Source organism: Pseudomonas silensiensis (assembly GCF_050434865.1).
Lineage (GTDB): Bacteria > Pseudomonadota > Gammaproteobacteria > Pseudomonadales > Pseudomonadaceae > Aquipseudomonas > Aquipseudomonas fluorescens_W.
Genome location: NZ_JBNDJH010000021.1, coordinates 57,672 through 113,543 on the forward strand (window position 1 = coordinate 57,672; position 55,872 = coordinate 113,543).

The 55,872-nt window shown below is 58.4% G+C and carries 53 protein-coding genes and 1 tRNA gene (1 of these 54 cut by a window edge); 30 read left to right on the top strand and 24 right to left on the bottom strand.

The features are described from left to right. Nucleotides 1-277: 277 nt before the first annotated feature. Nucleotides 278-1,474, top strand: coding sequence for an amino acid aminotransferase (locus QF010_RS25170; protein WP_033061869.1), 1,197 nt, complete (start codon nucleotides 278-280; stop codon nucleotides 1,472-1,474). A gap of 122 nt (nucleotides 1,475-1,596) precedes the next feature. Further along, nucleotides 1,597-1,797 carry a hypothetical protein gene (locus QF010_RS25175; RefSeq protein WP_008151298.1) on the top strand — a complete coding sequence of 67 codons (201 nt, stop codon included), beginning with the start codon at nucleotides 1,597-1,599 and terminating at the stop codon, nucleotides 1,795-1,797. On the opposite strand, the gene QF010_RS25180 is transcribed toward QF010_RS25175, so the two are convergent. Next, nucleotides 1,794-2,024 carry a hypothetical protein gene (locus QF010_RS25180; protein WP_033061947.1) on the bottom strand — a complete coding sequence of 77 codons (231 nt, stop codon included), beginning with the start codon at nucleotides 2,022-2,024 and terminating at the stop codon, nucleotides 1,794-1,796. The genes QF010_RS25175 and QF010_RS25180 overlap by 4 nt on opposite strands. A gap of 227 nt (nucleotides 2,025-2,251) precedes the next feature. Between QF010_RS25180 and QF010_RS25185 the strand changes: the two genes are divergently transcribed. Then, nucleotides 2,252-2,327: transfer RNA gene (locus tag QF010_RS25185), tRNA-Asn, on the top strand. Between the two features lie 271 nt (nucleotides 2,328-2,598). Continuing rightward, on the top strand, nucleotides 2,599-3,057 hold the full coding sequence (locus tag QF010_RS25190; RefSeq protein ID WP_429534154.1) for a hypothetical protein: 459 nt from the start codon (nucleotides 2,599-2,601) through the stop codon (nucleotides 3,055-3,057). A 271-nt stretch (nucleotides 3,058-3,328) separates the two neighbouring features. On the opposite strand, the gene QF010_RS25195 is transcribed toward QF010_RS25190, so the two are convergent. Then, entirely contained in the window at nucleotides 3,329-4,846 is a 1,518-nt protein-coding gene (locus QF010_RS25195; RefSeq protein ID WP_429512636.1) for a nucleobase:cation symporter-2 family protein, read from the bottom strand. 241 nt (nucleotides 4,847-5,087) lie between these two features. Between QF010_RS25195 and QF010_RS25200 the strand changes: the two genes are divergently transcribed. Next, nucleotides 5,088-5,573, top strand: coding sequence for a hypothetical protein (locus QF010_RS25200; protein ID WP_429534155.1), 486 nt, complete (start codon nucleotides 5,088-5,090; stop codon nucleotides 5,571-5,573). Between the two features lie 21 nt (nucleotides 5,574-5,594). Here QF010_RS25200 and QF010_RS25205 read toward each other — a convergent pair whose 3' ends face one another. The 3 genes from QF010_RS25205 to QF010_RS25215 all read right to left on the bottom strand — a co-directional run bounded on the left by QF010_RS25205 (nucleotide 5,595) and on the right by QF010_RS25215 (nucleotide 9,914). Further along, the gene (locus QF010_RS25205; protein WP_033061873.1) at nucleotides 5,595-6,422 is read right to left on the bottom strand and encodes an arylamine N-acetyltransferase family protein; all 828 of its coding nucleotides are present in this window, start codon (nucleotides 6,420-6,422) and stop codon (nucleotides 5,595-5,597) included. Between the two features lie 110 nt (nucleotides 6,423-6,532). Further along, on the bottom strand, nucleotides 6,533-7,327 hold the full coding sequence (locus tag QF010_RS25210) for an exodeoxyribonuclease III (protein ID WP_429534156.1): 795 nt from the start codon (nucleotides 7,325-7,327) through the stop codon (nucleotides 6,533-6,535). Nucleotides 7,328-7,343: 16 nt separating this feature from the next. Next, nucleotides 7,344-9,914: a bifunctional diguanylate cyclase/phosphodiesterase gene (locus tag QF010_RS25215; protein ID WP_429534157.1), complete on the bottom strand. Its 2,571-nt coding sequence runs from the start codon at nucleotides 9,912-9,914 to the stop codon at nucleotides 7,344-7,346. Nucleotides 9,915-10,174: 260 nt separating this feature from the next. Here QF010_RS25215 and QF010_RS25220 point away from each other — a divergent pair, with 260 nt between their 5' ends. Then, nucleotides 10,175-10,513: a hypothetical protein gene (locus QF010_RS25220; RefSeq protein ID WP_429534158.1), complete on the top strand. Its 339-nt coding sequence runs from the start codon at nucleotides 10,175-10,177 to the stop codon at nucleotides 10,511-10,513. Between the two features lie 32 nt (nucleotides 10,514-10,545). Here QF010_RS25220 and QF010_RS25225 read toward each other — a convergent pair whose 3' ends face one another. From QF010_RS25225 to QF010_RS25240, 4 genes are all read right to left on the bottom strand, one after another. Beyond that, the gene (locus QF010_RS25225) at nucleotides 10,546-11,952 is read right to left on the bottom strand and encodes a DUF1254 domain-containing protein (RefSeq protein ID WP_429534159.1); all 1,407 of its coding nucleotides are present in this window, start codon (nucleotides 11,950-11,952) and stop codon (nucleotides 10,546-10,548) included. A 143-nt stretch (nucleotides 11,953-12,095) separates the two neighbouring features. Beyond that, nucleotides 12,096-13,667, bottom strand: coding sequence for a sensor domain-containing diguanylate cyclase (locus tag QF010_RS25230; RefSeq protein ID WP_033061879.1), 1,572 nt, complete (start codon nucleotides 13,665-13,667; stop codon nucleotides 12,096-12,098). Nucleotides 13,668-13,975: 308 nt separating this feature from the next. Next, entirely contained in the window at nucleotides 13,976-14,770 is a 795-nt protein-coding gene (locus QF010_RS25235; protein WP_033061880.1) for an LPS biosynthesis protein, read from the bottom strand. Between the two features lie 183 nt (nucleotides 14,771-14,953). Beyond that, entirely contained in the window at nucleotides 14,954-16,711 is a 1,758-nt protein-coding gene (locus QF010_RS25240) for a L,D-transpeptidase family protein (protein WP_429534160.1), read from the bottom strand. Between the two features lie 81 nt (nucleotides 16,712-16,792). Here QF010_RS25240 and QF010_RS25245 point away from each other — a divergent pair, with 81 nt between their 5' ends. The 6 genes from QF010_RS25245 (at nucleotide 16,793) to QF010_RS25270 (ending at nucleotide 22,480) form a co-directional block, all read left to right on the top strand. Then, nucleotides 16,793-17,497, top strand: a complete 705-nt coding sequence (locus tag QF010_RS25245) for a murein L,D-transpeptidase catalytic domain family protein (RefSeq protein ID WP_429512627.1) — start codon at nucleotides 16,793-16,795, stop codon at nucleotides 17,495-17,497. Nucleotides 17,498-17,604: 107 nt separating this feature from the next. Further along, complete coding sequence (locus tag QF010_RS25250; RefSeq protein ID WP_429534161.1) at nucleotides 17,605-19,302, top strand: copper resistance system multicopper oxidase; 1,698 nt, start codon at nucleotides 17,605-17,607, stop codon at nucleotides 19,300-19,302. 11 nt (nucleotides 19,303-19,313) lie between these two features. Then, nucleotides 19,314-20,225 (top strand): copper resistance protein B, encoded by a 912-nt coding sequence (locus tag QF010_RS25255; protein ID WP_429534162.1) that lies wholly within the window; start codon nucleotides 19,314-19,316, stop codon nucleotides 20,223-20,225. Nucleotides 20,226-20,280: 55 nt separating this feature from the next. Next, nucleotides 20,281-20,652 carry a copper homeostasis periplasmic binding protein CopC gene (copC, locus tag QF010_RS25260; RefSeq protein ID WP_033061887.1) on the top strand — a complete coding sequence of 124 codons (372 nt, stop codon included), beginning with the start codon at nucleotides 20,281-20,283 and terminating at the stop codon, nucleotides 20,650-20,652. A 3-nt stretch (nucleotides 20,653-20,655) separates the two neighbouring features. Beyond that, complete coding sequence (copD, locus tag QF010_RS25265) at nucleotides 20,656-21,591, top strand: copper homeostasis membrane protein CopD (RefSeq protein WP_429534163.1); 936 nt, start codon at nucleotides 20,656-20,658, stop codon at nucleotides 21,589-21,591. Between the two features lie 103 nt (nucleotides 21,592-21,694). Continuing rightward, entirely contained in the window at nucleotides 21,695-22,480 is a 786-nt protein-coding gene (locus QF010_RS25270; RefSeq protein ID WP_429534164.1) for a transporter substrate-binding domain-containing protein, read from the top strand. A gap of 111 nt (nucleotides 22,481-22,591) precedes the next feature. Here the strand turns inward: QF010_RS25270 and QF010_RS25275 are convergent, their stop codons facing one another. Then, nucleotides 22,592-22,810, bottom strand: coding sequence for a hypothetical protein (locus tag QF010_RS25275; protein WP_429534165.1), 219 nt, complete (start codon nucleotides 22,808-22,810; stop codon nucleotides 22,592-22,594). Between the two features lie 475 nt (nucleotides 22,811-23,285). Here QF010_RS25275 and QF010_RS25280 point away from each other — a divergent pair, with 475 nt between their 5' ends. From QF010_RS25280 to tal, 7 genes are all read left to right on the top strand, one after another. Further along, the gene (locus tag QF010_RS25280) at nucleotides 23,286-23,555 is read left to right on the top strand and encodes a short-chain dehydrogenase (RefSeq protein ID WP_150655358.1); all 270 of its coding nucleotides are present in this window, start codon (nucleotides 23,286-23,288) and stop codon (nucleotides 23,553-23,555) included. Between the two features lie 524 nt (nucleotides 23,556-24,079). Then, on the top strand, nucleotides 24,080-24,826 hold the full coding sequence (locus QF010_RS25285) for a hypothetical protein (protein WP_429534166.1): 747 nt from the start codon (nucleotides 24,080-24,082) through the stop codon (nucleotides 24,824-24,826). Between the two features lie 416 nt (nucleotides 24,827-25,242). Further along, nucleotides 25,243-26,238, top strand: a complete 996-nt coding sequence (gene dusA / locus QF010_RS25290; protein ID WP_082459291.1) for a tRNA dihydrouridine(20/20a) synthase DusA — start codon at nucleotides 25,243-25,245, stop codon at nucleotides 26,236-26,238. A 37-nt stretch (nucleotides 26,239-26,275) separates the two neighbouring features. Continuing rightward, nucleotides 26,276-26,509 carry an AbrB/MazE/SpoVT family DNA-binding domain-containing protein gene (locus tag QF010_RS25295; RefSeq protein WP_082459292.1) on the top strand — a complete coding sequence of 78 codons (234 nt, stop codon included), beginning with the start codon at nucleotides 26,276-26,278 and terminating at the stop codon, nucleotides 26,507-26,509. 44 nt (nucleotides 26,510-26,553) lie between these two features. Beyond that, nucleotides 26,554-26,874 (top strand): transcriptional regulator, encoded by a 321-nt coding sequence (locus QF010_RS25300; protein ID WP_185753262.1) that lies wholly within the window; start codon nucleotides 26,554-26,556, stop codon nucleotides 26,872-26,874. After that, complete coding sequence (locus tag QF010_RS25305) at nucleotides 26,861-27,172, top strand: helix-turn-helix domain-containing protein (RefSeq protein ID WP_033061895.1); 312 nt, start codon at nucleotides 26,861-26,863, stop codon at nucleotides 27,170-27,172. Before QF010_RS25300 ends, QF010_RS25305 begins: the two co-directional genes overlap by 14 nt. Before the next feature lie 208 nt (nucleotides 27,173-27,380). Then, nucleotides 27,381-28,307, top strand: a complete 927-nt coding sequence (gene tal, locus QF010_RS25310) for a transaldolase (RefSeq protein WP_008151357.1) — start codon at nucleotides 27,381-27,383, stop codon at nucleotides 28,305-28,307. A 122-nt stretch (nucleotides 28,308-28,429) separates the two neighbouring features. Here the strand turns inward: tal and rssC are convergent, their stop codons facing one another. The 3 genes from rssC to QF010_RS25325 form a co-directional block, all read right to left on the bottom strand. After that, nucleotides 28,430-28,912 (bottom strand): anti-sigma factor antagonist RssC, encoded by a 483-nt coding sequence (rssC, locus tag QF010_RS25315; protein WP_007935262.1) that lies wholly within the window; start codon nucleotides 28,910-28,912, stop codon nucleotides 28,430-28,432. Next, nucleotides 28,912-30,093: a two-component system response regulator RssB gene (gene rssB, locus QF010_RS25320; RefSeq protein ID WP_010456296.1), complete on the bottom strand. Its 1,182-nt coding sequence runs from the start codon at nucleotides 30,091-30,093 to the stop codon at nucleotides 28,912-28,914. Before rssB ends, rssC begins: the two co-directional genes overlap by 1 nt. Nucleotides 30,094-30,445: 352 nt before the next feature. Then, entirely contained in the window at nucleotides 30,446-31,135 is a 690-nt protein-coding gene (locus QF010_RS25325) for an MlaA family lipoprotein (RefSeq protein ID WP_033061896.1), read from the bottom strand. 190 nt (nucleotides 31,136-31,325) lie between these two features. Between QF010_RS25325 and pcrP the strand changes: the two genes are divergently transcribed. Together pcrP and QF010_RS25335 are read left to right on the top strand one after the other, a co-directional pair. Beyond that, nucleotides 31,326-31,946 (top strand): HAD superfamily inactivated hydrolase PcrP, encoded by a 621-nt coding sequence (gene pcrP / locus QF010_RS25330; RefSeq protein WP_429534167.1) that lies wholly within the window; start codon nucleotides 31,326-31,328, stop codon nucleotides 31,944-31,946. 110 nt (nucleotides 31,947-32,056) lie between these two features. Beyond that, nucleotides 32,057-32,320 (top strand): DUF4404 family protein, encoded by a 264-nt coding sequence (locus QF010_RS25335; RefSeq protein WP_008151367.1) that lies wholly within the window; start codon nucleotides 32,057-32,059, stop codon nucleotides 32,318-32,320. 48 nt (nucleotides 32,321-32,368) lie between these two features. Here QF010_RS25335 and queF read toward each other — a convergent pair whose 3' ends face one another. Next, nucleotides 32,369-33,199, bottom strand: coding sequence for an NADPH-dependent 7-cyano-7-deazaguanine reductase QueF (queF, locus tag QF010_RS25340; protein ID WP_429512597.1), 831 nt, complete (start codon nucleotides 33,197-33,199; stop codon nucleotides 32,369-32,371). A gap of 61 nt (nucleotides 33,200-33,260) precedes the next feature. Continuing rightward, nucleotides 33,261-33,782: a copper-resistant cuproprotein CopI gene (gene copI / locus QF010_RS25345; protein WP_033061899.1), complete on the bottom strand. Its 522-nt coding sequence runs from the start codon at nucleotides 33,780-33,782 to the stop codon at nucleotides 33,261-33,263. 155 nt (nucleotides 33,783-33,937) lie between these two features. On the opposite strand from copI, the gene QF010_RS25350 reads away from it, so the two are divergent. Continuing rightward, nucleotides 33,938-34,618: a heavy metal response regulator transcription factor gene (locus tag QF010_RS25350; protein WP_008151374.1), complete on the top strand. Its 681-nt coding sequence runs from the start codon at nucleotides 33,938-33,940 to the stop codon at nucleotides 34,616-34,618. After that, entirely contained in the window at nucleotides 34,618-35,967 is a 1,350-nt protein-coding gene (locus tag QF010_RS25355; protein WP_429534168.1) for a heavy metal sensor histidine kinase, read from the top strand. The genes QF010_RS25350 and QF010_RS25355 overlap by 1 nt, the downstream gene beginning before the upstream one ends. Before the next feature lie 69 nt (nucleotides 35,968-36,036). Here QF010_RS25355 and QF010_RS25360 read toward each other — a convergent pair whose 3' ends face one another. From QF010_RS25360 to QF010_RS25370, 3 genes are all read right to left on the bottom strand, one after another. Further along, the gene (locus QF010_RS25360) at nucleotides 36,037-37,281 is read right to left on the bottom strand and encodes a lipoprotein-releasing ABC transporter permease subunit (RefSeq protein ID WP_429534169.1); all 1,245 of its coding nucleotides are present in this window, start codon (nucleotides 37,279-37,281) and stop codon (nucleotides 36,037-36,039) included. Nucleotides 37,282-37,345: 64 nt separating this feature from the next. Then, entirely contained in the window at nucleotides 37,346-38,029 is a 684-nt protein-coding gene (gene lolD, locus QF010_RS25365; protein WP_185753189.1) for a lipoprotein-releasing ABC transporter ATP-binding protein LolD, read from the bottom strand. A gap of 7 nt (nucleotides 38,030-38,036) precedes the next feature. Continuing rightward, nucleotides 38,037-39,287 carry a lipoprotein-releasing ABC transporter permease subunit gene (locus QF010_RS25370; protein WP_429512591.1) on the bottom strand — a complete coding sequence of 417 codons (1,251 nt, stop codon included), beginning with the start codon at nucleotides 39,285-39,287 and terminating at the stop codon, nucleotides 38,037-38,039. Nucleotides 39,288-39,381: 94 nt separating this feature from the next. On the opposite strand from QF010_RS25370, the gene QF010_RS25375 reads away from it, so the two are divergent. Beyond that, nucleotides 39,382-39,963, top strand: a complete 582-nt coding sequence (locus QF010_RS25375; RefSeq protein WP_033061905.1) for a PilZ domain-containing protein — start codon at nucleotides 39,382-39,384, stop codon at nucleotides 39,961-39,963. A gap of 14 nt (nucleotides 39,964-39,977) precedes the next feature. Beyond that, a complete protein-coding gene (locus QF010_RS25380; protein WP_429512589.1) occupies nucleotides 39,978-40,700 on the top strand; it encodes a glycerophosphodiester phosphodiesterase in 723 nt (240 codons plus the stop codon). A gap of 42 nt (nucleotides 40,701-40,742) precedes the next feature. On the opposite strand, the gene sthA is transcribed toward QF010_RS25380, so the two are convergent. The 3 genes from sthA to QF010_RS25395 all read right to left on the bottom strand — a co-directional run bounded on the left by sthA (nucleotide 40,743) and on the right by QF010_RS25395 (nucleotide 44,983). Beyond that, on the bottom strand, nucleotides 40,743-42,137 hold the full coding sequence (sthA, locus tag QF010_RS25385) for a Si-specific NAD(P)(+) transhydrogenase (RefSeq protein WP_046055269.1): 1,395 nt from the start codon (nucleotides 42,135-42,137) through the stop codon (nucleotides 40,743-40,745). 207 nt (nucleotides 42,138-42,344) lie between these two features. Beyond that, nucleotides 42,345-43,289 carry an FAD:protein FMN transferase gene (locus tag QF010_RS25390; RefSeq protein WP_429534170.1) on the bottom strand — a complete coding sequence of 315 codons (945 nt, stop codon included), beginning with the start codon at nucleotides 43,287-43,289 and terminating at the stop codon, nucleotides 42,345-42,347. Nucleotides 43,290-43,519: 230 nt separating this feature from the next. Continuing rightward, nucleotides 43,520-44,983, bottom strand: coding sequence for a glyceraldehyde-3-phosphate dehydrogenase (locus QF010_RS25395; protein ID WP_033061910.1), 1,464 nt, complete (start codon nucleotides 44,981-44,983; stop codon nucleotides 43,520-43,522). Nucleotides 44,984-45,346: 363 nt separating this feature from the next. Here QF010_RS25395 and mfd point away from each other — a divergent pair, with 363 nt between their 5' ends. The 3 genes from mfd to QF010_RS25410 are packed head-to-tail and all read left to right on the top strand — an operon-like array spanning nucleotide 45,347 to nucleotide 52,089. Beyond that, entirely contained in the window at nucleotides 45,347-48,796 is a 3,450-nt protein-coding gene (gene mfd / locus QF010_RS25400) for a transcription-repair coupling factor (RefSeq protein ID WP_033061911.1), read from the top strand. 10 nt (nucleotides 48,797-48,806) lie between these two features. Then, a complete protein-coding gene (locus QF010_RS25405) occupies nucleotides 48,807-49,385 on the top strand; it encodes a CsiV family protein (RefSeq protein WP_429534171.1) in 579 nt (192 codons plus the stop codon). Between the two features lie 10 nt (nucleotides 49,386-49,395). Further along, nucleotides 49,396-52,089 carry a DEAD/DEAH box helicase gene (locus tag QF010_RS25410; protein ID WP_429512585.1) on the top strand — a complete coding sequence of 898 codons (2,694 nt, stop codon included), beginning with the start codon at nucleotides 49,396-49,398 and terminating at the stop codon, nucleotides 52,087-52,089. A 109-nt stretch (nucleotides 52,090-52,198) separates the two neighbouring features. On the opposite strand, the gene QF010_RS25415 is transcribed toward QF010_RS25410, so the two are convergent. From QF010_RS25415 to QF010_RS25425, 3 genes are all read right to left on the bottom strand, one after another. Continuing rightward, nucleotides 52,199-52,936: an S-methyl-5'-thioinosine phosphorylase gene (locus QF010_RS25415; protein WP_429512583.1), complete on the bottom strand. Its 738-nt coding sequence runs from the start codon at nucleotides 52,934-52,936 to the stop codon at nucleotides 52,199-52,201. 12 nt (nucleotides 52,937-52,948) lie between these two features. Next, nucleotides 52,949-53,959 carry a beta-N-acetylhexosaminidase gene (gene nagZ, locus QF010_RS25420; RefSeq protein WP_429534172.1) on the bottom strand — a complete coding sequence of 337 codons (1,011 nt, stop codon included), beginning with the start codon at nucleotides 53,957-53,959 and terminating at the stop codon, nucleotides 52,949-52,951. A gap of 158 nt (nucleotides 53,960-54,117) precedes the next feature. Further along, nucleotides 54,118-54,825, bottom strand: a complete 708-nt coding sequence (locus QF010_RS25425) for a TetR/AcrR family transcriptional regulator (RefSeq protein ID WP_033061916.1) — start codon at nucleotides 54,823-54,825, stop codon at nucleotides 54,118-54,120. Nucleotides 54,826-55,054: 229 nt separating this feature from the next. On the opposite strand from QF010_RS25425, the gene lexA reads away from it, so the two are divergent. Together lexA and sulA are read left to right on the top strand one after the other, a co-directional pair. Next, nucleotides 55,055-55,663 carry a transcriptional repressor LexA gene (gene lexA / locus QF010_RS25430; RefSeq protein WP_007933171.1) on the top strand — a complete coding sequence of 203 codons (609 nt, stop codon included), beginning with the start codon at nucleotides 55,055-55,057 and terminating at the stop codon, nucleotides 55,661-55,663. Between the two features lie 10 nt (nucleotides 55,664-55,673). Beyond that, nucleotides 55,674-55,872, top strand: the 5' portion of a protein-coding gene (sulA, locus tag QF010_RS25435) for an SOS-induced cell division inhibitor SulA (protein WP_046055276.1). The gene runs 275 nt beyond the window's last position; 199 of the gene's 474 nt are visible here — the first part of the coding sequence; its start codon is at nucleotides 55,674-55,676; the stop codon falls past the right edge of the window.

A 55,872-nucleotide genomic window follows, 5' to 3' on the forward strand; every position in this document is an offset into this window, starting at 1 on the left:
ACGACCGATGTCGCCCGAGGAAAAAACTGGATTGTGCTCAATGTGGAGCCGATTGCCCTCGCTTTCAAGGCAAACGTCCTACATCGGGTAAAACCTTTGACGATGCCAATCGACTAACGGTCGAGAAATAATCGGAAAAACTTACCGTAAAAGCCGAATCGTCTGTCGCCATCAATCGCAGATGGCCTCTATACTAGCTCCCCGTTTGTGCACCGCTCTAGTGCATTCGGCTGGAGCGCGACACGTCCCTCCACTTTCCATTCAGAGCCGCCGCAAAATGAGCCTGTTCTCCGCTGTCGAAATGGCACCCCGTGATCCAATCCTGGGCCTCAACGAAGCATTCAACGCCGATACCCGTACCAACAAGGTCAACCTGGGGGTCGGTGTTTACTGCAACGAGGAGGGGCGAATTCCACTCCTGCGCGCCGTTGTCGAAGCCGAGACGATTCGCGTCGCTCAACACGCTTCCCGTGGTTACTTGCCAATCGACGGCATTGCGGCCTACGACCAGGCCGTGCAGAAATTGCTGTTTGGCAATGACTCGCCACTGATCGCCGCTGGCCGCGTCATCACCACCCAAGCCGTTGGCGGTACTGGCGCACTGAAAATCGGTGCCGACTTCCTCAAGCAACTGCTGCCGAACGCCGTCGTGGCAATCAGCGACCCGAGCTGGGAAAACCACCGCGCGCTGTTCGAAACGGCCGGTTTCCCGGTACAGAACTATCGCTACTACGACGCCGCAACCCACGACGTGAACCGCGCTGGCTTGCTGGAAGACTTGAACGCCCTGCCGTCCGGCTCCATCGTTGTCCTGCACGCTTGCTGCCATAACCCGACCGGCGTGGACCTGAGCCCGGCGGACTGGAACAACGTTCTGGACGTGGTGAAAGCCAAAGGTCACGTACCGTTCCTCGACATGGCCTACCAGGGCTTTGGCGATGGCATCGACGAAGACGCCGCTGCCGTGCGTCTATTCGCTGAATCGGGCCTGACCTTCTTCGTCTCCAGCTCGTTCTCCAAATCCTTCTCGTTGTACGGCGAGCGCGTTGGCGCACTGTCGATCGTCAGCGAATCGAAAGAAGAAAGCGCGCGCGTGCTGTCGCAGGTCAAACGCGTGATCCGCACCAACTACTCCAACCCGCCGACCCACGGTGCAAGCATCGTCGCCGCTGTGCTGAACAGCCCGGAACTGCGTGCTCAGTGGGAAGAAGAACTGGCTGAAATGCGTCTGCGGATTCGCGGCATGCGCATCCAGATGGTTGAGCAGTTGGCGAAGCAAGCTCCACAGCGTGATTTCAGCTTCGTCGGTCGTCAGCGCGGCATGTTCTCCTACTCCGGCCTGACGGTTGAGCAAGTGACCCGCCTGCGCAGCGAGTTCGGTATCTACGCCCTGGACACCGGCCGCATCTGCGTCGCCGCGTTGAACCAGAGCAACATCGACGTTGTGACCAAGGCCATCGTTGCGGTGATCTGAGTCGTCGAGTGGTAAAAAAACGGGAAGCCCTTGGGCCTCCCGTTTTTTAATTGCCTCAGAAAATTCTCAACCCGACGACCGGGCGCTCTAGACTGCATACCTATCAACTGGTGAGAGCCGATATGAAAAACGATGACCTACGCGCTGACCGCGATGAGCTGGACCACTTCGTCCCTCGCACCCCAGCCAAACGCGGTAACAACCTGGTGATGCAAGTCGCTGCCGGCGTGTTTCTCGGTGGCCTGGCCTTGTGGCTGGTGCAACTGGCCGCAACGATGCTGTACGCCAAACTGATGCTCGCCACCGTCACCTTCGGCGGTTAGGCCAGTTCGGTTGCGCGCTGGCTGGCAGCGTCGTCATAGGCGACGTAAAGCGATTCGGCGACCTGGCTTTTGATGGCCTTGGCGCTTTCCAGGCCCAATACAAAACCTTCAGCCTTGCCACCGGCACGGTTCAATTCGTCAGCGGTGCTGGCCTGAGTGATTGCGTCGAACAGTTTTTCGGCGTGCGGGCCGACGCCTTTGGGCAGGCTGATCTGAGCGATGCTCATGCGAACACCCCGTTGCGGCGAGGTGTGGTGGTTGGGTGATTCATGGCGCGTACCTTTTCGGCGAATGGCCGGCAGCGCGTGTAACCACTTCCGGGCGGCCATGGTAGACCTCTGAAGCGATTCTGGTAACCGCCCACGGTCGATAAACCACCGTCCGTCCCCATGAATCCGCCAAATCACCAACAGGTGCTTGACTTCTCTTTTTGAATCAGTAACATACACGCCATTCCGCGATAGCTCAGTTGGTAGAGCAAGTGACTGTTAATCACTGGGTCCCTGGTTCGAGTCCAGGTCGTGGAGCCAGACAGCAATATCGAAAAGCCCCTGAATCGAAAGGTTCAGGGGCTTTTTTGTGGCCGCCATAAACACGCAATCCTTCAAATCATCCCGCCCTTGAAAGTAGGAAATCTCCTAACTTTCTGTAGCCAAGATTTCTACTTTTCTTTTACCCCCGTAAACCTTGGCCCAGAGCGCCAGCAACGACTTCGGTGATGGCCAGATGCGGCCTGTGAATCAGCCATTTTGTACGTTATGAATAGCGCCTTTCGCCTACCGATAGCCTTGGATTGTTCGCGTGTCAGAGTTACTCAAACTCAAGGAGAACGTCCTTGTCCCTCACCCTTCAGGCTCGTTGAGCTTTGGCACTCTCCCCAACATGCCCAAGTTCGATTTACGGGGAGGCGAGATTTTCCTGAGGGTCGGGATACACAAAGGAATCAACAAAGGGTTCGGCGTCCGGCATGTTTGGGAAGCCCACAAAGTCGACTTGGCAAAGTATGGCTGCCACACCATCGACGATGTCGCGACTCACATAGCCAAAATGGTCGTACCTGGCGCTCCCATCTACTGCGAATTCAAGGAAATGCGAGGAGATCACAGAGTCGCCGTACTCAAAAACCCCACCGGTTCACTCATTCTCGAGCCAAGGAACGAGCGTCGTGGTTTCGGTTACTACGTCGTGACCTGGTATCCCAAGAGGCGTGCTGAAGGCACCTTGGTCGGCACCATTGCCAAACCAGATTCCAGGCAATAAAAAAGGCGCCCCAAAGGACGCCTTTTGAATATTTCGAGGAGTAGTCGCAGCGATTCTTTAGCTCCAGACCACGAAAGGCCTTGGGTTCAGAATCCGACCAGCATGCCAGTCGTCACTACTTCAGAGGGAGCCAGCTTCTCTGCTGCCAACAAGATGGGGGGCCAATACTGGAGGCCAAGCCCAAGGATGCGCAATTGCAGACCTCAAGTCCGATTTTCAATCAAGATTGGAGCGAGTGTCAACCTGACTCTCGATCCGCCCTTGAGTGCAGTCAGACATGCTCGCTGTTTTTCGCATGCACCGCCCTTTGCTCTGCCTGTCCATGCTCTGCCTCCACCACTGGAATCTCATTCCCGTCGCAGTCACGCAGTTTGCCTTCGCTGAAGTAATCCCCTTCGCGCAACGCTGCCAGATCCTGATAACGCAGGACGCGTTCAGTGCCCGCCGCGAACACCGACTGCTGATCGGAGTTACCGGCAGTGAGGTGGTTGAAGGTCAGGTTCAGCACGATGGCCATGATCGCCGAAGAGCTGATGCCCGAGTGGAAGATCGTGGCGAACCAGCTTGGGAAGTGGTCGTAGAAGTTCGGTGCAGCGATGGGGATCATGCCGAAGCCGATGGAGGTGGCGACGATGATGAGGTTGACGTTGTTGCGGTAGTCGACCTTGGACAGCGTACGAATACCGCTGGCCGCCACGGTGCCGAACAGCACGATACCGGCGCCGCCGAGAACCGAAGTCGGTACAGCGGCGATGACGCGGCCCATAAACGGCAGCAAACCGAGGATCACCAGAAACAAACCGCCGGTAGCCACCACGAAGCGGCTCTTGATGCCGGTCACCGCCACCAGCCCGACGTTCTGGGCGAAGGCACTTTGGGTGAAGGAGCCGAAGATCGGCGCGATCATGCTCGACAGCATGTCGGCGCGCAGGCCGTTGCCCAAGCGTTTGGAGTCAACCTTGGTGCCGATGATTTCACCCACAGCCAAGATGTCAGCCGAGGTTTCCACCAGGGTCACCATGACCACGATGCACATCGACAGGATCGCGGCGAAGTGGAAGGTCGGCATGCCAAAGTGGAACGGCGTCGGGAAGCCGAACATCGGGCCTTGAGTGACGGACGAGAAATCCGCCATGCCGAGGAACACCGCGATCACTGTGCCGATAACCATCGCCAACAGGATCGACAAACGCGAGATGGTCGCGCTGCCAATCTTGCTCAACAGCAGAACCAGCACCAGCGTCACTGCCGCCAGACCGATGTTCGCCATGCTGCCGAAGTCCGGGGCATGGCTGTTGCCGCCCATGGCCCAGCGTGCGGCCACTGGCATTAGCGTCAGGCCGATGGTGGTGATCACAATCCCCGTGACCAGCGGCGGGAAAAATCGGGTGATTCGTGAGAACACCGGCGTGATCAGCAGGCCGATCAACGACGCGGCAATCACCGCTCCGAGAATCGATTGAAACCCGCCCTCCCCGCCACTGCTGACAATCGCCACCATCGTCGCGACACCAGAGAACGACACGCCCTGTACCAGCGGCAATTGGCAGCCGAAAAACGGTAAACCCAGGGTTTGCAGCAATGTCGCCAGCCCCCCTGCAAACAATGAAGCAGCAATCAACAAACCGATGTCCGCTGGCGAGAGCCCGGCCGCCTGGCCGATGATCAAAGGCACCGCGACGATGCCGCCGTACATGGTCAGAACGTGTTGCAGGCCGTAAGCCATATTCGCGCCGATCCCGAGATTTTCGTCCTCAGGCCGTTGGTGTGAAACATGGGGCGTTTTCATGGTTTGGGGGGTTCCCTGGTTTTTGTTGTGCGCACACTGTATGCAAGACTCAGGACAAATGTCTATAGAGTTGTATACAACTAATCAGTCAGATGATGGACACATGGCCATTCCACACCTGATATTTGCGCTGTACCTTCCCTGTTATGAAGCCAAAACCTCCCGGCAACATGACGCAAGGCAAGACCTGCACTACCTTGTTAGAGGTACGCTCTCATTGAGACCACGATAGGACATCGACATGAGCAAGGCTGACCAACTCGCCGCGAAACTGAAGCAGACCCAGCACTCCAGCGCCGACACGACACACTGCGCCGATCAGCAGATAGACAGCTGGCCTGCACAGGTTTACGAGCTGTACCACCTCATCGAAGCTCGGCTGGCGCCGCTCAGCGAGGCCGGGCTGAACATCCGGCGAGTGCCGACGCACGTCTTCGAGCGCCATCCCGATGGGGCGACCTACGACTACGCCATCGACCAGTTACTGATTGAAGGCAACCACCACAGCATCACCTTCGACCCCGTCGCTCGTTTCACTGAGGACGGTGCCGGGCGGGTCGAGATCCGCACCCAAGGGAAAGCACTCTCGATGCTGCGAACCGTGAGCGAACACGGCGAGACACAGTGGTGGCTGCAAGCGATCGATCAATCCGGGCAACAGCCGGATGCGATCGCCATGACCGAAGACACTCTGCTTTCGGTGGTGCAGGAGGGCCTGCAGCTTTGAGGTTCAGGGGCGAAATGTGCCTCAGGGTTGTTGAATCAGCCCTTCAATAACCCGGCGCAATGCCGTCTCCCGCGGCACCCGAATGTCGAATTCGCTGCGCAACAAACCCATCAATTCATCCACATCAGAAACCTGCCGACGTTCAGTCTCACGGCCGATTCGATGAATCGCAAAACTGCCGTTGTTCAGCGTGCGGCGCCACCCGTCGCCGGTGCGCGCCACCATCAGCTGCCGGGTGAACGACGATTCGGGGTGGGTCGAGACGTACCAGTTGCCGACGGCGTAATCGATGTCTTCCTGGCGCTGCAAATCGAAAATGTACATCGCCCGCCATTCGCCGCCGACGTTGGCGCGCAGGGTGTAGCCATCCTGGTGCTGCTCGATGCGATAGGGCTCGTGAGGTGTGCGCTGTTCAGCCGGGGTATCGAGCATCAGTGGTGCGGTGGGCACCATGCCGCCGAAGCCGACGTCGGTGATGTAGCGCACGCCGTCCAGGGTCACCACGCTCAAGCGGTGTGTACGGGCGGTCCACGCGCCTTCGGGTTGGCCCATGACCACTCGGCCGGAGATACCGCGAGCATCAAAGCCCAGCGTCTGGAGCAAGGCCAGGAACAGGTTATTGAGTTCGTAGCAGTAACCACCGCGTCCATCGTGCAGGACCTTTTGCTCGATGGACGGCAGGTCGATGAGCACCGGCTGGCCCGACAACGTACTGAGGTTTTCGAACGCGAAGGCGCCGGTGTGACGCAGTTGAAGCTGGCGCAGGGTTTCCAGGGTCGGCGCCGGAGGCGCGTCGAAGCCCAGCCGTTGCAGGTACAACGCAAGATTGCTCAGGTGTGGCTCGCTCATTGCTCAGTCCTTATGCAGGGGGCCGGATTTCTCCGCCGATGGGCGCCATGTATAAAGGAAAAAGCGGTTCGACTGACAATAGATTTAGCCAATCGCCACACACCTGAAAATCAACGCTGTTTGCGCGAACTCAATCGAATCCACGTCGGTGCATGATCACTCGCGTGGGGCTCGTTGCGAACCCAGGCATCGACTCCGGCCTCGTGCAGATAAGGACTCAGCGCCGGGTTAAGTAACAGATGATCGATGCGCAGCCCTGAGTTCTTTTGCCAGTGCTGGCGGAAATAATCCCAGAAGGTATAGAGCCGATCCTCCGGATACAGATGGCGCAAGGAATCGGTCCAGCCCTGGGCCAGCAGGCGCTGATAACACTCGCGGCTTTCAGGTTGCAGCAACGCGTCCTTCAGCCAGGATCGCGGGTTGTAGATGTCCAGGTCGGTGGGCACCACGTTGTAGTCACCGGCCAGCACCACGGGATGCTCACTGGCCTGAAGCGTCTGCGCGTAGTGGATCAGCCGTTCGAACCACGCCAGCTTGTAATCGAACTTCGGCCCCGGCTGCGGGTTGCCGTTGGGCAGGTACAGGCAGCCCACCAGAATCCCGTGCACGGCGGCCTCCAGATACCGGCTCTGGGTGTCGCTGTCATCACCCGGGAGGCCCCGACGACTCTCCAGCGGCTGCGCATCCCGCGCCAGAATCGCCACGCCGTTCCACGAAGACTGACCTTGCCAGATCGCGCCGTAGCCAGCGGCCTCAAGCTCGGCGGCGGGGAAAGCACTGTCGACCGACTTGAGCTCTTGCAAACAGGCAATGTCTGGTTGCTCGCGCTCAAGCCAGGCCAGCAAGTTCGGCAGTCGGGCGCGCATGCCGTTGACGTTGAATGTCGCGATTTTCAGGTTCTTCATGTTCCAACGCTCGCCCCTACACTGGAAACTCGTCATGCGACGCCTTGAGCAATGGCAGCAACGCCTGCTTTTCCATAGGCCGACTCAAGTAGAAACCCTGTACCTCATTGCATTGGTCCGAGACCAGGAAGTCCAGTTGCTCCAGGGTCTCGACGCCCTCTGCCGTCACGGTCAGGCCCATGGCTTTGCCCAGGTTGATGATCGCCTGCACCACGGCGCGGTCATTGCCGCCGCCGCTCATGGACGAGATGAAACGCTTGTCGATCTTGATCCCGTCGAACGGGTATGTGCGCAAGTAACCCAGGGACGAATAGCCAGTACCGAAGTCGTCCATGTTCAATCGCACGCCCAGTTCCTTGAGCGCATTCATGGTCGCCAACGCGCCATCTACATCGATGAGCATCACGTTTTCGGTGATTTCCAGCTCCAGACGACTGGCCGGCAAACGGCTCTGGATCAATGCCTCCCTGACGTCCTCCACCACATCGCTGCGGGCAAATTGAACAGGCGACAAATTGACCGACACCATCAACGCACCGGGCCAGGTCAGGGCCGTTTCACAGGCTTCACGCAACACCCAGCGCCCCAAAGGCACGATCAGGTCAGTCCGCTCAGCCAAAGGGATAAACTCGTCGGGGCTCAGCAGCCCCTGCTCCGGATGCTGCCAGCGCAGCAACGCTTCCACCGAAACCACCTGCTTGCCGCTCATGTTGTAGCGCGGCTGGTAATGCATCACGAACTCGTTGTTCTTGATCGCGCGGCGCAGGTCGTTTTCCAACTGCCGGCGGTGCTGGATTTGATCGTTCATGTGCGGCGCAAAGTAGCACCAGGTCTTCTTGCCGTTGGATTTAGCCTGGTACAGCGCAATGTCGGCGCACCGGATCAGCTCATTGGGAATGTGACCCTGACGCCGACTCAAGGCGACACCGATGCTCGCGCCAATGTGCAGCGCGTGATGTTCGTAATGAATCGGCTGTTGCAGGCTCTCGAGCAAACGCTCGCAGAACCGGTCGATTTCGGTGTGGCTGTCCATGCCGTTGAGCACCAGCACAAACTCATCACCACCAAGCCGGGCGACCAGATCGATGTCCCGCGTGCACTCGCGCAATCGGGTGGCCACTTCCAGCAGTACGGCGTCGCCAGCCGGGTGACCGAGGGAATCGTTGATCGGTTTGAAGTTATCCAGATCGATCATCAACAGCACCAGCGCTGCCGAATGTTCTTTCTGCGCCAGGGCCTCGTCGAGGAAACGCGCCAGTTTGTTGCGATTCGGCAGCCCCGTCAGGGCATCGTGCAACGACAGATGCTGGATCTGGGCATGGGCGGCGACTTCATCGGTGATGTCGCTGGCCGTTCCGCGATAGCCCAGCACCGCGCCCTTGCGTTGGATCGGCCGCGCCGAAACCCGGCAAATACGCTGTTGCCCCGACTGATCGCGATAGGAGCAGCGCAGATGGCTGACGGGCTGTTCTTCATTGAGCTTATGCAGCCACAGCGACAAGGACAGCGTATCGCAATTGAGCAGTTGCTCGATGTCCTGTCCGATCCATTGCTGATCGGAAAAACCGGTGACGGTGGCGAAACGTCCTGACAGATAAGAGATGCAATGCTTGTCGTCGATTTCCCAGATCCAGTCGGACGCGGCCTCAGCCACGGCACGAAAACGTTCTTCACTGGCCTCTAGCGCCTGGTTCGATAAATCGAGGCTGGTGTAGCTGGCATCGACGTGCCCGGACGTGCGCAAGACATACCGGAAGAAATAAGCCGTTAACAACGCCAGCACCAACAGCGCGCCGCCCAATGGCGGTAGCAGCGACCAGAGTAGCTGGTGACCCGGTTGCTCAAGTCGGGAAACCAGGCTGTAGCCGGTGCCCGCCAGCGCCACCGCTGGCCTGCCGGGCGAGAGGGTGTTATCAGGCGCCAGGTTTAAATCATGCAAACCGTAATCGGCGCTCAAGGCGCTGAGCTTGTCAGGGCTTAATTGGTCGACGAACACCAGCACCGAGGTGCTTTGGGGATCGACCGCCGGCCTTTCGTCATTGGGGACGATCGCAGCGGCCGTCAGCAATGCCGGTTTGCCCTCGAACAGCGTGAACTGGCTGACGGGATCAATGAGGCTTTCCTGACTCTGGACTGCCTGTATCAGCGTCGCCATCGATGCCGAAAGATAAGTGGTCGCCGCCTCCTGCACCTGAACCCCGCGCACCAATGCGTATTTGGTTTGCTGATGATCGACCACGAAGACGCCATCGTAGTGATCGATGCTGAACAAGGTTTTGCCCAGGTTCTGCTCGACGTAGGCCCATTGCACATCGACCTCGCCGTTCAAATGGTCGTAGGCGGACGTCCAGTTTGCATAACTGGCGACGTAGCTTTTCGAGGCGGTGATGCGGTTTTCCAGCGCACGCTGGGTGTAGAACGTGGTCTTGGCCAGGTCCTGGGCGTCCAGCCGCTCGGCAATGTTGAACAAAGCCAACAGGGCGATCAGCACGCCCAGCACAAACAGCAGGCCGACGACCAACACCAGGTTGCGGGTTATCGGCGTATGACGGGGAGCGGCGACGGTGGTAACGGCGGTCATATCCATGCACTTGATCCTGTCAATCGATTGCCTGATCGGGATGCGACGCTCGCAATGCTTTTTACCAGGGCACTCGCCGAACGTTCATTGAACATAGCAGCCATGCTGGGCCCTGGCGCCTGGAATACGCAAGCCATTGCCGCAATTGAAGAACCGTTGACACAACCATTGCCAATCGATGGCCGCTGCCCTGTAATTACATGGATCGCCCGCGTACCTTTTTGATACCGAGAATGCCAGGTAACGACTCATCCTGGAGACGCACCATGATGACCACCAAAATGACTTCGCTGTTACTGGCTGGAGCGCTGTCCGCCATGTCCGTCGGCATTTTTGCAGCCTCTGGCGATGGCGCAGACGTGACCGGAACCAGGTCAGGATCAACCAGCGGCTCAACCATGGTGCCCAACAACAATCCTGGCCACCCCTCGAGCGACCATAACGCTAACAGCGGCAATAGCGGATCGGGCTCGTCGGGTAGCGGAAATGGTGGCAATGCCGGGAACAGCGGCTCTGGCGCGGGGGGTGGCACGGGTGCTGCGGGCGGTGGAACGGGCGGTGCCGGTGGCGGGACGGGCAGTTGGACGCGTAAAAGCAGCCGATGATCGTCGGCTGCTTTTGGGCCTGAAGCGTGGGACTAGGCTGGCTTGACCGGTGGCGGGTTCCACTTGCCGTTCAAAACCTCGGGCTTGGGCCCATACAAACGCATGGTCAGGTTGAACCCGCCCTTCGGTGCTGGCAGCCAATTGGCTTCCAGGTCCTTGCCGGGGTTTTCGTGCTGGAAGTAGATGTCCAGCGAACCGTCGGCGTTCGTCTTGAACGGCATCCAGCTACTGACAGCAAAGCGATTGAGCGCATTGCCGACCTGGAAACCCTCAGGGTCGTACAAGGTGATCGACCAGAAAGCGTTTACCGGCGGCGTTTCACCCTTGTCGAAATGCAGCACGTACTTGTTCGCGCCATTGAGCGGCTTGCCTTCGACATCGCCGATGTTCAGCGGATAAATCGCATCCTCGGGCAAGTTGGCGCCGAGCCCCATCTGCGCAACGATCGCGCGCTTGAGGTAGTAGTTACCATAGACGCCCATGGTGTCGGTGTTCATTGACCAGCCGTTGACCACGCGAGCGAGGGTTGGAACCTTCCACGTCATCAGCGTCTGCGCGTCCTCGGGCACGGTCTGAAGCGCTGTTTTGATTTCAGCGTCCAGCGCATCCATGTTGAAGGATTTTCCGGGCTCGATACCGATACGCTTCATCTGCGCCAGGATCGGTTGATCGGTGATGTGCGCAGGGTGCACTTTGAGCAATTCGGCGGCGTAGGCGAAGTAGTCGGCCGCCGACATTGAGTCCACCTGGATCTTGGGCGGGGTCTTCATGTCCACGGCCGGGTCAATGTTCACGCTGACCGGCTCGGGGCTTTTACCCAGTCGGGACAGTGGTGTCACGGTATAGCCAGCCTGAATTTTGTGCACGGCCGCGTAGTCCGCAGCGCCGTCGGTCTTGGTGCGGCCAATGACCCAGACAAAGGGCGTAGGCGCCGGCAAATGGTTCAGCCCGGCAGGCACCGTCCCGGTCCAGTCCGGCGGTGTCACCAGAAACTGCCCCGCTTCGGTGCCCGTGGTGCGCCAGCCCGGTGAGGCGAAGACATCGGTCCACATGTCGAGCATCGGCAGCAAATAAAAACGCCCGGCTGTATCGGGCGCTGCGATCACCAGCGGTTCTTTGGTCAAATCCAGCCAGGCAATGGAATACAAGGTGTCGAAATTCGAGCGCACCACCCCTTTGAAATCGGCAGGTGGATACTGCGGCACGCTGACAAAGGTATTCATCGGACCTTTACCGAACTCCTTGCCCGATTCGATGTTGGTGAATTGCTTGCGGGTGATGTCCATGGTCAACAGCGGGTAAAAATAAACGTAGGCATCCACACCGATGGCGTGTGCTTCCTGGGCTGTGACTTTCGATTGAGCCTGGCTCGCGAGCGGAAAGACGGCGCAGGCTGCAACGGTTAGAGCAACGGCTGTCAATGCTTGAGTAATCAACATTTTGACGATCATCCGTGCGGTGGCGAGACCTGCCGGGATTGGCAGAGTTACCGCAACTCTAGACGATCAATTGAAGAGGATCTGACAGGCAGACAGCCGGCTGGCCGGGGTGTTGCGCGGGTGAAACAACATCCAGAGACACCTCAACGATCCGAACGCAGCAGTGCCTCGACACCACCCTCCATCGACAGCACCGCCGAGCGGTTTCGCCCCGAATGCTTGGCTTGATACAGCGCCGCATCCGCACGTTCGATGAACACTTCCATGCTGTCCCGCCCCGTCGGCACAAACGAATAACAACCCAGACTGACCGTCACGAAGCCCGAGGGTGAACCGCTGTGGATGATGTTCTTGTCCATGACACTGCGGCGGATCTGCTCGGCAATCACCATTGCACCGTGAATGTCCGTGTCGGGCAGCAATACCGCAAATTCCTCACCGCCGTAGCGCACGGCCAAATCAGCTTTTCGATGGCAGCACCCCTTCACCGCCCGCGCCACTTCAGCCAGGCAATGGTCCCCCGCCACGTGGCCGTAAGCGTCGTTGTAGCGTTTGAAGTAATCGATATCGAGCATGATCAGGCTCAGCGAACTCGACTTCCGCGCGCCCCGGCCGAACTCGATGTCCAGCGCGCCCTCGAACAGCCGGCGATTGGCCAGGCCGGTCAGGCTGTCGTGGGTCGCGATCAGCTTCAGCGCTTCCTTTGCCTTGCGCAAATCCGCCTCGACCTGTTCGCCGACACGCACCTGATAAAGGAACATCCAACCGAACAGCCCCACGCCCAACACCACCAGGGCAACGATGACCGTGGAGCGAAACGCCGTGTCGTTCCAATCCTTGAGAATAGAATCCCTGGACGAGGCGGCAGACACGACCAGCGGATAAGTGTCGAGCTGACGGTAGCCATACAACCGCACAACACCATCGACCAGCGAGCGGAACATCGCGTTACCGGAAGGCGCGTTGGGCAGCAATTTCTCGAAGATCTCGCTCTTGGCCAGTGATGTGCCAATCAGCGACTCCACAAACGGCCGTCGCGCCAACAGCGTTCCGTCGGTCAACCCCAAAAACATCGAACCGTTGTCATCAATGCTGAAGCTTTTGAAGAACTGATCGAAGTACGCCATCTTGATACCGGCCAACAAGACGCCCTCGAAATTGCCATTCTTGTCGTTCACCCGTTTGGATATCGGGATGATCCACTCGCCATTTTCCCGACTGCGAATCGCCGGCCCGATGTGCGCCAGGGACGAGGCGTTCTGCTGGTGGAACTTGAAGTACTCGCGATCCGCCACACCCGGGCCGCGCGGCAGATTTTCGAAGGAACTAACAATCCATTGCCCCTTTTGGTCGAACAGAAATATCCCGTGCAATTGATTCAGCGCCTGCACCCGCCGGGCGAACGTTTTCTGCAAGCGCGCCTTTTGGGGCGCGCCGAAACCGTCAGCCTGAATCCAGTCGACCAGACTGGTCAGTACCAGATCGGCTTGCATGAAGGTGTCTTCGGCTTGTTGCGCCATGGCCCGCGTCAGGTTTGATGACGCCACTTGCGCCAATGCCAGGTCATGCCGGCGCGACTGCTCCAGTTGCAGGTAGAGCAAACCGCACAGGCTCAGGCACACGACCGCGATAAACAGTACCGCTGCTTTGCGCAGAGGTAACCGTTTCAACGTAACGCCGGTGGCGTTGTTCGGATCGTGAAGAGGGATAGGCAAAAGCGCGTCCTGTAAGGGTAAGGCATGGGTAACACCCCAAAACCCTTATTTTTTGTGAGCTTAGTCTACGGGGGGGTATGCGGCAAATGTCCTTTGGCCAGCCGCCGCATCGCACTGTGCAAATGCGCCCGGGCACTTTCTGCATCCCCCAGGCGCATTTACTCATCGTCCAGCATCATCGCTGATGTTGGAACCGGTGGAGTCTGCTGCTGGTTGCGCAGCCTGCCAAACAGACCACCAGGATCGACGCGCCCACAAAAAAAATGGGCGCCTCGCGGGCGCCCATTTCAATAATGCACGAACAACCTTTAGATCAACTTGTCGATCTCATCCAGCGTCACTCGGGGAATGAGTTCACCCGGAATCCTTGAGGAGTCAGACAAGTTGTAGACCTGAAAATCATCATTCACGACGTACTTCGACAAGATCTCGAACGACGGCAGAATTCTCGTATTAAAATGCTGATCGAGCAGGCATGGTGACGCTAACGTATTATCGTCCCCTTCGTAAAAACGGCTTACCGACTGATTCAAGTCGACGCCGACCAGAAACACTTTGGTAAACCCCACGTGATAGGCAATCTGTACCGCCAGATAGGCCACCGTACGGGCATCAAAAAAACCGCGTTTAAGGTTCTTGCTGAAACCCAGGGTTCTATTACGGCCAGTTCCGAGTTTGCGACTTCTGATGAGTTCTTTATCGGCCCTGAAAACCAGGTCTGTCCAGGAGAGCTTGGGTGCTCGGCCAAGCAAATACAGTTCGCCCTCAGGCGCTACCGTCGTATGCCAGATGTGCTCTTGCCACAGTGCAACCCGCGGACTGATGCGCATCGCCTCTGAAAACAGTTTGGGTTGCTCCCGGGAAAAGCCTTGATCCGTACAGGCATAAAAGAACGGCTTGATGCCTGTCCCGGAGAACATGGAAATGGCGCCGTTCATCGTGATCATCGGAACGTCCGCAAACTTTTCCAGCGGAAAATCTTTAGCGGACGCCCCCGAGGCAATGATAAACACGGCACCTTTTCGAATGTTGCGGCACTCATCGAGGTCATGCACATCAAGCATACCTGTGTGGAGTGACGGTTTTTTTTGCGCAACATCCATCTTCAATTTCCTATCCCTTTACTTCGATGATCGGTGACTATTTTGTATTGTGATAGTTTTCAACGGGTGAGCCAACCTTTTGGCTTCACCAACCCCTGAATCTGCGACGGAGCGCAAAGGTTGACGCAGAGCGCTTGCATCGATGAGCAGCTCGTTACATATGGATAGCAAGTCCCGCTTCCTTTACGGCCATTGCCGGTTTTGCCCCGTCGCGACAACGGAAGTTCCTGCTCGTCGCACATCCAGAACGGGCAGTTCCGAAGGCAGATTCAGTCCCCGTAGTACTGCGGAATCGTACCCGTAGACATCAGGTTTAAACATCACTCGACCATCGTTACTCAGGTCCACCGTCCAGTAAGCCAACAGCACCGGCACCTTGACGGGCAGCCTGATGTTTTCGGTCTTGCCGTTAGCCAACTGGGCCTGTATCCCGGCACTGTTCCAACGAACCGGGTCGTTGAACAGTAGCTCTACTAACTGCAGCGGGTTCTCCACCCGTATGCAGCCTGAACTGGTGGCACGGCGTGATTGCGCAAACAACTCGCGATGCGGCGTGTCGTGGAGGTAGATCGAATATTCATTGGGAAACCGAATGACCACCTGCCCCAGCGAGTTATCCGGCCCGGCATCCTGTCGCAGCGTGATACCGCGCGCGTTATCCCAGTCGATGGTCGACGGATCGAGCACATTCCCCTCTCGATCAAGGGCTCTTATACGGTTGGCGGCAAGGTAGCCAGGATTTCGTTGAATCTTGGGCAGCATGTCTTTGACAAGGATGGTCGGTGGCACGGTCCAAGTGGGGTTGAACGTTACATAAGTAATCTCGGATTGAAACACCGGCGTACTGCGGAACGGCTTACCGACCTGAACCCGGGAACGCCATATCGCCTTACCATCGCGATAGAGCGCCACCTTGTAACCCGCAATATCAACGACGACAAAAGTGCCCTGAAGTTTGTACAGCAACCAACGCGCACGCTCCATGTTCACCCGGACCTGATCTATCCGTGCCTCCACGGGCACATTCAACGCCGCCAGTGTCGCGGCCCCCGCCACGCCATCCGCTCCCAGGTATTGCTCGGTTTGATACTTTTTCACCGCCGCCGCGACGCTGTCGTCGTAATCAGTGCGAGGCTTCTTTGAGGGGGCCAGATAACCACCCGCCACCAAACGTGCTCGCAACTGCGCGACCGCGGCGTCGTCCATGCCTGGCTTGAGCGATTGGCCTTCGGCAATCTTCGGCCAGCCGCCCGCATCCCGAACCTTGCGCAGTTGTGCCAGGCCCACGCGCAGGCTGCGGTAAACCGCCTCTTGTGGTGGCGCCTGGGCAAAAGCGCGTGCAACGTCATGAGCATCGAGCGCGGCGAACAAGTTATTCATGTCGCCACGAGGATCGGCGCCGACAGGGTCGAAATTCCAATGGATGTCCAGACGCGAGGGGTCAACCTTGCCGCGCCGCAATTGCAGCAGCGCCGTGACAAAGGTCCGGGTGGCCGCGATATCGAACGCCGCCCGTTGCGCCACTGTCGGTTCTGCGGCCTGCATCGAGGCTCTGGCCTTCGCCAACTCATCGATATGAAAGTCCGCAGGGTCCAACCCATCGGCCTGGATCTCGCTCAGGCTTTTCAATAACTGGATGACATCGCTGTCGTTCGCCCAGGCCGAGCGATAACTGCGATGCATGTAAAAATCCATGACCACGCGACTCGGATCCACCCGCCGATGACCACGGGAAGTGAGCAAGGGGGGAAACGCTGAACCCAATGGCTCAAGTGCCGCCTGAATCGTTTGAGCGACGTAATCGTCAGGTGCTGCGCCAGTTCTGCTGATGACGGCAGATACCGTCTCAATCGGCGAAGTTTCTGCAATTGCTGCGCCGCTGATCAGAAAGCCCATAAAAAAGATGCGGCTTATGACGAATAACCTTGTTAACTGCCCCATGGATAATCCTTAATCGCCCCGTATTCAACGGCTAGCATCCTGCGCACTGCTAGACTCGAAACATTAATGTGAGACTTACATATGGCACTAGACCGCTTTGGTTTCCTATTCTCGGCCTTGCTGCTGACGTTAGTTTCAGTACCGGCAGCCTACGCCGATTCGCTTGAAGCCGCGCTGCTCAAAGCAGCACCAGGCGCCAACGCCAAAGTCATCGGGCTGGCCGTACGCGCTACCCAATGCAGCTTGGCCCAAGGTCAAGCACCTGTCCAAAGACTTGCTGTCATCGACTACTCATTGCCTTCGACCGAACAACGGTTATGGGTGTTCGATCTGAAGAAACGTAAATTGCTGTTCCACGAACTGGTTGCTCATGGTCGCAACAGCGGCGAGAACATGGCGGTCAAGTTCTCCAACCAGAATGAAAGCTTTGCCACCAGCCTCGGTTTGTACCGCACCCAGTCGAGCTATGTCGGCCAGAACGGTTATTCCTTGCGCATGGAAGGGCTGGAGCCGGGTTTCAACGACAACGCATATGAGCGGGCGATCGTTATTCACGGCGCGCCTTATGTCAGCCCGGTTCTTGCCCGAGCGAATGGCCGGATCGGTAGAAGCCTGGGTTGTCCTGCTGTGCGGCCGGCGATTGCGCATCAGTTGATTGATTCGATGAAGGATGGGCAGTTGTTGTTTTCTTACTATCCGGACCAACGCTGGTTGAAGTCGTCTTCGTATATCAATTGCGGTGGCGGCACTGTCGCCGCGGCGTCAACGCCCAATTCACGCCAATAGTCACAGTTTGAAACTGTCAAAACTGTAATCTGCGCCTCAGCCTGCTGAAAGGCACCGCCCGTTAGCCTCGTCGTCAAGCTCTCTCGCTGACGGACCGGGAACACGGCATGCATTCCAACACATCAAGACGCACCTTCGTGAAGGGGCTCGCCGCGGGCGGGCTCCTTGGCGGCCTCGGGTTATGGCGCACGCCTGTCTGGGCGGTCACCAGTCCCGGCGAGCCTCAGGTGCTGGCGGGCACCGATTTCGACCTGCTCATCGGTGAAACCCCGGTCAACATCACCGGCACCCCACGCACCGCAATGACCATCAACGGCGGCATTCCCGGGCCCCTGCTGCGCTGGCGCGAAGGCGACACGGTGACGCTGCGGGTGAAGAACAAACTCAACGCCGACACCTCCATTCACTGGCACGGCATCTTGCTGCCGGCCAACATGGACGGCGTGCCGGGACTGAGCTTTCACGGCATCGAGTCGGATGGCATGTACGTCTACCAGTTCAAGGTCCGGCAGAACGGCACTTACTGGTACCACAGCCATTCGGGTTTTCAGGAGCAGTCCGGCGTTTACGGGCCGTTGGTGATTGATGCCAAGGAGCCGGAGCCGTTCCAGTACGACCGCGATTACGTGGTGATGCTGACCGACTGGACCGATGAAGATCCGGTCAGCCTGATGAAGACACTGAAAAAACAGTCCGATTACTACAACTACAACAAGCGCACCGTGGGTGATTTCATCCACGACGTCAGCGAGAAAGGTTGGGGTTCCACGGTCGCCGATCGAAAGATGTGGGCCGAAATGAAGATGAACCCCACCGACCTGGCCGACGTCAGCGGCGCAACGTACACCTACTTGATGAACGGCCAGGCGCCGAACGCGAACTGGACGGGCGTGTTCCGGCCGGGTGAGAAGCTGCGCCTGCGCTTCATCAATGGCTCCGGCATGACGTACTTCGACGTGCGCATTCCCGGGCTGAAAATGACGGTGGTTGCTGCGGATGGGCTGCACGTCAAACCGGTGAGCGTTGATGAGTTTCGCATTGCGGTGGCGGAGACCTTCGATGTGATTGTCGAGCCGACCGAAGCGGCTTACACCCTCTTCGCCCAATCGATGGATCGGACTGGCTTTGCACGCGGCACGCTTGCAGCGAAAGCCGGTTTATCCGCGCCGGTACCGCCGCTGGACCCTCGACCGCTGGTGACCATGGATGACATGGGCATGGGCGGAATGGACCACGGCAGCATGGCGGGCATGGATCACAGCGCCATGGCCATGCCCGGCATGCAGTCCCATCCCGAGACGGAAAAAGACAACCCGCTGGTGGACATGCAAGCCATGACCACCGCCCCCAAACTCGACGATCCCGGCCTGGGCCTGCGCAACAACGGCCGCCGCGTCCTGACCTATTCCGACCTGCGCAGCACCTTCGAAGACCCGGACGGCCGCGAGCCGGGCCGCACCATTGAACTGCACCTCACCGGCCACATGGAGAAATTCGCCTGGTCGTTCAACGGCGTGAAGTTCTCCGATGCCGAACCTGTGCGCCTCAAATATGGCGAGCGGGTTCGGGTGGTGCTGGTCAACGACACGATGATGACCCACCCGATCCATCTGCACGGCATGTGGAGCGACCTCGAAGACGAGAACGGCGACTTCATGGTGCGCAAACACACCATCGACATGCCGCCCGGTTCCCGACGCAGCTATCGGGTGACCGCCGATGCACTCGGCCGTTGGGCCTATCACTGCCATCTCCTGTACCACATGGAAATGGGCATGTTCCGTGAAGTTCGGGTGGAAGAATGAGGCGCCTAACCATGACCAGACTCACTCCAATCTCATTGGCACTCGTGACCGCGAGCCTGACTCTCTCTTCGGCGATGGCCGCCACCAACGACATGCAGAACATGGATCACAGCCAAATGCAGGGCATGGATCACAGCCAGATGCAGGGTATGGACCCTGGCCAAATGCAAAGCATGGACGACGGCCAGATGCAGCCCGCCGCGCCTACTGAAAGCCGCACGCCGATCCCGGCGCTGACCGATGCCGACCGCGCCGCCGTGTATGCCACTCCGTCCGGCCACAAGGTGCATGACACCGCGCTCAACCATTATTTGCTCGTCGACAAACTCGAATGGCAGGACGCAGACGACGGCAGCACCCTGGCCTGGGATCTCTCCGGCTGGATCGGCGGCGACATTGATCGCCTGTGGCTGCGCTCCGAAGGCGAACGCACCAACGGCAAAACCGAAGACGCCGAAGTCCAGGCCCTGTGGGGCCACGCGATCTCCCCGTGGTGGGACGTGGTGACCGGCGTTCGTCAGGACTTCAAACCCGGCGACCCGCAAACCTGGGCCGCGCTCGGCGTGCAAGGCATGGCGCTGTACAACTTCGAAACCGAAGCCACCGCTTTCATCGGCGAAGGCGGCCAAACCGCCGCGCGACTGGAAGGCGACTACGACATCCTGCTGACCAACCGGCTCATCCTGCAGCCGACCGCCGAGCTCAACGTCTACGGCAAAAACGATCCGCAACGGGGCATCGGTTCCGGGTTATCCAACACCGAAGCCGGCCTTAGATTGCGCTATGAAATCCGCCGGGAATTCGCGCCTTACATCGGCGTGACCTGGAACCGCACCTACGGCAAAACCGCCGACTACGCCAACGATGAAGGTGAGGATCGCAGCGAAGCACGCCTCGTTCTTGGCGTTCGGATGTGGTTCTAAACGCATTAACTCAACAACCAAAAAAACAGCCGCTTAAAGCGGCAAGAGGCCTTGCATGCACATGATTAAAACTACCGCTGTTGCCATTGGGCTGCTCATGAGCGCGCTCGCTCAAGCCCACCCGAAACTGCTGTCCTCCACCCCGGCCGAAGGCGCGGATGGCGCATCACCCGGAAAAATCGAACTGCACTTTTCCGAAAGCCTCATGACCCAGTTCTCAGGCGCAAAACTGGTCATGACCGAAATGCCCGGCATGGCGCACTCCCCCATGCCCATGAAAGCCAAAGTCGCCGGTGGTAGCGATCCGAAAACCATGGTCATCACACCGCTTTCGCCACTGCCTGCCGGCAGCTACAAAGTCGAATGGCGCGCCGTGTCTTCGGACACTCACCCGATCACCGGCAACGTCACGTTCAAAGTGAAGTGATTGATGAGCGACTCGGTCAGCATTGCACTGCGCTTTGGGTTGTATGTGGATTTGATGCTGCTGTTTGGGCTCGCTCTATTTGGGCTGTACAGCCTGAAAGAACAGGAACGGGTGTCAGGGGTGGCGCTGCCGTTTCGGTCGATGTTGACGGGGTCGGCATTGCTGGGTGTGCTGCTTTCTGTCGCCAGCATGGTGATGATGGCGAGCGCCATGAGCGGTGAGACGGACTTTGCCGAGCTGCGCCCGCATATCGAGATGATGGTGCTTGAGACCGATGTCGGGTTGGCCTGGGTCGTGCGCATCGTCGCACTGGTTATCGCCAGCCTGGCGGTGATGCTCAATCACCGAGCGCCCGGATTCAGCCTGCTGATCGCCTCTTTTGCCGGCGCTATCGCCTTGGCCAGCCTGGCCTGGAGCGGTCATGGGGCGATGGATGAAGGTGACCGTCGTTACTGGCATTTCATCACTGACATCTTGCATCTGCTGGCATCGGGAGCCTGGTTCGGTGCGCTGGTCGCGCTTGCCTTGATGGCAAAGATCAACGATCTGCAAACCGAGGAACGCATCAGAATGCTGGCTCGGGCCGTCAGCCGATTTGAATGGGTGGGCGCGGTGATCGTGGCCGTCATCACGGTCACGGGCGTCGTGAACTACCTGTTCATCGTGGGCCCAACGCTCGACGATGTATTGCTCAGCACCTACGGGATTTTGCTGTCCATCAAAATCGCGCTGTTTGCCGGGATGCTGGTGCTCGCCGCGTTGAACCGGTTTCACCTGGGGCCGTTTTTGCAGCGCTCGTTGCGTGAGGGTCAGTATCGGGTGGCAGCGAATACGTTGCGGCGCAGCGTGGTGGTGGAATTGGCGGCAGCGGTGTTGATTGTGGGGTTGGTGGCTTGGTTGGGGACGTTGAGTCCGGAAATGGAGATGGCGGGGCAATAGCGCTCGCGAATCGAGACCGAGTTGAAAAGCCAGGATGATGTTGAGCGGGGCAGCAGAAAGTCAGTACTCTCAGCCCCCACTCCATCATGGAAGCCGGATAACAATGAACAACCTGAAAAGCACAATGATGCTCGGTGGCCTGCTCGCTCTATCGTTTGGCGCTCAGGCAGAGCCATCGCACTTGGACAGCGTCATCCAACAGGGCCAACTGCGCGTGTGCACAACGGGCGACTACAAACCCTATACCGTCAAAGCCGAGGACGGCGAATACTCGGGCATCGACATCGCCATGGCCCGCTCGCTGGCCGACAGCCTGGGCGTCAAGGTCGAGTGGGTGCAGACCACCTGGAAAACCCTGATGCCGGACATGCTCGCGGGCAAATGCGACATCGGCGTCGGCGGCATCTCCGTTACGCTGGAGCGCCAGAAAAAAGCCTTCTTCAGCACCACGCTGGACGTCGACGGCAAAATCCCGCTGGTGCGCTGCGAAGATCAGGCGCTGTACCAGACCGTCGAGCAAATCAACCAGCCTTCGGTTCGCCTGGTCGAACCGGCCGGCGGCACCAACGAAGCCTTTGTTCACGCCTTCCTGCCCAAGGCGCAATTGCGCCTTCACGACAACGTGACCATCTTCCAGGAGCTACTGGACAAGAAGGCTGACGTGATGATCACCGATGCTTCGGAAGCGCTCTATCAGCAGAAACTCAAACCCGGTCTGTGCGCGGTGAACCCGAAGCAATTCATGCAATACGGCGAAAAGGCTTACTTGCTACCGCGTGACGACATGACCTGGAAGTTGTACGTCGATCAGTGGTTGCACCTGGCCAAAGTCACAGGCAACTACCAAAAAGTTTTGGGCCAATGGATCGCAACACCCGAACCCAAATAACCGCCACTTACTCGATCCATGTAGCAGCTGGCGCAGCCTGCGTCCGACTGCGCAGCAGTCGCCCCTCGGAGAACACGCAACGGCAGAAATAACGAGCCGTTGCGTCAAACCTTAGTCGTCGTGCAACAGCCCCGAACTGTACTCGCCGAAGCTGTTGCCGAGCGCACTGCCATGGAAATTCATCTTATTGGGGTTGTTGGTAGGCCCCGGACCAAAACCGGCAGACGGCAGGGTGGCTTCCGAAAATTCGCTATGGGTGCTTGCACCCGAACAGGCGCTCAATAGCAATGCACCGGTGATCAGAGCGACTTTGACGAGGTTCGAGATCATTTTTCAGTTCCCTGTGGGTTGGAAGCGCGGTGACCTTAGGGAGTCATCCTATGCCGCAAGCCCGCCGGGAATTATGAAACTTTGTTGGGTGACAGCGATTGTTCAGGTACTTCGGTTTCCTGATGCAAAAAAGGGTGTTCCCCGGACAAACTGTCGAAATAGCAACGTCCTACACGACTCTGGGAATTGTCCGTACACTTGTCCATTGCTGTGCTTTTGTCACGAGGTCTATAGTCCGCCCAACGCCAAAATGGCGTGTCGGGTTTGGCGACTCGATGGCAATTGAACTGAATCCTTCGAGCATTTTCGGAGCGTTTCAGAACGCACTTAGCTGCCTGTTTTATGGTGGCTGTGCGCGGGAGACCTTAGGGTCTGCCGGTTTCTCCATTGCCCGGTTCGCCAACCCGCGTACGGCTACCACCCATTCGTTTGGCGACGATTGAGTTGTAGTTTTCTCAAATTAATGGAGCTTCACATGAAAGAATTTATGGCTTTAACCAGCAACGCTGACGACCTTCCCTCGCTGTATGTAAACACCACCCAACCGCTGCACTCACTGCTCAGCACCGCACGCTACCGAATTGGCGCGGTAACGCAGATCCTGGAAAACCTCGCGATGCGCGGCGACATCACCACGGACTCAGTGATACTTAGCGACTTCGCAATGCTTTGCTGCATACCCTTGCGCGATGGCTGCGATGTATTGGACGTCATCGCTCGACGCATGGATGCTGAACCGTCCTGACGTCACAAAGGGGCGCCCTCCTCGGACGCCCCGTTGGCCCATTTCTCTCTCCCACCGCTTCTCCATCGCCCCGATGATGGATTGGAACAACTTACGACAAAGCCCTTTAAAATAGCGCCTTACAGCGAATCTCTACTCCCCTCGTACCAATTCTGTACCACCGAGTTCCCTTTCCCGTGTGGCTAACCGCGTTACATAAGGCAGATATCGGCCCAGAGTGTGTAAAAACGCTTCGCCAAAATTGAAGTGTGCGCGTCTACGTTAAATCTGAAATTAATCGGCACGTCAGCAGATGTGGATTCCGCATAGAAGCGCGATTTCCAGTCCGGTTTTGAGTACCTGTCGCGCTCAAAAACGTTTTTACACACCCTCGGCCAGGAGCAGCCATGCGGACCACCTAAAAAACGGACGACTTGATGTATTCACTGATTCACCATGGTGTGACAGCGATCCAACACAAAAAAAACAGCTATCGTCATAAGTGTCGGTCTGTCCTAGACCAGAAGCGTACTGATGGAGTTCTTATGAAAAGGACCAATCTTACTGCTGTTGTCACCACCCTTCTCGCGGGAACCGTCCCAACACTTTCTAGCGCTACATCTCCTACAGATCCAGTTTTCGCCTTTGGCTTGTTGGGAAGCTATAGCGTTCTCGAATTCACAGGGCACAGAAGCACGAACACCGAACACATTCCGGAAGGAGGGTTATTTCTCTACTTTGGCAACAAAATGACGGCTCAAACCGGCTTTGTCTATCAAGCAGAAATAAGTGGGCAGTACTCTGAAAAACAGAATCAGAGAGTAAAGGATGGCCAGGCCGACCTGGATCTTGGCTGGCGGACTGAGTTGAATGCGCACAACTCAATAGATCTATTGCTGGGCGGAGGATACAAATGGAATCAATTTCAGCCGGAGTCTAACAAGTACGACATCGACCTCACCAGCCGCACTACTTTCGCCAAAATCGCTGCGGGCTACAATCATCGATTCAACACTGCAACACTGCGTTTTGAAGCGGGAATTCGAAGGGTCATAAATGGTGACTCGCAGCTAAAAGTCCACGGTATCAACAGCGAGAGTCTGGATTTAAAAGACAACAACAATCCTTTTGCCGAACTGAGTTTTCTATTTAATCAACAAGGATCAATTCCGGTCATAGCATCCCTATACTACAAACGCTTCAATTATGACCTAGATGGTCAATTTGCAGTGACTGACCTCGACAAACAAACCAGGGAGGAATATGGCGTGAAATTGGGCTTGGTTTTTTAACTCAATGACAAAGGCAATGACAAAGGGGACAGATCTATTTTTCTCATAGAAAATAAATCCACCCCCTTTAGCTACTACTCCCTCATAGCCTTTCTAAACCGACAACAGTTCCAGTAACACTCAAACCAAACCAGTTTTTTTGAATTAATTTCTGAATAGACAGGACAACCAAGTTAAACCCAATCCTGCAACCATCATAAACATCAAACCTATCAGCATCTAATCTCTTATAGTCGAAAGTGAAAAAAGGGGACTGAAAAAAGGGGACAGACTTATTTACTCGTAGCTATCCAGTCGATTTCCTCCATGCGATTGCTCAGATCTCCTGAACCATCGCAGCAAGACTCGCCTAAGCCCCGCCCCCCCAATCCTGATAAACTCCCCACCTCCCAGCCCCGCCCATCTCAGAACCGCCAATGCCCCCAATCACCGCCACACCCGCCCCGCTCTCCCGCCGCTTCTCCGTCGCCCCGATGATGGACTGGACTGATAGGCATTGCCGTTTTTTCCTACGCCTACTCTCCAAGCACGCCCTCCTCTACACAGAGATGGTCACCACCGGCGCGCTGCTCAACGGTGATCACGACCGCTTCCTGCGTCACAATGAAGCCGAGCACCCGCTCGCGCTGCAACTCGGCGGCAGTGTGCCGCTGGACCTGGCGATGTGCGCGCGCATGGCGCAGGAGCACGGTTACGACGAGGTGAATCTGAATGTCGGCTGCCCGAGTGATCGGGTGCAGAACAATATGATCGGTGCGTGCCTGATGGGGCATCCGCAGTTGGTGGCGGATTGTGTGAAGGCGATGCGCGATGCGGTGTCGATTCCGGTGACTGTGAAACATCGGATCGGGATCAATGGGCGGGACAGTTACGAGGAGTTGTGTGATTTCGTCGGCACGGTTCGGGATGCCGGGTGCACCAGTTTTACAGTGCATGCGCGGATTGCGATTCTGGAGGGGTTGTCGCCGAAGGAGAACCGCGACATTCCGCCCCTGCGCTATGACGTGGCGGCGCGGCTGAAGACGGATTTTCCGGAGCTGGAGATTATTCTCAACGGCGGGATCAAGACGCTGGAAGCCTGTCAGGAGCATTTGCAGACGTTCGACGGTGTGATGTTGGGTCGTGAGGCGTATCACAATCCTTATGTGATGGCCGAGGTGGATCAGCAACTGTTCGGCAGCACGGCGCCGGTGATCAGCCGGGCCGAGGCGCTGGCGCAGTTGCGGCCTTATATAGCGGCGCATATTGATGCGGGCGGCTCGATGCACCACATCACTCGGCATGTGCTGGGGCTGGGCACCGGGTTTCCGGGGGCGCGCAAATTTCGGCAGTTGTTGTCGGTGGATATTCACAAGGCTAAAGAGCCTTTGGTGTTGCTGGATCAGGCGGCGGAGTTGTTGGAGGGTCGGTAACCGGAAAATCCCTAGCTACGTTAATGGAGTGTCATTGATGGCAACGGCGAGGCTAACGACGCAAGGACGAATTACCATTCCAGCGCAGGTTCGCACCTCGCTCGGGTTGGCCGCAGGTGATCACGTCGAATTTGTAACGTTGCGAGACGGCAGCGTTGAATTTTTGGCCAAGACGGGCTCGGTTCATGCGCTCAAAGGTCTTATCTCCAAGCGGTCCAAGACGAGAGTTGTGAGCCCGAACCCGTCGCCGGATCTAATAAAAGGCAATTAGCCTCCAATTGTCAGCCACTACGTCAAAGACGTATGATCGAAACCATGCTGACAATCATTGAATCCAAGCTTTTTACAAAACTCTGGCCGGATTACTGGACTGAAGAAGAACGTGGTGCGTTCATGTCCTATCTGGCGAACAATCCGGACGCAGGCGCAGTGATCCCCGGCTCAGAGGGATGCCGAAAAGTGCGCTGGAGCATGGATGGTCGCGGTAAAAGTGGCGCGGTTAGAATTATCTACATCGCGCAACTTGCCAGCGGCGCCTTGGTCACATTGCTGATCTACGGCAAAGGCGCCACAGAGAACATCCCCGCGCATATACTGCGCAAAATCGCAAAGGAGCTGAATCATGCCCCTGACTGAAAAAGAACTGATGGAACGGGATGCCAAACGCAATATTGGCGAAGAACTGTTGGCGTCGATTCTTGAAGTCAAAGCCGGCCTACACGGCGACGTTCACAAAGTTGAAGTAACCGAGGCTGCAGAGGCCCGAAGCAAAACCGGTCTATCGCAACCGAAGTTTGCGGAGCTGCTGGGCGTTTCCGTACGCACTCTGCAGGAGTGGGAACAAGGACGTCGGTCCCCTTCCGGGGCTGCACGATCGCTCCTTCATATCGCCGCTATTCGCCCTGACGTTTTCCGAGACGTATTGGCGAACTGAAGTCATGAATGTGGACCTTCTGGGCGCTAACTGTCACCCAGGTTGAACCTGCGCCCGAATTTGGCATCGTATTTACCGATACCGCGCCCCGCCATTCAAACAGCCGTTTTCACGTTGTTGCCGCTGGGGCCCTCGATACGTACACGCACCCTTGAGTGGCTGTCAGCGCTCGGGTAATGTCATTAGACCCATAGGACAGAGCACGCCCATGACTTCCAAGCTGGAACAACTCAAACAAATGACCACCGTGGTTGCCGACACCGGCGACTTCGAAGCTATCGCTCGCGTTAAACCCGTGGACGCTACCACCAACCCTTCCCTGCTGCTGAAAGCGGCGGCCATTCCCGGTTATGCCGAGTTGCTGAACGCTTGCGTCAGCGACTGCAAGGGCGATGTGGGCCTGGCCAGCGACCGTTTTGGCGTTGCGGTAGGGCAAGAAATTCTGAAAGTGATCCCTGGCCGTATTTCCACCGAAGTGGATGCGCGCCTGTCGTTCGACACTGACGCCGTATTGAAGCGTGCGCACCGTCTGATCGACCTGTACGACAAGGCCGGCATTGGCCGTGACCGCGTGCTGATCAAGATCGCTTCTACCTGGGAAGGCATCCGCGCTGCCGAAATTCTCGAAAAAGAAGGCATTCAGACCAACCTGACGCTGCTGTTCTCGTTCGCTCAGGCTGCGGCGTGTGCTGACGCCGGGGTGTTCCTGATTTCGCCGTTCGTGGGCCGCATCTACGACTGGTACAAGAAGGCCAACGGCAACGACTACACCGGCGCGGATGATCCGGGCGTGCAGTCGGTGACGCGCATCTACAACTACTACAAGGCCAATGACTACAAGACTGTGGTCATGGGTGCGAGCTTCCGCAACCTGAATCAGATCGAGCAACTGGCCGGTTGCGACCGTCTGACCATCAGTCCGGATCTGATTGATAAGCTGGCGGCGGATACTGGCAAGCTGGAGCGCAAATTGGCCCCGGGTCATGCCGGTGAAGCGCGTTTGAGCTTGAATGAAGCGCAGTTCCGTTGGTTGTCCAACGAGGACGCGATGGCGACCGAGAAACTGGCTGAAGGTATTCGTCAGTTTGCTCGTGACCAGGAAAAGCTTGAGGCATTGCTGCAAGCCAAGCTCTGATCCAGTAAGAGCAAACGCAAAAAGGGCGAACCTTACCGGGTTCGCCCTTTTTTATATGTCGATTTTGGGGCTGCTTCGCAACCCAGCGGGAGCAAGCTCCCTCGCCACAGGTATGCAGTGAATCAGTGGCGCTCGAGGGCGTTCACCAGATCATGGAACGCTTCACGATTGGAGTCGTTGAGGCCCATGAGGATCTTGTGCGCTTCAAGCACTTTGATCCGTACCACTTCTTCGGACTGATCCTGGTCTGGCAGGTCGGTCAGGCACTCAGGGCACGGGATCGGGCGGTCAACGATGTTGAACACTTGCTCGAAGCCCATGGACTGCAGCAGACGGGTGATGTCTTCGTGGGTGGTGACGACGGTCGGCAGCAAGCCGACCTTTTGCCGCGACAGGATCGACAGCTTGGCCAAAAGGCCAAGGGTGGTGCTGTCGATGCTGCGGGTTTCGGTCAGGTCGATCACGATTGCGTTGAAGTTCAACGCCGTGAAGATCCGCTCAATAGTCGCATCCAACGCCGAACACAGGGTCAGGCGAACTTCACCGACGAACTTCAGGACGAAGGTGCCATCCTGCTCGGCGAACTGGATTCTACCGGTACTCATTAAAGATTCCTGCTCAACACCAACAGGGCGATATCATCCGGCATCTCCCCTAGCGTGGCCAATCCAAAAACCTGCCGCAGACCATCCAGGCTGCCGCCCGCTGCCTTGACCCGTTGGGGCAAAGCCGCTTCTTTTTCTTTGAGTGTAGGTTCTGGCAAAAGGTCCAGAATGCCATCGGACATCAGCGTCAGGCTGAACGTCGGCGGCAGCTCCAGTACGTGATCTTCGTAAGTGGCTTCATTGAAGAGGCCCACCGGCAGACCACGCCCTTCCAGATAACGAACACTGTCTGGCGTGTACAACACAGGCAACGGCAAATGACCGCCGATGCTATAGGTCAACAAACCTGTCTCCTCGTCGATGACTCCACCGACCATTGTGACGTGTTTGCCCAGCTTACAACTGATCAGGCCTCGGTTGATATGACCAAGGACCTCTGAAGGCTTGAATTCCGGCAATGTACCGCTGCGCTTGGATTCGAACAGCAAACGCGTGGTCATGAACTTCAGCAGCACGGTAACGAAGGCTGAAGAGGCGCCATGACCGGAAACGTCCGCCAGGTAGAAGGCTACCCGACGCTCGTCGACCCGAAAGTAGTCGACGAAATCACCCGACAGGTACAGCGACGGGATGATCTGGTGGGCAAACTGGAACTCGTCGATGGTCCAAGGGCTGACTGGCAGCATGTTCATCTGCACCTGGCGACCGGCGTTCTGGTCTTCCTGGAGCAGGTTCAGGCTGGCGGCGAGCTCGCGGTTGGCCTTTTCCAGCTTCTCGCGGTAGCGCTGGTTTTCCAGCAGCAGGCGCGCACGATCCAAGGCCCGGCGCACAGAGTGCTCGAGCACAGCCAGATCTTCGAGAGGCTTGATCAGGTAGTCCGCCGCGCCCAGGCGCAGGGCCTCGACCGCGTCGTTCATCACGCCGGCGCCCGAAACCACGATCACCGGGGTTTGTGGCGACAGCTCGGTGACCTGGCGAATGAGTTCGAGTCCGCCCATCTGTGGCATGCGCAGATCGCAGATGACCAAGTCGGGCTTGTCTTGCTCGAATACCTGAAGACCCTGCTGGCCATTGCTGGCCTGCAAGACGCTGAAACCACTGTCTTCCAAATAGGCGGCGAGGCTCGCGCGCACTACTTCGTCATCATCGATTATCAGCAGCGTGGCACTGGTTTTTGGCATGTGGGCAAACGGCGCCAGAATTAGGTTGGCGTAGCAGGCAGGGGCTTTGTCCCGGCTCACACTACTGGATTCGCTTTCTAGCCTCTCTACTGCACTGTTTTCGAGCATTTGCCCTACACACAGGTACACCAGAGGTGCCCTTCTAAGGCGCAGACGGTACTCCCATCCGCGGGGCGTTTCAAGCTCACGCCGATGGTCGCTTGACGTCTTTCGATTTCAAATCACCGGGAGTTATAAGAACAGGCAAAACCGTAACGTAATGGAAGGTTCAAACCCATGAGCCAAACCGGTCCCGGAAGCCAAACGAAAGAAGGCGGCCCACTGGCCGCCTTCATCGTTTTACCGGTCGAAATCAAAAATCGTCTTCGACCTTGCCGTCTTTTACTTTGAATTCGCGGTTCTGCAAGTACGCATTGCGGATGAAGGTGTACTTGTCGCCGGTGATCAGCTTTTCGCTCGACAGCAGACTGGCGCGGGTGTCGATGATGTTCAGGCCAAAGATCGAGTTACGCACAGGCACGTCGTTGATGTACGGGTACGGGCCGGTGTAGCCGTCGACATACTTGGAAGGCGCGTCACGCAGGGTGCTAGGGCCCAGAAGCGGCAGCATCACGTATGGGCCGCTGCCTACGCCCCAGTAGCCGAGGGTCTGGCCGAAGTCTTCGTCATTGCGTTGCAGGCCCATCTTGGTGCCCACATCGAAGAAGCCCAGCAGGCCGAAGGTGGTGTTGAAGATCAAGCGTGCGGTGTCGACGCCAGCGGCGGCCGGTTTGGCCTGCAAGATATCGTTGGCAAGGTTGGTGACTTCACCGACGTTGCGAAACATGTTGTGGATGCCGTCTTCAAGGAATTGCGGCGTCACGAACTGATAGCCCTGGGCCAAAGGCTTCAGCGCATAGGTGTCGAGCACATCGTTGAACTTGTAGATCGGGCGGTTGATGCTTTCCCAAGGGTCGTCTTCCGAGGCTGCCTGGGCAACGAACGGAACCAGCAAAACGCTGGTAAACACACAAAACTGAGCTAGATGATTGCTCCAGCGCATAGAAAAACTCCTTGGATTGTACTGGCACGGGCCCTTGGCCCAAGCGTTAAGCGGACTAGTATAAGACGGAAAAGCCGCTTTAGGCAGCACCGTGCAAGGCAGCCTGCAGTTCATTCGTGTGGATTCACATCAGTGTCACCCAACTGTCACCTTCGCCGCCTAGCCTTGAGGCTATTTCAGGGACGTTGATATGCCGCACGCCGAAACCTTGCCCCACATTGCGCCCAGCCTGACCGCCGTCCTGTTCGGCCTCAGTGGTTGCCTGGTGGATTTCGGTGCCCGCACACGCGCACATGGCGCCCCCTCTGCCCTGCACGCCGAGGCCACGCCCGGTGCGCTGGATAGCCTGCGCAGCTTGCAGCATCAGCAGATTCCCTGTGCCTGGCTCGATGAACTCCCCCCTGCCCTCAGCCATTCCCTGGCCGCTGCCTTGCCTTCATGGATCAAACCCTCGCAACAATCCGAAACAAACAATCCATGGCCGGCACCGCACGCCTGCTGGCAAGCCTTGATGACGTTGAATGTTGAACGACTGGAGGGTTGCGTGCTGGTCAGCGGCGAACCGCGATTGCTGCAAGCAGGGCTCAATGCCGGATTGTGGACGATTGGGCTGGCGTCCTGCGGCTCACTCTGCGGCCTGGCGCCCAACGAATGGCAGGCGCTGACTCAGCAGGAACGGGAATTCAAACGCGGCAAGGCAACGATGGAACTGTTTGGTCTGGGTGTGCATTCGGTGATCGATCACCTCGGTGAACTCGACACCTGCCTGGCCGACATCAGCCTGCGCCGACTCAAGGGCGAAAAGCCCTGATCGAGATCATGCAGGTTGCGCGCGAGTGGATTAATCTAAAGGTCAAGCCATAGACCTTTGGCATGCTGCTGCGGTCTATGCCAGTGCCTATCGATAAAAGGAAGAACGCCATGCCTGCCCGCGAACTGCAACAACAGCTCAATACTCTGCGCGAGCAATTGGAACAGAATCCACCGCTGACCGAAGCCGAGCGCGAAGACCTGCACGCGCTGATGCAACAGATCGAACTGGAACTGGAGCTCGAAACCAAAACCCAGGACTCCAGCCTCGCCGACAATGTGAACCTGGCCGTCGAACGCTTCGAAATCGAACACCCGACCCTTGCTGGTACCTTGCGCAACATCGTGCAAGCCTTGGCCAACATGGGGATCTGAACCCGTCAGATACAAAAAAGCCCCGCTAGTGATAGCGGGGCTTTTTTCTTACTGGCGGACCAGCCGATGGTTCGGCAACTGCACGTCTTCAGTACTGCGATACGGGTTGATGTCCAACCCACCTCGGCGCACATACCGCGCATACACCGTCAATTTCTCCGGTTTCAACAACCGTTGCAGGTCGAGAAAGATCCGCTCCACGCACTGTTCATGAAAGTCCGAGTGCTGACGGAAGCTCACGATGTATTCCAGCAAACTCGCGTGATCCAGTGCCGCGCCACGGTATTCCACCGCCACGCTGCCCCAGTCGGGCTGACTGGTGACCGGGCAGTTGGATTTAAGCAAATGACTGTGCACGCTCTCCTCCACGATGCGCGATTCATCGCAACGCAGCAGTTCCGGGCGCGGATGCTCATAATTGCTGACGCTGATATCCAGATCATCAATGCACACACCCGGCAACGCCACGACGCCTTCGGCCTCGACGTCTTTCAGGCTGCGAATCCGCACGCCGACCGGTTTACCGGCAGCGGCCGACAGGTCTTTCGCCAACGTCGCTTCAAGGCTCGCAGTGTCGGCAAATGGAGTCTGGTTCAGGGAGTTGAGGTACAGCTTGAACGACTTCGATTCGATGATATTCGGCGAATCCGCCGGGATACTGAATTCGCCAATCGCCACCACTGGCTTGCCGGACGGCAACAGCCACGACAGCTCGAAGCAATTCCAGAAATCCACGCCCTTGTACGGCAGGGTTTCAGCCGTCAGGCCCAGCTCGGCCCATTTCGCGGTGCGCGGAATCGGGAACAGCAAGGACGGCGTATAGGTGGCGATGTATTCGCTGGATTTGCCCAGCGGCGAGTGTTCGGCTGCGGGATGCATGGCGGAAACCTGACTGAAGAATCAGCGGATTCTACCAGCCTTTGCTCCCGCCTTTGAGTGCTTACTGACTGACAGTCAACTTGCCGACCATGCCAGCCTGGTAATGACCGGGGATATTGCAGGCAAATTCCAGGTTGGTGGCCTTGGTGAAGGTCCAGGTCAGCTCGGCGGTTTTGCCCGGCTCGACGAGCACGCTATTGGGGTCGTCGTGCTTCATTCCATGCTCCATACCGGCCATGGCGCCGTGGTCCATATCCTTCATGCCTGTAGGCATCAGCATGCCGCTCTGCTGCATCTTCATCATTTCCTGCTGATGTTTGGCGTGCATTGCCGCGTCACCGAGGTTGAACTCGTGCAACAACTGCCCTTTATTCACCAACACAAAACGAACCGTCTCACCGGCCTTGATATCAATCGCCTTGGGCGTGAACGACATGTCGCCCATGACGAATTCAACGCTGCGAGTCGCTTGGGTCGCCGGGGCCGGTTGGCCAAAGTCGTAGGTATGCGCCGGGGCAGCCCACGCCGGCGAGCTCAGCGCCAGCAAACACGCGACGCGCATCAGTGATTTGCGCAAAAACATAGTCGTACTCCAACAAGATAAGGTTCAGCCTGTGGAAAACTCTAAACTGCTGCTACTGCCCATAACCTGACAGCCAGATTACAACTTTGTCAGGTTGACCTGTATTCACGCTGCCCACGGTATAAAGCGTTCGTTCCATTTACCTCGAGTCGCCCATGAAACTGCTGATCGTCGAAGACCAACCGAAAACTGGCCACTACCTGCGCCAGGGCCTGACCGAGGCCGGTTTCAATACTGAACTGGTGGCGGACGGCAGCACCGGCCAGCAACTGGCGCTGACCGGCGATTACGCGCTGTTGATTCTTGATGTGATGCTGCCCGGTCGCGATGGCTGGCAGATTCTGCAAGCGGTGCGCGGCGCCGGCCTCGACACGCCGGTACTGTTTCTGACAGCGCGAGACGCGGTGGAGGACAGGGTCCACGGCCTCGAACTGGGCGCCGACGATTACCTGGTCAAGCCTTTCGCCTTCTCCGAACTGCTGGCCCGGGTCCGCAGCCTGTTGCGCCGTGGTAACGCCACACCTCAGGAAACCAGCCTGCAACTGGCGGACTTGCGTCTGGACCTGATCCGCCGGCGGGTCGAGCGCAGCGGTCAGCGCATCGATCTGACGGCCAAGGAATTCGCCCTGCTGGAAATGCTCCTGCGCAGGCAAGGCGAAGTCCTGCCCAAATCGTTGATCGCTTCCCAGGTCTGGGACATGAATTTCGACAGCGACACCAATGTCATCGAAGTGGCAATCCGTCGTTTGCGCCTGAAGATCGACGATGAATTCCCCAACAAGTTGATTCACACCGTGCGTGGCATGGGTTACGTCCTTGAAGAGCGCCCCGCCTGATGCGTCGACTTTCGTTAAGCAGCCGCCTGGCGCTGCTGTTCGCGGCGTGCACCGCCGTGGTGTCGCTGTTCGCCGGAGTGTTGTTCAGCCAGGCCAGTGAAGCGCATTTCGTTGAACTCGATCAGCAGTTGCTGGACGGCAAGTTGATTGGTTTGCGTCGGGCACTTCATGACATTCAGTCGAGTGAAAGTGAAGTCAGACTGGCCGATGAATTGAGCCGACAGGCTGACCTGTCGCTGCGAATCACCGGCAGCGACGGCAAGCGCTGGTATGACAGTTCAGCGAGCCTGCCCCAGGCGTTGCCGACCCAACCGGGTTTGTCCACGGTGAGCAGCGACGATACCGACTACCGCGTCCTCAATGCTCCGTTGTACCTCGACAAACCTGACTCGCCGCAGCTGACCTTGCTGCTGGACATCACCCATCACCAGCACTTTCTGCAACGCATGCAGCACCTGATCTGGCTGACGGTCGGCTTGTCGGCACTGGCCACCGCCCTGCTCGGTGCCTGGGCCGCGCGCAGTGGGCTGCGTCCGTTGCGGCGCATGAGTGCGGTTGCCAGCGGGGTTTCAGCGCAATCGCTCAGTGCACGCCTGCCCGAAGAAAACATGCCGCCAGAACTCGCGGAAATGGCCCACAACTTCAACGCGATGCTCGGACGCCTCGACGACTCTTTTCAGCGGCTCTCGGCCTTCTCCGCCGACATCGCCCATGAATTGCGCACGCCGTTGTCGAACCTGCTGACCCACACCCAGGTCACCCTCACCCGCCCACGCCCCATCGAGGATTACCGCGAAGCACTGCACAGCAACCTCGAAGAACTGCAATGGATGGCGCAACTGGTCAACGACATGTTGTACCTCGCCAAGGCTGACCACGGGTTGTTGATGCCCAAGCGCGAACCGCTGGAGCTGGCGGAAGAAGCGGATTTGTTGCTGGAGTTTTATGCGCCGCTGGCAGAGGACGCTCAGGTCAGGTTGAGTCGTGAAGGCAGTGCGCGCATGGAGGGCGATCGCAGCATGTTGCGGCGGGCGCTGTCCAATTTGCTGGACAATGCGTTGCGGTTTACGCCGGTCGAAGGCGAGGTTCGGGTGCGAATTGTTGATCAGCCCAAGGGGTTGAGCCTGACGGTCGAGAACAGCGGCGACGCAATTGACGGGGCGTTGCTGCCGCGTTTATTTGATCGCTTCTACCGGGCTGATCCGGCGCGCCAGGAAGGCAGTAGCGAACATGCGGGATTGGGGTTGGCGATCACTCAGTCAATCATCCGCGCCCATGGCGGGCAGATTCGTTGCGAATCGGATAACGGGTGGACGCGGTTTGTGATTGAGTTGCCCAAGGGAGATTGAGGCCAGCAGGTCTGGCCCCTTCAAGTCTAAACATACAAGCGAGCCTGCTCGCGATAGCGGTGTAATGACTTACGAATACCGCAACGCGGTAGCCGGCTCGACTTTCGCCGCACGCCATGCCGGGTAAACGGTGGCGAGGAAGCTCAGAATGAACCCGGCGGAGCAGATCAACGCCACATCCGCCCCCTGCAGTTCGGACGGCAAGTTGCTGACGAAGTACACGTCGGAACTGAAGATATGCTGCCCGCTGACCCGCTCCATCCAGCCCACCAGTTCACTGACGTTCAGCGCCGCAATCACGCCGAGCACACCACCAATCAACGTACCGACAACCCCGATCACGGTGCCCTGCACCATGAAGATCGCCATGATCTGCCGCGGCGTGGCGCCGATGGTGCGCAGGATCGCGATGTCCGCGCCTTTGTCGTTCACCACCATGATCAAGGTTGCGATGATGTTGAACGCCGCCACGGCGACGATCATCAGCAACAGCAAACCGATCATGGTTTTTTCCATCTTCATCGCACTGAACAGACTGCCCTGTGTGTGAGTCCAGTCATCTGCCTTGTAAGCGGTGCCCAGCCCGCCAGCAATATCGCTGGAAACCTTAGGCGCTGCGTACAAATCCTTTACCGCCAGGCGCACGCTCTGTACCTGATTCGGTTGCCAGTGCTGCATTTGCGCAGCATCGGCCATGTGGATCAGCGCCATGGAGCCGTCCAGCTCGGCGCCGACCTTGAACACGCCGACCACGTTCAACCGCTGCATGCGCGGGGTGATGCCGCCCGGTGCAGTGCTGACTTCCGGCACGATCAGGGTGATCTTGTCGCCGACGTTCAAGCGGAAACGTCGAGCCGTGATCTCGCCGATCACCACACCAAACTCACCCGGTTTCAAGGCATCGAGACGACCCTGAACGATGTGTTGGGCAACGATCGACACCTTGCCTTCCAGCGCCGGATCAACGCCGCTGACCTGGATCGGCTGCATCGTCCCCTTGTAGGACAGCATGCCTTCCATCTCGGTGAACGGCACGGCGGCTGTCACTTCAGGATTCTTCATGGCCGCCGCGGCGACGGGCTGCCAATCGTCGATCGGATTGACGCCGACGATTGTCGCGTGAGGCACCATGCCGAGGATGCGCGAACTCATTTCGCGCTGGAAGCCGTTCATCACCGACAACACCACGATCATTGCCAGCACGCCCAGGGCGAGGCCGATCATCGAGGTCATCGAGATGAAGGAAACAAAGCGATTGCGGCGCTTGGCACGGGTATAGCGTGCGCCGATAAAGATCGATAACGGTCTGAACATTCGCTGGGCACCGTATAAAAATAAAAGACCCGACGTACTGTTCAGTACGCCGGGTTTCGGCCAATCAAATGGGCGTCAAGTAACCTTCCTGCAAATGCAGGACGCGATCCATCTGGCGGGCCAGGTTCATGTCGTGAGTCACCACCAGGAACGCCGTGCGCATCGAGGTGCTGAGTTCCAGCATCAAATCCTGAATGCCCTGGGCGGTGTGGGAGTCGAGGTTGCCAGTCGGCTCGTCGAGCATCACCAGGCCTGGCTTGTTCACCAGGGCGCGGGCGATGGCCACGCGCTGACGTTCACCACCGGACAATTCGGCCGGTTTGTGTTCCAGACGATGGCCCAGCCCTACCCGCTCCAGCAATGCCGTCGCACGCTGACGCGCTTCCGGGATTGCCGTCTTGCCGATCAGCAGCGGCATGCAGACGTTTTCCAGCGCGGTGAATTCCGGCAGCAAGTGGTGGAACTGGTAAACGAAACCCAGCGACCGATTGCGCAGCAAACCGCGAGCCTTTTCGTTCAGCGCCGACAGCTCTTCACCGGCCAGCCAGACGCTGCCCTTGGTCGGTGTATCGAGGCCGCCCAACAGGTTGAGCAAGGTACTTTTGCCCGAACCCGAGGTACCGACAATCGCCACGCGCTCACCCGGATGCAGCTCCAGCTGCAGACCGGCCAGAACCTCTACCGATTCCGGGCCTTCCTCGTAGGATTTGCCCAGGTTGCGGCAGCTCAAGATTGCTTTATCACTCATGCCCGACTCACTCATAACGTAGCGCCTCCGCAGGCTGGGTGCGCGCGGCACGCCAGGCTGGATACAGGGTGGCGAGGAAACTCAGGACCAACGCGGCGGCGCAGACCATCAACACATCCTGGCTCTGCACTTGCGACGGCAGGTAATCGATGAAGTACACGTCGGCGTTCAGGAATTTGTGCCCGATCAGCCCTTCGAGGGCCGAAATCGCGGCGCTGACGTTCAGCGCGGCGAAGATCCCGACCACGGCGCCGATCAGCGTACCGATCACTCCAATGACGGTGCCCTGGACCATGAACGTCGCCATGATCGAACCTGGAGTGGCACCCAAGGTACGCAGAATCGCAATGTCGCCCTTCTTGTCGTTCACCACCATCACCAGTGTGGAAATAATGTTGAACGCAGCGACGGCGACGATCAGCAGCAACAGCAGACCGATCATGGCTTTTTCCATACGGATCGCCTGATACAGATTGCCGTGCGTGCGTGTCCAGTCGCGGGCATAGAAATGGTCTTCGCCGAGTTGCTGGGCGATGCTCCACGCGACGCGTGGTGCCTGGAACAGGTCGTCGAACTTCAGGCGGACGCCCTGGACCTGATCCGGTTTCCAGCGATGCAGCTTGGCCAGATCCTGCAAATTGGTGATGCCCAGGTAGCCGTCCAGTTCACCGGCACCGACGTGGAAGATGCCGACCACGGTAAAGCGTTTCATGCGCGGGAACATCCCGGCCGGGGTCACAGTGACTTCCGGCGCCACAAACGTCAGTTTGTCGCCGATCGCCGCACCCAACTTGGCCGCGGCCTTGTCACCGATGACGATGCCGAAACTGCCCGGTGCCAGGTCATCGAGTTTGCCCTGCTGCATGAAGTTATCAATGATCGAGACCTGCCGTTCCAGCGCAGGATCAATGGCATTGAGCAGGACTTTGGAGACCTTGCCGTTGTTGGTCAGCAAACCCTGCATCTGGGTAAACGGCGCCACGGCCGTCACCTGCGGGTTCTGCTTGACCTTGGTGGCCAGGCTTTGCCAGTCACTGATCGGCTCAGTGGACTCGATGGTCGCGTGGGGCACCATGCCCAGCACGCGGGTGCGCATCTCATGATCGAAGCCGTTCATGACCGACAGCACCACGATCATCACGACCACGCCAAGGGCGAGTCCGATCATCGAGGTCAGGGAAATGAACGACACAAAATGATTGCGACGCTTTGCACGGGTATAACGCGTGCCAATAAATACGAAGAGAGGTCTGAACATGTCGGGGCTTGTTCGGAGGGAAAAGGAACGTCCTTGTGGCGGGGGTCGGTAACCAGCTTTACACTCAGACCACCGCCGCTACCATGGGTTCGCCATGTCGACATTAGATGAAGAAGATCGCCGCGAATACTACCGTATCGAGGACACGATCGCACTGGAAATTCGGCCCCTGTCCGCTCCCGAAGCCGCAGGCCAGGATGTGTTGCAGGATGCTTCCCCACTGTTCAACTTGCTCAGCGAGCTGCACCTGAGCGAATTCGAGTCACAGCACCTGTTGCGCCAGATCAGTGAGCGCGACCGGAATCTCGCGGCGTTCCTGAAATCCCAGAACAAACGCATCGACTTACTGAGCCAGGTGATCGCAATCACCGTGCTCGGGCAGATCGGCGAGCCGCAGCCGGTGATCATTTCCGAAGGCGGGATCGAGTTTCAGCATCCGACACCGATTGCCGAGGACACACATCTGTCGGTCAAACTGGTGCTGATGCCGCAAGCCCTCGGACTCTTGTTGCGGGCTCGCGTCACCCACTGCGATCGCAAAGGCGACGGCTACGACGTCGGCACCGAGTTCGAATACCCGACCGATGCCCAGCGCCAATTGCTGGCCCGCTACATTTTGCAGAAGCAGGCCCAGGAACGACGTCTGGCCCGCGAACAAAACGAATCAGGCATTTAATTTAAGGAAGAACCGTGACTCTCATCTACGGCCATCGCGGCGCCAAGGGCGAAGCACCGGAAAATACGCTGACCAGTTTTCAGCAATGCCTCAAGCACGGCGTGCGCCGCTGCGAACTGGACCTGCACCTGTCCATGGACGGCGAGCTGATGGTCATCCACGACCCGACGCTCAAGCGCACCACCGACCGTCGCGGCAAAGTCGTCGAGCACACGGCGGCCGAGCTGGTGACCTACGATGCGCGCACTGGCGGACCAGGCTGGATCAAACCGTGCCCGATTCCAACACTGGAAGAACTGTTCGATAAATGCGATTTCGAGCACTGGCAGCTGGAAGTCAAAAGCGCTTCGCGCACCCGCGCAGCGACTACCGTGCTGGCGATTCGCGAAATGGCTCAGCGTTTCGGCCTGCTCGACAAGGTGACAATCACCTCGAGTTCGCGGGAAGTATTGAAAGCTGCGCTGGACTTCGTGCCGGATGTGTCTCGCGGATTGGTGGCCGAGTACGCCTGGCTCGACCCGCTGAAGGTCGCGCAAAGCTATGGCTGTGAGATTCTGGCGCTGAACTGGACCCTGTGTACGCCGGAACGCCTGCAGAAGGCGCAGCGTCAGGGGCTGCATGTGTCGGTATGGACAGTCAACGAGCCCGCGCTAATGCGCAGACTCGCCGACTTCGGCGTTGACAGCCTGATTACAGACTTTCCCGGTTTGGCCAGCGCCACGCTCGAGAATTGCTGAAATCGGTCTCCCCGGCCGGCTCAGGCCACCGGCCGGAGCCACTCAAAAAAGCCGGTTGAGGCCATCGTACGCCGCTACTCGATAGGCTTCGGCCATGGTCGGGTAGTTGAACGTCGTGTTGACGAAGTACTTCAGCGTGTTCAGTTCGCCCGGCTGGTTCATGATCGCCTGACCGATGTGAACGATCTCCGACGCCTGATAACCGAAGCAGTGAACGCCCAGCACTTCCAGGGTCTCGCGGTGGAACAGAATCTTCAGCATGCCCTGAGGCTCGCCGGCGATCTGTGCACGCGCCATACCCTTGAAGAACGCCTTGCCCACTTCGTATGGCACCTTGGCCTGAGTCAGCTCCTGCTCGTTCTTGCCGATCGAGCTGATCTCCGGAATCGTATAGATACCGGTCGGCACGTCGTTGACGAAGCGCCAGCTATTGTTATCAACGATGCTGCCAGCGGCCGAACGGCCCTGGTCGTGAGCAGCACTGGCCAGGCTCGGCCAACCAATCACGTCACCGGCGCCGTAGATGTTCGGCTTGCAGGTACGGTAGGCCTCGTCCACTTCGATCTGGCCACGACTGTTGACCTTCACGCCGACGTTTTCCAGACCCAACTGATCGGTGTTGCCAGTACGGCCGTTGCACCAGAGCAAGGCGTCAGCCTTGATCTTCTTGCCGGACTTGAGGTGCAGGATCACGCCGTTGTCCACGCCTTCGACGCGATCGTAGTCTTCGTTGTGGCGAACCGTGATGTTGTTGTTGCTGAAGTGATAGCTCAGGGCCTGGGAGATTTCCGAGTCGAGGAAACTCAGCAACTGACCGCGGTTATCCACCAGTTCAACCAGTACACCCAGACCGCTGAAGATCGACGCGTACTCGCAACCGATCACGCCAGCGCCGTAAACGATGAGTTTGCGCGGGGTGTGGCCGAGGCTGAGGATGGTGTCGCTATCGTAGATACGCGGGTGATGGAAATCGATGTCCGCCGGACGATAAGGGCGCGAGCCGGTGGCGATGATGATGTGCTTGGCCACCAGTTTTTCGACCACGCCGTTGGCGCAGACCACTTCGATGGTTTGCTCGTCGGCGAAGCTGCCGGTGCCGAAGAACACGTCGACGCGGTTACGGGCGTAGTAGCCAGTGCGCGAAGCGACTTGTTTGGAGATAACTTTTTCAGCGCTTTTCAGCACGTCCGGGAACGAGAACCAGCGTGGCTCACCAATGGCCCGGAACATCGGGTTGGTGTTGAACTGCATGATCTGCCGGACCGAGTGACGCAGTGCCTTGGACGGGATGGTACCCAGGTGGGTGCAGTTGCCGCCGACCTGGCGACGGCTATCGACCATCGCCACCTTGCGCCCTGCTTTGGCGGCGTTCATTGCCGCGCCTTCTCCCGCAGGGCCGGAACCCAGCACCACCACGTCGTAGTTGTAGACAGCCATGCATACTCCTCAGAACAGGCCGCGGCGCCCTCGGCACCTGCGGCTAAATCACGCCGATCTGCGGCGTGAAGGAACAATTTGGGGCCAGTACAGAACCCGGACACAGTCTATATAAGCGTCAACGCCGCGCACATTAACCCTTGGTCGCGTCGTAGGCTAGTTTTGCCTGCACTACAACGCCAGTCTTTGCGGCTTGGATCGCCCTGATCACTCGGTTTTTCCGCCGCTCAGGCGTTCAAAAGCCTGCGTGGTTCGTGTGACGAAACCTGTATCGGCACGAATCACAAAGAATGCACCGATGTCATGCACTTGGGCATAGTCCCAACCCCTTTCGGGACCCAGAATCAGCAACAGCGTCGATAAGCCATCGGCCATCAACGCTGAAGGATGAATCACCGTGACTGACGCCAGGGTGTGTAGGACCGGCGTCCCGGTGCGGGCATCGAAGGTGTGGGAATAACGCCTACCGTCCTGCTCGAAATAGTTGCGGTAGTCGCCGGATGTGGAAACGCCGTAGCCGTCGACGGCGATGATGCGTTCCGCCACTTGCTGGTCGTCGCGGGGTTCTTCCAGGGCAACGCGCCACGGCGAGCCGTCGAGTTTCTTGCCGGCAGCCTTGAGTTCGCCGGTGGCTTCAGCGAGGTAGTTGTGGATGCCCATTGCTTCGAGTTTTGCGGCAATCGTGTCGACTGCGTAGCCGGCGGCGATGCTGTTGAAGTCGACCTCGACCGCGGCGTCCTTGCACAGCTGATCGCCGTCGATACGCAGGTGCTGGTAACCGACTCGCTGCCTGACTTCGGCCAGTGCCTGGGCGGCGGGGACTTTCTCATTACGAGCCTGCGGACCGAAGCCCCAGAGGTTGAGCAGCGGTTCCACCGTCAGGTCGTAGGAGCCTTCGCTTTGCTCAGACAGACGCTCACCGACACGCACCAGTTTGAGGATTGGCGCAGGCATTTTCTGACAGCGGTTGGCGGGCAGATCGTTGAAGCGTTCGATGTCGGAGTCGCTGCGGTAAGTCGACATTTGTTGATCGACTTCAGCAAGGATTTTTTCGACCTGGACACGGACCTCGGTCGGGGCGGGAAGCCCGGTATGGCGCAGGTACTTGATCGAATACGTGCTGCCCATGGTCGGGCCGCCGAAGCTTTCCATGGAATCGCCGTTGTCACAGCCTGAAAGGACGCCGAACAGAAAAAATAAAACGCATTGCCACCTATTCAACAATTCCCATCCTCCCCTGGCATTCCCTGACACAACGCCAAAGCTAACCATTATGCTCCGACAGGTAAAAAAGATCGTTCCCACGCTCTGCGCAAGAACGATCACTGCACAAACAAAAACGCCCCGACCTAAGTCGGGGCGTTCTCATGTGCAGCTAACGCTTAGCGCGGGAATGCAGGCGGGTTTACACCGGCCATGTCTTCCATCACGCGAACCACCTGGCAGCTGTAACCGAATTCGTTGTCGTACCAAACGTACAGAACAACGCGGTTGTCTTGGCTGATGGTTGCTTCAGCGTCCACCACGCCTGCGTGGCGCGAGCCAACGAAGTCGGTGGAAACCACTTCCTGCGAATTGACGTAGTCGATTTGCTTATGCAGATCGGAGTGCAGCGCCATGTAGCGCAGGTACTCGTTCATCTCTTCACGGGTAGCGGCTTTCTCAAGGTTCAGGTTGAGAATGGCCATCGACACGTTAGGCGTCGGAACGCGGATCGCGTTACCGGTCAGCTTACCGGCCAGCTCAGGCAAAGCCTTGGCAGCAGCGGTGGCAGCACCGGTCTCGGTGATAACCATGTTCAACGCGGCGCTACGACCACGGCGATCGCCTTTATGGAAGTTGTCGATCAGGTTCTGGTCGTTGGTGTACGAGTGAACCGTTTCAACGTGACCATTGATGATGCCGAACTTGTCGTTGACGGCTTTGAGCACCGGCACGATGGCGTTGGTGGTGCAGGAAGCGGCGGAAACGATCTTGTCATCAGCGGTGATTTCACCGTGGTTGATGCCGTGAACGATGTTCTTCAGCTTGCCTTTGCCAGGCGCGGTCAGAACAACGCGATCGATACCCGGGCAAGCCAGGTGCTGGCCCAGACCGTCGGCGTCACGCCATACACCGGTGTTGTCCACCAGCAGCGCGTCTTTGATGCCGTACTGGGTGTAGTCCACTTCAGTCGGGTTCTTCGCGTAGATAACCTGGATCAGGTTGCCGTTGGCGGTGATGGTGTTGTTGGCTTCATCAATGGTGATGGTGCCATTGAACGAACCGTGCACCGAGTCGCGACGCAGCAGGCTGGCACGCTTGACCAGATCGTTCTCGGCGCCCTTGCGGACAACGATGGCACGCAGACGCAGGCCGTCGCCACCACCGGTTTTCTCGATCAGGATGCGCGCCAGCAGACGGCCGATACGACCGAAGCCGTACAGAACAACGTCGGTGCCTTTGCGGGCGGAAACATTTTGCTGACCAACGACGTCAGCCAGTTCTTCACGGACGAACTGCTCGGCGGTGCGGCCATTGCCTTCAGCCTTGAACTTGACTGCAAGCTTGCCCAGATCTACCGAGGCAGCGCCGAGCTTGAGTTCGCTCATTGCCTTGAGCAGCGGGAATGTTTCGTGGACGGACAATTCGCTGTCATCGGACTGGCGATGGCGAGCAAAGCGGTGAGCTTTGAGAATCGCGATGACAGACTGGTTGATCAGACTGCGGCCATAGATCGAGCTCACCACGTTGTTATTGCGGTAGAGCTGACCGATAAGCGGAATCATCGCTTCTGCGAGTGCTTCACGGTCGATCCATTCACCAAGACACTGGTCGGGCTTCTGAGTCACGGGAACCTTCCACATGTAGGGGCAGAAAAAAGGGGCTACATTATGCCGCCGAGTGCCTCCCGTAGCAATGCGCGCCTGTCGCGCGGTCAGTAACAAATTCCGCTTCAAAAAAATGACGCACGGCTCAAGCCCAATAAAACCGTGGCCTGCAGCGAAGTCGTTTTTTTGGAGACAACGCTGTCTTGTCTGTAACCCTCCGTAACACTAGACCGTTTTGCCACTACATATTCAGCCTTTTTTACTAAAAAACAGGCCGATTTTGTCTTTACCACTACATTTCGCCCAACCTGCGTAATAGACACAGTCTGCAACTGACAGGCGGCACCCGGGACCGCTACAATTACCGACTTTGTCGCAACGCTTGGAGCTCAACCTTCCGTGCCCGTTCTGCGTCTACCGCTTCTCCCTGCCGCGGCAGGTAAACAGCACTGGGGCAACCTACCCGGTGCCGCCCTGAGCCTGGCCATTGCCGAGGCTGCCAGCGCTGCCAAGCGCTTCACCCTGCTACTGACTGCCGACAGCCAAAGTGCCGAACGGCTGGAACAGGAGCTGAGTTTCTTCGCCCCGGATTTGCCGGTGCTGCATTTCCCGGACTGGGAAACCCTGCCCTACGATCTGTTTTCGCCGCACCAGGACATTATTTCCCAGCGAATCTCCGCGTTGTATCGATTGCCGGAGCTGAGTCATGGCGTTCTGGTCGTGCCGATCACCACTGCCCTGCATCGCCTGGCGCCGACCAAATTCCTGCTCGGCAGCAGCCTGGTGCTGGACATCGGCCAGAAGCTCGATGTCGAGCAAATGCGCACCCGGCTTGAGGCCAGCGGCTATCGCTACGTCGATACCGTCTATGAGCACGGCGAATTTACCGTGCGCGGCTCGTTGATCGATCTGTTCCCGATGGGCAGCAAACTGCCTTTCCGAATTGACCTGTTCGACGACGAAATCGAGACCCTTCGTACCTTCGATCCGGAAAACCAGCGCTCCATCGACAAGGTTGAAACGGTTCGTCTCCTGCCAGCGAGAGAGTTTCCGCTGCAAAAGGATGCGGTCACCCGCTTCAAGGCGCGCTTCCGTGAGCGTTTCGATGTCGACTTCCGTCGCTGCCCGATCTTCCAGGACTTGAGCAGCGGGATTACACCGGCCGGTATCGAGTACTACCTGCCGCTGTTCTTCGACGAAACCTCCACGCTGTTCGATTACCTGCCGCAGGACACGCAAGTGTTTTCCCTGCCCGGCATCGAACAGGCGGCGGAAAACTTCTGGAACGACGTGCGCAATCGCTATGAAGAGCGCCGCGTCGATCCGGCCCGTCCTTTATTGCCGCCGGCTGAACTGTTCCTGCCGGTGGAAGATTGCTTTGCACGGCTGAAGAACTGGCCGCGCGTGGTCGCCAGCCAACAGGACGTAGAGACCGGCGTTGGCCGCGAGCGCTTCCCCGCTCGGGAGCTGCCGAACCTGGCCATCGAAGCCAAAGCCACCCAACCGTTGGCGGCGCTGGCGGGTTTCCTCGACGAGTTCCCCGGTCGCGTGCTGTTTACTGCCGAGTCCGCGGGCCGTCGTGAAGTGCTGCTGGAATTGCTGGAACGCTTGAAGCTGCGTCCGAAAACCGTCGACAGCTGGCCAGACTTCATCGCGAGCAAGGAGCGCCTGGCGATCACCATCGCGCCGCTCGACGAAGGATTGGTACTCGACGATCCGGCCCTGGCCCTGGTCGCCGAAAGCCCGTTGTTCGGTCAGCGTGTGATGCAGCGCCGTCGCCGCGAGAAACGCGCCGACGCCAACAACGATGCCGTGATCAAAAACCTCACCGAGCTGCGCGAAGGCGCACCGGTGGTGCACATCGATCACGGTGTCGGTCGCTATCTAGGGCTGACGATTCTGGAAATCGACAGTCAGGCCGCCGAATTCCTGACCCTCGAATACGCCGAAAACGCCAAGCTTTACGTGCCGGTGGCCAACCTGCATCTGATCGCCCGTTACACCGGCAGCGACGATGCCCTGGCCCCGCTGCACCGCCTGGGCTCCGAGACCTGGCAGAAAGCCAAACGCAAAGCTGCCGAACAAGTACGCGACGTGGCCGCCGAGTTGCTCGACATCTATGCCCGTCGCGCCGCTCGCGAAGGTTATGCATTCGCCGACCCGAAAGCCGATTACGCGACCTTCAGCGCGGGCTTCCCGTTCGAAGAAACCCCGGACCAGCAAACCACCATCGACGCCGTGCGCACCGACATGCTCGCGCCGAAACCGATGGACCGCCTGGTCTGCGGCGACGTTGGTTTCGGCAAGACCGAAGTGGCGATGCGCGCAGCGTTCATCGCGGTGCATGGTGGTCGTCAAGTAGCGATTCTGGTGCCGACCACCCTGCTCGCCCAGCAGCATTACAACAGCTTCCGCGACCGCTTCGCCGACTGGCCGGTGAGCGTGGAAGTGATGAGCCGCTTCAAGTCGACCAAAGAAGTCAACGCTGCGGTCGCGGATCTGGCCGAAGGCAAGATCGACATCGTCATCGGTACGCACAAGTTGCTGTCCGACGATGTAAAAATCAAAAACCTGGGGCTGGTGATCATCGACGAAGAACACCGTTTCGGTGTCCGTCAGAAGGAACAGCTCAAGGCCCTGCGCAGTGAAGTCGACATCCTCACCCTGACCGCCACGCCGATTCCGCGCACGCTGAACATGGCGGTGTCGGGCATGCGCGACCTGTCGATCATCGCCACGCCGCCGGCGCGTCGCCTGTCGGTACGGACTTTCGTCATGGAGCAGAACAAGAGCACGGTCAAAGAGGCCTTGCTCCGTGAGCTGTTGCGTGGCGGTCAGGTCTATTACCTGCACAACGACGTGAAGACCATCGAGAAATGCGCCGCCGACCTCGCTGAACTGGTGCCGGAAGCGCGGATCGGCATCGGCCACGGGCAGATGCGCGAACGCGATCTCGAACAAGTGATGAGCGACTTCTACCACAAGCGCTTCAACGTGCTGATCGCCTCGACCATCATCGAGACCGGCATTGACGTGCCGAGCGCCAACACCATCATCATCGAGCGTGCCGACAAGTTCGGTCTGGCGCAGCTGCACCAGTTGCGCGGCCGGGTCGGTCGCAGTCACCACCAGGCTTACGCTTATTTGCTGACGCCGCCGCGCCAGCAAATCACGCCTGACGCCGAAAAGCGTCTGGAAGCGATCGCCAATACCCAGGACCTCGGCGCGGGCTTCGTGCTTGCCACCAACGACCTGGAAATCCGTGGCGCTGGCGAATTGCTCGGCGACGGGCAGAGTGGACAGATCCAGGCCGTCGGTTTCACGCTGTACATGGAAATGCTCGAGCGCGCGGTGAAGTCGATCCGCAAGGGCGAACAACCGAACCTCGATCAACCGCTCGGCGGTGGCCCTGAAGTCAACCTGCGAGTACCGGCGTTGATTCCCGAGGACTATCTGCCGGACGTGCACGCCCGACTGATTCTCTACAAACGCATTGCCTCGGCCACCGACGAGGAAGGCCTCAAGGACTTGCAGGTGGAGATGATCGATCGTTTCGGTCTGCTGCCGGAACCGACCAAGAACCTGATGCGCATTACCGCGCTGAAATTGCAGGCCGAGCTACTGGGCATCAAGAAAGTCGACGGCGGCCCGCAAGGCGGCCGAATCGAGTTCGCGACGCAAACCCCGGTCGACCCGCTGACGCTGATCAAGCTGATCCAGAGCCAGCCCAAACGCTACAAATTCGAAGGCGCCACGATGTTTAAATTCCAGGTGCCGATGGAGCGCCCGGAAGAGCGCTTTAATACTGTAGAGGCGCTGTTTGAGCACCTCATTCCGAAAACTGCTTGAAGGACGCCGCATGCGCCTGTTTCGCTTTCTGACCTTGTTGCCAATGTTAATCACAGCACTGGTCGCCCCTACGGCATTTGCCGATGACTTGTATCAGATTGAAATGATTCTGGTCCGCCAAAACGCCGTGCCCGCTATCGTCAGCCGCGCCGCGCCGGAAGACTGGGCGGCCGGCGCTCAGCCCATCAGCCCCGACAGCCTGCGCACACCGAGCCTCAATGCTGAAGTGGAAAAACTCACCGCCAGCAATGAATACACGGTGTTGCTGCACAAGGCCTGGCAACAGAACCTTGGCGAAGAAGCCAGCAAAGTGGCGATCAGCGATGGCAAAGAACAGTTCGGTCAGTTCCCGATCGAGGGCACGCTGAGCATGAAACTGGGACGATTCACTGATGTGGACGCGGATTTCTGGGTCAACCAGATCGACGCCAACGGCATGGTCACCGCCAGCGAACGCATGAAGCAAGAAAGCCACACCAAGAACGGCCAGCTGAACTTCCTCGACAACGGCCACTTGGGCATGTTGATCAAGATCACCTCGCTGACTGCCCCTGCGCCTCGGCCAGTCCCCGATGAAATTCCGGACTGATTGAGTCCTTATGTCAGCGACCCTGAGCAAACCCCTGGCACCTTCCTGGGTCAGCCGATTCAAGGAACAGAGCCTGGAGCGTGGCCGTCGCTACGCTTTGGAGAACCGCGTCAGGATCGTCGAGGCCGGCGACGCCACGATCATTGCCGCCTGCGAGGGCTCTGGCGGTAACGTTTACCGTCAGACCATTCGCCTGCGCGAGTCAGCCAAAGCCACGTTGTTGATGATCGATGCCACCTGCACCTGCCCGGTCCACAGCAACTGCAAGCATTGCGCAGCGGTACTGCTGAAAGTGCAGGAAACCCTGGCTTACCCCGCCGCTGCGCAAGACGCCGAACTGCTCGAGAAACTTCAAGCCGTACTGGAAAACCGTAGCCCTAAAGCGCCACCTCAAGTGCTGGTGGATAACGTGCAACCGGTGCCGCGCTTGTGGCTGGCGAGCATCGAGTTCAGCGCCTTCGAACCGCGCAATGGCAAGATGCAGCGTTACATTCAGCATCGCGCGGCTTTGTCTTTCAGCTATCTGGATGAATACGTTTCCGGACAGAAGAACGCTGACATTCTGATTCGTCAGGAAACTCAGACACTGCGGATAAAACGCCACCCAGAAGTCGAACAGACCTACAGGGAGCAGCTGCGAATCCTCGGCTTCAAAATTGCTACCCGGCAAAGCAAGGCCTTGCCGGAAAGCGCCGGCGAGCTTTTCGAGATGGTCAACGACAGCGCCTGGCTGACCTTCACCCTCAACGAACTGCCGAAGCTGCGTACCCAGGGTTGGGAGTTGCAGATCGACGAAGACTTCGGTTTCGACCTGACTGCCGTGGATGATTGGTACGCCACCGTCGAACAGGCACCGGAGCGCGACTGGTTCGATCTGGAGCTGGGCATCATCGTTAACGGCGAACGGCTGAGCCTGCTGCCGATCCTGCTGAACCTGATGCGCTCTCACACCGAGATCCTCAACCCGGAACGCCTTGCACGACGTCGCGACGACGAGTTGATCCTGGTGAACATCCCCAATCGCCCGAACTCCGAGTACGGCCCGTTGCAGGTCGCCCTGCCCTTCGGCCGATTGAAACCGGTACTGGCGACCCTCGGCGAGTTCTACCTGCAAGGGCCCGGCGAAACGACGCTGCGCCTGAGCAAAGCTGATGCCACGCGGCTGAATCCGCTGGAAGACCTGCCGCTGCTCTGGGAGGGCGGCGAGCAAATTCGCACCTTTGCCCAGCGGCTGCGGGACATCAAGGACTTCACCGCGACCGCACCGGAAGGTCTGAACGCGACCTTGCGCCCCTATCAGCTGGAAGGCTTGAGCTGGATGCAGTCGCTGCGACAACTGGAAGTCGGCGGGATTCTCGCGGACGACATGGGTCTGGGCAAAACCCTACAGACCCTGGCGCACATTCTTAGTGAGAAGAACGCCGGACGCCTCGATCGGCCGTGCATGGTGGTGATGCCCACCAGCCTGATCCCCAACTGGCTGGATGAAGCGGCGCACTTCACACCGCAACTCAAAGTGCTGGCGCTGTACGGTGCCAGTCGCAAAAAGCATTTCGACACGCTGGCCGATTACGACCTGATCCTGACCACCTATGCGCTGCTGCCCAAGGACGTCGAACGTCTCGCCGCGCAGCCTCTGCACGTGTTGGTTCTGGACGAGGCGCAATACATCAAGAACCCCAACAGCAAGGCCGCCCACGCTGCCCGCGAGTTGAATGCTCGTCAGCGTCTGTGCCTGAGCGGCACGCCGCTGGAAAACCACTTGGGCGAGCTGTGGTCGCTGTTTCACTTCCTGCTACCCGGCTGGCTAGGTGACGTGAAAAGCTTCAATCGCGATTACCGCGTGCCGATCGAAAAACGCGCCAGCGAAGTGCGACTTCAGCACCTCAACGGCCGGATAAAACCGTTCCTGCTGCGTCGAACCAAGGAACAAGTGGCGACCGAGTTGCCGCCGAAAACCGAAATCATCCATTGGGTCGAGCTCAACGAAGCCCAGCGCGACGTGTACGAAACCATGCGCCTGGCGATGGACAAGAAAGTCCGCGACGAGATCACCCGCAAGGGCGTGGCACGCAGCCAGATCATCATTCTTGAGGCGCTGCTGAAACTTCGTCAGGTGTGCTGCGATTTGCGCCTGGTCAACGATGCCACCCTGCCCACTCGCGGCAGCACGTCGGGCAAGCTCGACAGCCTGATGGAAATGCTTGAGGAATTGTTCGATGAAGGTCGGCGGATTCTGTTGTTCTCGCAGTTCACTTCAATGTTGTCGCTGATTGAAGATGAGCTGAAAAAACGCGGAGTCGATTATGCGTTGCTGACCGGGCAGACCCGCGACCGGCGCGCCCCGGTCAAAGACTTCCAGAGCGGCAAGCGTCAGATCTTTCTGATCAGCCTGAAGGCGGGTGGCGTCGGCCTGAACCTGACCGAAGCCGATACGGTGATTCACTACGATCCGTGGTGGAATCCGGCGACGGAAAATCAGGCCACTGACCGGGCGTATCGCATTGGTCAGGAGAAACCGGTGTTCGTCTACAAGATGATTGCCAGGGGCACGGTGGAGGAGAAGATTCAGCTTCTGCAGAAGGAAAAATCCGACTTGGCAGCTGGCGTGCTGGATGGGCGCAAAACCGGGGACTGGAAACTGCAGAGTGATGATATTGAAGCGTTGTTTGCGCCGCTGCCGGACAAGCTGGAAAAGCGCTGAAATCCAAGACGCCAGATGAATTGCTATCGCGGGCAAGCCCGCTCCCACAGGTGATCACTGTACCTGTGGGAGCGTGGCTTGCCCGCGATGGTGTCAACTCGGTACAGGCTCAACCCTTGAGCACCCGAGCCAACGTCGATTTCACCTTGCCCATCCCGTCATGCAGCGCTTGCTCGATCTCGGCCATGGTGATCACTGCCGTCGACTTGCCCGCCGCCGGGTTTACTACCAGCGCCAGACAGGCGTAATCCAGTCCCAGCTCGCGAGCCAATGCCGCTTCCGGCATCCCGGTCATACCCACGATGTCGCATCCGTCGCGCTCCAGCCTGGCGATTTCAGCGGCGGTTTCCAGACGCGGCCCTTGAGTGCAGGCGTACACGCCTTGGCTGCTGTAGCCGACACCTTCGGCCGCCAGCGCCGCGATCAACTGCTGACGCAGTGGCTCGCTGTACGGGTAGCTGAAGTCGATGTGTGTGACCTGCTGCAGATCATCGGCGAAATAGGTGTGTTCGCGACCACTGGTGTAGTCGATCAGCTGATGCGGCACGCAGAAATGTCCGGTACCCATCGCGGAATGAATCCCACCCACGGCGTTGACCGCGAGAATCGCTTCGGCGCCAGCCTGTTTCAGTGCCCAGAGGTTGGCGCGGTAGTTCACCTGATGCGGCGGGTAACGGTGAGGATGACCGTGGCGCGCAAGGAACAGCACTTCCTTGCCGGCGTACTCGCCAATCTGCACTTCAGCCGAAGGCGCGCCATACGGCGTCTCCACCGCCAATGATTGACGAATGCTCAGGCCTTCGAGTTGAGTCAGGCCGGTTCCACCGATAATCGCGTAAACCGTCATAACGAAAAGTCCTCAATCAATCAGTTGAGCTTCTTTGAGCGCGCCGACAGCTGCCAGCCAGCGCGGGTCTTGACGGTATTCAGTGCTGGCGTACGACTGGCCGCGCATCCGCGCGATGCGCTCGGACGGCTTGACCTTCAGACGCTGGGCGGCGCTCAGGGCCAATTCAGCGGCCGCGCGATCGTTGCACACCAGACCCATGTCGCAACCGGCCGTCAGCGCCGCTTCGATACGGCTGGCCGCATCGCCGACCACATGAGCGCCGGCCATGGACAGGTCATCGCTGAAGATCACGCCGTCAAATTGTAGCTCGCCACGCAGGATGTCCTGCAACCAGCGGCGGGAGAAGCCGGCGGGCTGGGAATCGACTTGTGGATAGATAACGTGGGCCGGCATGACAGCGGCCAGTTGCTTGCTCAATCGGGTAAACGGCACCAGGTCATTGGCGCGGATTTCATCGAGACTGCGCTCATCAACAGGGATCGCAACGTGGGAATCGGCCTCGGCCCAGCCGTGACCGGGAAAGTGCTTGCCGGTGGCGGCCATGCCGGCGCTGTTCATGCCGCGAATGAAGGCACCCGCCAGCAACGCTGCACGCTCGGGATCACCTTCAAATGAACGGGTGCCGACCACGGCGCTGCGCTGGAAGTCGAGGTCCAGCACCGGAGCGAAACTCAGATCGAGGCCGACAGCCAGCACTTCAGTCGCCATGATCCAGCCGCACTGCTCGGCCAGGTACTCGGCATTCGGGTTGTCAGCGATGGCGCGCATGGCTGGCAGTCGTACGAAGCCCTGACGCAAGCGCTGAACCCGGCCGCCCTCCTGATCGACTGCCAGCAGCAGATCGGGGCGTATGGCGCGGATTGAAGCGCTCAACTCGCGCACCTGACGCGGGTGTTCGATGTTGCGGGCGAAAATGATCAGGCCGCCCACTTCGGGTTGGCGCAACAATTGGCGATCTTCAGCCGTCAGCCAGGTACCGGCGACGTCCACCATCAACGAGCCTTGCAGGCCAGCAGTCATAGAGATTCCTTGATAACGATAAACCCGGCTCGCACGCAATCGCCACCTTGGGCAATGCCCGGCAGGTCGGCGATACAAATGGGGAGCGGGTTCAGGACGAGAGTCGGCATGGGCGGCTAGCTTAGCGGATGTAAGCTGCCGCGCCCACCCGTGCGCGGTTAAACCTTGGCGGCAACCGGGGTTGATTTGCTGCGCGGACGCAACTGCGCGGTGGCCATGGCCGCGTCGGTCACACCGGTTTCGGCGCGCATACCCGCCGCCAGGAACGGCACCATCAGACGCATGACTTGCTCAATGGAGGTGTTGACGCCGAAGTCGGTCTCGGCAATTGCGCGCAGGGCCTTGATACCGGACATGCTGAACGCGGCGGCGCCGAGCATGAAGTGCACGCGCCAGAACAGCTCAATCGGCGGAATACGCGGCGCAGCTTCGTTGACCAGCATCATGTAGCGGCGGAATACCTTGCCGTACATGTCTTCCAGATAACGCCGCAAGTGCCCTTGGCTCTGACTGAAAGCCAGACCCAGCAAGCGCATGAAAATCGACAGATCGTTGCCGCTGCGTGGTTGCACCACCAGGGCTTGCTCGACGAGGATTTCCAGCAGCTCTTCAAGCGTCGGTTTGTTCTCCGGCTTGGCCTGACGCCGCTCCAGCTCTTTATCAAGGCTTAAACAGAACGGCCCGAGAAAACGCGAGAAAACTGCCTGGATCAGCGCCTTCTTCGAACCGAAGTGATAGTTCACCGCCGCCAGATTGACACCGGCCTTGCTGGTGATCAGACGCAATGAGGTTTCAGCAAAACCTTTTTCCGCGAACAATTGCTCGGCAGCATCAAGAATGCGTTCAACGGTTTCCGACTGGGCCATGGCTACTCCGCCTGACAAACACTTGTTTGAAACATACGTTTCAGCCCAGGCCTTGTCAAGCCTGACGGTTCGTTTTGGGAATGGTCGGTCACCTATTTAACCATACAACTCTCAAGCGCGAATCAGCAGGCTCATCGACCGTCTGGCGGCCGGCAAAAAAAGGAGCATTGCCAAGACCGTTCCACTGTATATAATCCCAGTCACTGTATAAAAAGACAGAGCGATCAATATGCTAAAGCTGACGCCACGCCAAGCAGAGATTCTGGCCTTCATCAAACGCTGCCTCGAAGACAACGGCTACCCGCCCACCCGCGCGGAAATCGCTCAGGAACTGGGTTTCAAGTCGCCCAATGCGGCGGAAGAACACCTCAAGGCGCTGGCCCGCAAGGGTGCGATCGAGATGACGCCCGGCGCTTCCCGTGGTATTCGCATCCCCGGCTTCGAAGCCAAGGCCGACGAGTCCACCCTGCCGATCATTGGCCGAGTGGCTGCCGGTGCTCCGATCCTCGCCCAACAGCACATCGAAGAGTCCTGCAACATCAACCCGTCGTTCTTCCATCCTCGCGCCGACTATCTGCTTCGGGTTCATGGCATGAGCATGAAGGATGTGGGCATTTTCGACGGTGACCTGCTGGCAGTGCACACCACCCGCGAAGCCCGCAACGGCCAGATCGTGGTCGCACGGATCGGCGATGAAGTGACCGTCAAGCGCTTCAAGCGCGATGGCAGCAAGGTCTGGTTGATTGCCGAAAACCCTGAATTCGCCCCTATCGAAGTGAACCTGAAAGATCAGGAACTGGTGATCGAAGGCTTGAGTGTCGGCGTCATTCGCCGCTAAAGGAGGCTTTATGCAGTTCCCACACACATCACAGCAAGCCCAACTGCCGTTGTTCGAGGCTTTCATGGTGCAGCCCTTGGCGCCGATCCTGAAAGACGTGGTCGAGTCACCCTGGAGCGCTGAACCCGAAGTCTTCAGTGAGCTGTCGCTGCGTGGTGCAGCCGGGAATTGCCTGAACCTTCTTGCGCCGATTCTCAGGGAACTGAGCC

What these genes read in the sequence shown, in the direction of transcription:
- QF010_RS25170 (WP_033061869.1), top strand. Translation starts at nt 278, where the DNA reads ATGAGCCTGTTCTCCGCTGTCGAAATGGCACCCCGTGATCCAATCCTG.
- QF010_RS25175 (WP_008151298.1), top strand. Translation starts at nt 1,597, where the DNA reads ATGAAAAACGATGACCTACGCGCTGACCGCGATGAGCTGGACCACTTC.
- QF010_RS25180 (WP_033061947.1), bottom strand. Translation starts at nt 2,024, where the DNA reads ATGAGCATCGCTCAGATCAGCCTGCCCAAAGGCGTCGGCCCGCACGCC.
- QF010_RS25195 (WP_429512636.1), bottom strand. Translation starts at nt 4,846, where the DNA reads ATGAAAACGCCCCATGTTTCACACCAACGGCCTGAGGACGAAAATCTC.
- QF010_RS25200 (WP_429534155.1), top strand. Translation starts at nt 5,088, where the DNA reads ATGAGCAAGGCTGACCAACTCGCCGCGAAACTGAAGCAGACCCAGCAC.
- QF010_RS25205 (WP_033061873.1), bottom strand. Translation starts at nt 6,422, where the DNA reads ATGAGCGAGCCACACCTGAGCAATCTTGCGTTGTACCTGCAACGGCTG.
- QF010_RS25210 (WP_429534156.1), bottom strand. Translation starts at nt 7,327, where the DNA reads ATGAAGAACCTGAAAATCGCGACATTCAACGTCAACGGCATGCGCGCC.
- QF010_RS25215 (WP_429534157.1), bottom strand. Translation starts at nt 9,914, where the DNA reads ATGGATATGACCGCCGTTACCACCGTCGCCGCTCCCCGTCATACGCCG.
- QF010_RS25220 (WP_429534158.1), top strand. Translation starts at nt 10,175, where the DNA reads ATGATGACCACCAAAATGACTTCGCTGTTACTGGCTGGAGCGCTGTCC.
- QF010_RS25225 (WP_429534159.1), bottom strand. Translation starts at nt 11,952, where the DNA reads ATGTTGATTACTCAAGCATTGACAGCCGTTGCTCTAACCGTTGCAGCC.
- QF010_RS25235 (WP_033061880.1), bottom strand. Translation starts at nt 14,770, where the DNA reads ATGGATGTTGCGCAAAAAAAACCGTCACTCCACACAGGTATGCTTGAT.
- QF010_RS25240 (WP_429534160.1), bottom strand. Translation starts at nt 16,711, where the DNA reads ATGGGGCAGTTAACAAGGTTATTCGTCATAAGCCGCATCTTTTTTATG.
- QF010_RS25245 (WP_429512627.1), top strand. Translation starts at nt 16,793, where the DNA reads ATGGCACTAGACCGCTTTGGTTTCCTATTCTCGGCCTTGCTGCTGACG.
- QF010_RS25250 (WP_429534161.1), top strand. Translation starts at nt 17,605, where the DNA reads ATGCATTCCAACACATCAAGACGCACCTTCGTGAAGGGGCTCGCCGCG.
- QF010_RS25255 (WP_429534162.1), top strand. Translation starts at nt 19,314, where the DNA reads ATGACCAGACTCACTCCAATCTCATTGGCACTCGTGACCGCGAGCCTG.
- copC (WP_033061887.1), top strand. Translation starts at nt 20,281, where the DNA reads ATGCACATGATTAAAACTACCGCTGTTGCCATTGGGCTGCTCATGAGC.
- copD (WP_429534163.1), top strand. Translation starts at nt 20,656, where the DNA reads ATGAGCGACTCGGTCAGCATTGCACTGCGCTTTGGGTTGTATGTGGAT.
- QF010_RS25270 (WP_429534164.1), top strand. Translation starts at nt 21,695, where the DNA reads ATGAACAACCTGAAAAGCACAATGATGCTCGGTGGCCTGCTCGCTCTA.
- QF010_RS25275 (WP_429534165.1), bottom strand. Translation starts at nt 22,810, where the DNA reads ATGATCTCGAACCTCGTCAAAGTCGCTCTGATCACCGGTGCATTGCTA.
- QF010_RS25280 (WP_150655358.1), top strand. Translation starts at nt 23,286, where the DNA reads ATGAAAGAATTTATGGCTTTAACCAGCAACGCTGACGACCTTCCCTCG.
- QF010_RS25285 (WP_429534166.1), top strand. Translation starts at nt 24,080, where the DNA reads ATGAAAAGGACCAATCTTACTGCTGTTGTCACCACCCTTCTCGCGGGA.
- dusA (WP_082459291.1), top strand. Translation starts at nt 25,243, where the DNA reads ATGCCCCCAATCACCGCCACACCCGCCCCGCTCTCCCGCCGCTTCTCC.
- QF010_RS25295 (WP_082459292.1), top strand. Translation starts at nt 26,276, where the DNA reads ATGGCAACGGCGAGGCTAACGACGCAAGGACGAATTACCATTCCAGCG.
- QF010_RS25300 (WP_185753262.1), top strand. Translation starts at nt 26,554, where the DNA reads ATGCTGACAATCATTGAATCCAAGCTTTTTACAAAACTCTGGCCGGAT.
- QF010_RS25305 (WP_033061895.1), top strand. Translation starts at nt 26,861, where the DNA reads ATGCCCCTGACTGAAAAAGAACTGATGGAACGGGATGCCAAACGCAAT.
- tal (WP_008151357.1), top strand. Translation starts at nt 27,381, where the DNA reads ATGACTTCCAAGCTGGAACAACTCAAACAAATGACCACCGTGGTTGCC.
- rssC (WP_007935262.1), bottom strand. Translation starts at nt 28,912, where the DNA reads ATGAGTACCGGTAGAATCCAGTTCGCCGAGCAGGATGGCACCTTCGTC.
- rssB (WP_010456296.1), bottom strand. Translation starts at nt 30,093, where the DNA reads ATGCCAAAAACCAGTGCCACGCTGCTGATAATCGATGATGACGAAGTA.
- QF010_RS25325 (WP_033061896.1), bottom strand. Translation starts at nt 31,135, where the DNA reads ATGCGCTGGAGCAATCATCTAGCTCAGTTTTGTGTGTTTACCAGCGTT.
- pcrP (WP_429534167.1), top strand. Translation starts at nt 31,326, where the DNA reads ATGCCGCACGCCGAAACCTTGCCCCACATTGCGCCCAGCCTGACCGCC.
- QF010_RS25335 (WP_008151367.1), top strand. Translation starts at nt 32,057, where the DNA reads ATGCCTGCCCGCGAACTGCAACAACAGCTCAATACTCTGCGCGAGCAA.
- queF (WP_429512597.1), bottom strand. Translation starts at nt 33,199, where the DNA reads ATGCATCCCGCAGCCGAACACTCGCCGCTGGGCAAATCCAGCGAATAC.
- copI (WP_033061899.1), bottom strand. Translation starts at nt 33,782, where the DNA reads ATGTTTTTGCGCAAATCACTGATGCGCGTCGCGTGTTTGCTGGCGCTG.
- QF010_RS25350 (WP_008151374.1), top strand. Translation starts at nt 33,938, where the DNA reads ATGAAACTGCTGATCGTCGAAGACCAACCGAAAACTGGCCACTACCTG.
- QF010_RS25355 (WP_429534168.1), top strand. Translation starts at nt 34,618, where the DNA reads ATGCGTCGACTTTCGTTAAGCAGCCGCCTGGCGCTGCTGTTCGCGGCG.
- QF010_RS25360 (WP_429534169.1), bottom strand. Translation starts at nt 37,281, where the DNA reads ATGTTCAGACCGTTATCGATCTTTATCGGCGCACGCTATACCCGTGCC.
- lolD (WP_185753189.1), bottom strand. Translation starts at nt 38,029, where the DNA reads ATGAGTGATAAAGCAATCTTGAGCTGCCGCAACCTGGGCAAATCCTAC.
- QF010_RS25370 (WP_429512591.1), bottom strand. Translation starts at nt 39,287, where the DNA reads ATGTTCAGACCTCTCTTCGTATTTATTGGCACGCGTTATACCCGTGCA.
- QF010_RS25375 (WP_033061905.1), top strand. Translation starts at nt 39,382, where the DNA reads ATGTCGACATTAGATGAAGAAGATCGCCGCGAATACTACCGTATCGAG.
- sthA (WP_046055269.1), bottom strand. Translation starts at nt 42,137, where the DNA reads ATGGCTGTCTACAACTACGACGTGGTGGTGCTGGGTTCCGGCCCTGCG.
- QF010_RS25390 (WP_429534170.1), bottom strand. Translation starts at nt 43,289, where the DNA reads ATGGAAAGCTTCGGCGGCCCGACCATGGGCAGCACGTATTCGATCAAG.
- QF010_RS25395 (WP_033061910.1), bottom strand. Translation starts at nt 44,983, where the DNA reads ATGTGGAAGGTTCCCGTGACTCAGAAGCCCGACCAGTGTCTTGGTGAA.
- QF010_RS25405 (WP_429534171.1), top strand. Translation starts at nt 48,807, where the DNA reads ATGCGCCTGTTTCGCTTTCTGACCTTGTTGCCAATGTTAATCACAGCA.
- QF010_RS25410 (WP_429512585.1), top strand. Translation starts at nt 49,396, where the DNA reads ATGTCAGCGACCCTGAGCAAACCCCTGGCACCTTCCTGGGTCAGCCGA.
- QF010_RS25415 (WP_429512583.1), bottom strand. Translation starts at nt 52,936, where the DNA reads ATGACGGTTTACGCGATTATCGGTGGAACCGGCCTGACTCAACTCGAA.
- nagZ (WP_429534172.1), bottom strand. Translation starts at nt 53,959, where the DNA reads ATGACTGCTGGCCTGCAAGGCTCGTTGATGGTGGACGTCGCCGGTACC.
- QF010_RS25425 (WP_033061916.1), bottom strand. Translation starts at nt 54,825, where the DNA reads ATGGCCCAGTCGGAAACCGTTGAACGCATTCTTGATGCTGCCGAGCAA.
- lexA (WP_007933171.1), top strand. Translation starts at nt 55,055, where the DNA reads ATGCTAAAGCTGACGCCACGCCAAGCAGAGATTCTGGCCTTCATCAAA.